Source organism: Streptomyces viridosporus T7A, from assembly GCF_008704515.1.
GTDB classification, from domain to species: domain Bacteria; phylum Actinomycetota; class Actinomycetes; order Streptomycetales; family Streptomycetaceae; genus Streptomyces; species Streptomyces viridosporus.
Window position 1 is genome coordinate 2,109,203 of sequence record NZ_CP023700.1, and the last position, 55,161, is coordinate 2,164,363.

The 55,161-nt window shown below is 73.0% G+C and carries 59 protein-coding genes (2 of these 59 only partly in view); 25 read left to right on the forward strand and 34 right to left on the reverse strand.

What is annotated here, in order from left to right:
• From CP969_RS09915 to CP969_RS09925, 3 genes are all read left to right on the forward strand, one after another.
• Positions 1–614 carry the 3' portion of a sporulation protein gene (locus tag CP969_RS09915; RefSeq protein WP_004989956.1) on the forward strand. The gene continues 169 nt to the left of window position 1, outside the view, so the window shows 614 of its 783 coding nt (coding positions 170–783); its start codon lies beyond the left edge, outside the window; it ends in the stop codon at positions 612–614.
• A 40-nt stretch (positions 615–654) separates the two neighbouring features.
• Positions 655–1,194, forward strand: a complete 540-nt coding sequence (locus tag CP969_RS09920; RefSeq protein WP_004989955.1) for a YbhB/YbcL family Raf kinase inhibitor-like protein — start codon at positions 655–657, stop codon at positions 1,192–1,194.
• Between the two features lie 208 nt (positions 1,195–1,402).
• Positions 1,403–1,909 carry an HNH endonuclease gene (locus CP969_RS09925; RefSeq protein WP_004989952.1) on the forward strand — a complete coding sequence of 169 codons (507 nt, stop codon included), beginning with the start codon at positions 1,403–1,405 and terminating at the stop codon, positions 1,907–1,909.
• Between the two features lie 87 nt (positions 1,910–1,996).
• On the opposite strand, the gene CP969_RS09930 is transcribed toward CP969_RS09925, so the two are convergent.
• The 3 genes from CP969_RS09930 to CP969_RS09940 all read right to left on the reverse strand — a co-directional run bounded on the left by CP969_RS09930 (position 1,997) and on the right by CP969_RS09940 (position 4,413).
• Positions 1,997–2,956: an SPFH domain-containing protein gene (locus CP969_RS09930; protein WP_004989950.1), complete on the reverse strand. Its 960-nt coding sequence runs from the start codon at positions 2,954–2,956 to the stop codon at positions 1,997–1,999.
• A gap of 133 nt (positions 2,957–3,089) precedes the next feature.
• Positions 3,090–3,521: an NfeD family protein gene (locus CP969_RS09935; protein WP_004989947.1), complete on the reverse strand. Its 432-nt coding sequence runs from the start codon at positions 3,519–3,521 to the stop codon at positions 3,090–3,092.
• Positions 3,522–3,615: 94 nt separating this feature from the next.
• Positions 3,616–4,413 (reverse strand): ABC transporter ATP-binding protein, encoded by a 798-nt coding sequence (locus CP969_RS09940; RefSeq protein ID WP_004989946.1) that lies wholly within the window; start codon positions 4,411–4,413, stop codon positions 3,616–3,618.
• Between the two features lie 162 nt (positions 4,414–4,575).
• Here CP969_RS09940 and CP969_RS09945 point away from each other — a divergent pair, with 162 nt between their 5' ends.
• Positions 4,576–5,364 carry a hypothetical protein gene (locus CP969_RS09945; RefSeq protein WP_004989943.1) on the forward strand — a complete coding sequence of 263 codons (789 nt, stop codon included), beginning with the start codon at positions 4,576–4,578 and terminating at the stop codon, positions 5,362–5,364.
• Positions 5,365–5,546: 182 nt separating this feature from the next.
• Here the strand turns inward: CP969_RS09945 and CP969_RS09950 are convergent, their stop codons facing one another.
• The 3 genes from CP969_RS09950 to CP969_RS09960 all read right to left on the reverse strand — a co-directional run bounded on the left by CP969_RS09950 (position 5,547) and on the right by CP969_RS09960 (position 7,730).
• A complete protein-coding gene (locus tag CP969_RS09950) occupies positions 5,547–5,792 on the reverse strand; it encodes a chaplin (RefSeq protein ID WP_016826887.1) in 246 nt (81 codons plus the stop codon).
• Between the two features lie 158 nt (positions 5,793–5,950).
• Complete coding sequence (locus CP969_RS09955) at positions 5,951–6,592, reverse strand: response regulator (RefSeq protein WP_004989939.1); 642 nt, start codon at positions 6,590–6,592, stop codon at positions 5,951–5,953.
• Positions 6,585–7,730, reverse strand: coding sequence for a GAF domain-containing sensor histidine kinase (locus tag CP969_RS09960; RefSeq protein ID WP_016826886.1), 1,146 nt, complete (start codon positions 7,728–7,730; stop codon positions 6,585–6,587). The genes CP969_RS09955 and CP969_RS09960 overlap by 8 nt, the downstream gene beginning before the upstream one ends.
• 240 nt (positions 7,731–7,970) lie before the next feature.
• Here CP969_RS09960 and CP969_RS09965 point away from each other — a divergent pair, with 240 nt between their 5' ends.
• The 3 genes from CP969_RS09965 (at position 7,971) to CP969_RS09975 (ending at position 10,843) form a co-directional block, all read left to right on the forward strand.
• Positions 7,971–8,669 carry an SDR family NAD(P)-dependent oxidoreductase gene (locus CP969_RS09965; protein ID WP_004989937.1) on the forward strand — a complete coding sequence of 233 codons (699 nt, stop codon included), beginning with the start codon at positions 7,971–7,973 and terminating at the stop codon, positions 8,667–8,669.
• Entirely contained in the window at positions 8,666–9,799 is a 1,134-nt protein-coding gene (locus CP969_RS09970; protein WP_004989936.1) for an S-adenosylmethionine:tRNA ribosyltransferase-isomerase, read from the forward strand. Before CP969_RS09965 ends, CP969_RS09970 begins: the two co-directional genes overlap by 4 nt.
• A 300-nt stretch (positions 9,800–10,099) precedes the next feature.
• The gene (locus tag CP969_RS09975; RefSeq protein WP_004989935.1) at positions 10,100–10,843 is read left to right on the forward strand and encodes a transglycosylase SLT domain-containing protein; all 744 of its coding nucleotides are present in this window, start codon (positions 10,100–10,102) and stop codon (positions 10,841–10,843) included.
• A gap of 90 nt (positions 10,844–10,933) precedes the next feature.
• Here the strand turns inward: CP969_RS09975 and CP969_RS09980 are convergent, their stop codons facing one another.
• Positions 10,934–13,456 (reverse strand): ABC transporter ATP-binding protein/permease, encoded by a 2,523-nt coding sequence (locus tag CP969_RS09980; RefSeq protein WP_016826885.1) that lies wholly within the window; start codon positions 13,454–13,456, stop codon positions 10,934–10,936.
• Positions 13,457–13,691: 235 nt separating this feature from the next.
• Between CP969_RS09980 and CP969_RS09985 the strand changes: the two genes are divergently transcribed.
• Positions 13,692–15,590 carry a streptophobe family protein gene (locus CP969_RS09985; protein ID WP_016826884.1) on the forward strand — a complete coding sequence of 633 codons (1,899 nt, stop codon included), beginning with the start codon at positions 13,692–13,694 and terminating at the stop codon, positions 15,588–15,590.
• A 174-nt stretch (positions 15,591–15,764) separates the two neighbouring features.
• Complete coding sequence (serB, locus tag CP969_RS09990; RefSeq protein ID WP_004989923.1) at positions 15,765–16,973, forward strand: phosphoserine phosphatase SerB; 1,209 nt, start codon at positions 15,765–15,767, stop codon at positions 16,971–16,973.
• A gap of 81 nt (positions 16,974–17,054) precedes the next feature.
• Here serB and CP969_RS09995 read toward each other — a convergent pair whose 3' ends face one another.
• The 4 genes from CP969_RS09995 to CP969_RS10010 form a co-directional block, all read right to left on the reverse strand.
• Positions 17,055–17,573, reverse strand: a complete 519-nt coding sequence (locus CP969_RS09995; protein WP_004989920.1) for a SixA phosphatase family protein — start codon at positions 17,571–17,573, stop codon at positions 17,055–17,057.
• Between the two features lie 64 nt (positions 17,574–17,637).
• Positions 17,638–17,844, reverse strand: a complete 207-nt coding sequence (locus CP969_RS10000) for a hypothetical protein (protein ID WP_016826882.1) — start codon at positions 17,842–17,844, stop codon at positions 17,638–17,640.
• 177 nt (positions 17,845–18,021) lie between these two features.
• Positions 18,022–18,138, reverse strand: a complete 117-nt coding sequence (locus tag CP969_RS34235) for an SGM_5486 family transporter-associated protein (protein WP_004989916.1) — start codon at positions 18,136–18,138, stop codon at positions 18,022–18,024.
• Positions 18,139–18,190: 52 nt separating this feature from the next.
• Positions 18,191–19,519 (reverse strand): CynX/NimT family MFS transporter, encoded by a 1,329-nt coding sequence (locus CP969_RS10010; protein WP_399474450.1) that lies wholly within the window; start codon positions 19,517–19,519, stop codon positions 18,191–18,193.
• 82 nt (positions 19,520–19,601) lie between these two features.
• On the opposite strand from CP969_RS10010, the gene CP969_RS10015 reads away from it, so the two are divergent.
• Positions 19,602–20,318: a FadR/GntR family transcriptional regulator gene (locus CP969_RS10015; RefSeq protein WP_026085304.1), complete on the forward strand. Its 717-nt coding sequence runs from the start codon at positions 19,602–19,604 to the stop codon at positions 20,316–20,318.
• On the opposite strand, the gene CP969_RS10020 is transcribed toward CP969_RS10015, so the two are convergent.
• The 6 genes from CP969_RS10020 to CP969_RS10045 form a co-directional block, all read right to left on the reverse strand.
• Positions 20,296–20,643 carry a hypothetical protein gene (locus CP969_RS10020; RefSeq protein ID WP_016826879.1) on the reverse strand — a complete coding sequence of 116 codons (348 nt, stop codon included), beginning with the start codon at positions 20,641–20,643 and terminating at the stop codon, positions 20,296–20,298. The genes CP969_RS10015 and CP969_RS10020 overlap by 23 nt on opposite strands.
• 177 nt (positions 20,644–20,820) lie before the next feature.
• A complete protein-coding gene (gene fabI / locus CP969_RS10025; protein WP_016826878.1) occupies positions 20,821–21,588 on the reverse strand; it encodes an enoyl-ACP reductase FabI in 768 nt (255 codons plus the stop codon).
• A gap of 5 nt (positions 21,589–21,593) precedes the next feature.
• A complete protein-coding gene (gene fabG / locus CP969_RS10030; protein ID WP_004989911.1) occupies positions 21,594–22,313 on the reverse strand; it encodes a 3-oxoacyl-[acyl-carrier-protein] reductase in 720 nt (239 codons plus the stop codon).
• 186 nt (positions 22,314–22,499) lie between these two features.
• The gene (locus CP969_RS10035) at positions 22,500–22,835 is read right to left on the reverse strand and encodes a hypothetical protein (RefSeq protein ID WP_004989908.1); all 336 of its coding nucleotides are present in this window, start codon (positions 22,833–22,835) and stop codon (positions 22,500–22,502) included.
• Positions 22,836–22,869: 34 nt separating this feature from the next.
• Complete coding sequence (locus tag CP969_RS10040) at positions 22,870–23,784, reverse strand: helix-turn-helix transcriptional regulator (RefSeq protein WP_016826877.1); 915 nt, start codon at positions 23,782–23,784, stop codon at positions 22,870–22,872.
• A gap of 103 nt (positions 23,785–23,887) precedes the next feature.
• On the reverse strand, positions 23,888–24,139 hold the full coding sequence (locus CP969_RS10045; protein WP_223887068.1) for a type II toxin-antitoxin system HicA family toxin: 252 nt from the start codon (positions 24,137–24,139) through the stop codon (positions 23,888–23,890).
• A gap of 483 nt (positions 24,140–24,622) precedes the next feature.
• Here CP969_RS10045 and CP969_RS10050 point away from each other — a divergent pair, with 483 nt between their 5' ends.
• The 3 genes from CP969_RS10050 to tyrS all read left to right on the forward strand — a co-directional run bounded on the left by CP969_RS10050 (position 24,623) and on the right by tyrS (position 28,958).
• Positions 24,623–26,146, forward strand: a complete 1,524-nt coding sequence (locus tag CP969_RS10050) for a TldD/PmbA family protein (RefSeq protein WP_016826875.1) — start codon at positions 24,623–24,625, stop codon at positions 26,144–26,146.
• A gap of 82 nt (positions 26,147–26,228) precedes the next feature.
• A complete protein-coding gene (locus CP969_RS10055) occupies positions 26,229–27,623 on the forward strand; it encodes a metallopeptidase TldD-related protein (RefSeq protein WP_016826874.1) in 1,395 nt (464 codons plus the stop codon).
• 66 nt (positions 27,624–27,689) lie between these two features.
• The gene (gene tyrS / locus CP969_RS10060) at positions 27,690–28,958 is read left to right on the forward strand and encodes a tyrosine--tRNA ligase (RefSeq protein ID WP_004989892.1); all 1,269 of its coding nucleotides are present in this window, start codon (positions 27,690–27,692) and stop codon (positions 28,956–28,958) included.
• 127 nt (positions 28,959–29,085) lie between these two features.
• On the opposite strand, the gene CP969_RS10065 is transcribed toward tyrS, so the two are convergent.
• Positions 29,086–29,370 (reverse strand): GlsB/YeaQ/YmgE family stress response membrane protein, encoded by a 285-nt coding sequence (locus CP969_RS10065; RefSeq protein ID WP_004989889.1) that lies wholly within the window; start codon positions 29,368–29,370, stop codon positions 29,086–29,088.
• Between the two features lie 244 nt (positions 29,371–29,614).
• On the opposite strand from CP969_RS10065, the gene CP969_RS10070 reads away from it, so the two are divergent.
• Together CP969_RS10070 and CP969_RS10075 are read left to right on the forward strand one after the other, a co-directional pair.
• The gene (locus CP969_RS10070) at positions 29,615–30,013 is read left to right on the forward strand and encodes a DUF3099 domain-containing protein (protein ID WP_026085302.1); all 399 of its coding nucleotides are present in this window, start codon (positions 29,615–29,617) and stop codon (positions 30,011–30,013) included.
• Between the two features lie 256 nt (positions 30,014–30,269).
• Positions 30,270–30,494 carry a hypothetical protein gene (locus CP969_RS10075; RefSeq protein WP_016826872.1) on the forward strand — a complete coding sequence of 75 codons (225 nt, stop codon included), beginning with the start codon at positions 30,270–30,272 and terminating at the stop codon, positions 30,492–30,494.
• 8 nt (positions 30,495–30,502) lie between these two features.
• Here the strand turns inward: CP969_RS10075 and moaA are convergent, their stop codons facing one another.
• From moaA to CP969_RS10090, 3 genes are all read right to left on the reverse strand, one after another.
• A complete protein-coding gene (gene moaA, locus CP969_RS10080) occupies positions 30,503–31,492 on the reverse strand; it encodes a GTP 3',8-cyclase MoaA (protein WP_016826871.1) in 990 nt (329 codons plus the stop codon).
• Between the two features lie 157 nt (positions 31,493–31,649).
• Positions 31,650–33,278, reverse strand: a complete 1,629-nt coding sequence (locus CP969_RS10085) for a solute symporter family protein (protein WP_004989880.1) — start codon at positions 33,276–33,278, stop codon at positions 31,650–31,652.
• Positions 33,275–33,631 (reverse strand): DUF485 domain-containing protein, encoded by a 357-nt coding sequence (locus CP969_RS10090; protein WP_004989879.1) that lies wholly within the window; start codon positions 33,629–33,631, stop codon positions 33,275–33,277. The genes CP969_RS10085 and CP969_RS10090 overlap by 4 nt, the downstream gene beginning before the upstream one ends.
• 335 nt (positions 33,632–33,966) lie before the next feature.
• On the opposite strand from CP969_RS10090, the gene CP969_RS10095 reads away from it, so the two are divergent.
• From CP969_RS10095 to CP969_RS10135, 9 genes are all read left to right on the forward strand, one after another.
• A complete protein-coding gene (locus CP969_RS10095) occupies positions 33,967–35,499 on the forward strand; it encodes a S8 family serine peptidase (RefSeq protein WP_004989874.1) in 1,533 nt (510 codons plus the stop codon).
• A gap of 61 nt (positions 35,500–35,560) precedes the next feature.
• Positions 35,561–37,096, forward strand: a complete 1,536-nt coding sequence (locus CP969_RS10100; protein WP_016826870.1) for a S8 family serine peptidase — start codon at positions 35,561–35,563, stop codon at positions 37,094–37,096.
• Positions 37,097–37,212: 116 nt separating this feature from the next.
• Entirely contained in the window at positions 37,213–38,601 is a 1,389-nt protein-coding gene (locus CP969_RS10105) for a CoA transferase (protein ID WP_150474912.1), read from the forward strand.
• Positions 38,602–38,749: 148 nt separating this feature from the next.
• Positions 38,750–39,757 carry a CopD family protein gene (locus tag CP969_RS10110; protein WP_051044439.1) on the forward strand — a complete coding sequence of 336 codons (1,008 nt, stop codon included), beginning with the start codon at positions 38,750–38,752 and terminating at the stop codon, positions 39,755–39,757.
• Positions 39,758–39,829: 72 nt separating this feature from the next.
• On the forward strand, positions 39,830–40,813 hold the full coding sequence (locus CP969_RS10115; protein WP_016826867.1) for a DEDDh family exonuclease: 984 nt from the start codon (positions 39,830–39,832) through the stop codon (positions 40,811–40,813).
• 131 nt (positions 40,814–40,944) lie between these two features.
• The gene (locus tag CP969_RS10120; protein ID WP_004989865.1) at positions 40,945–41,178 is read left to right on the forward strand and encodes a hypothetical protein; all 234 of its coding nucleotides are present in this window, start codon (positions 40,945–40,947) and stop codon (positions 41,176–41,178) included.
• Positions 41,179–41,228: 50 nt separating this feature from the next.
• On the forward strand, positions 41,229–42,035 hold the full coding sequence (locus CP969_RS10125) for an SURF1 family cytochrome oxidase biogenesis protein (protein ID WP_004989864.1): 807 nt from the start codon (positions 41,229–41,231) through the stop codon (positions 42,033–42,035).
• Positions 42,036–42,165: 130 nt separating this feature from the next.
• Entirely contained in the window at positions 42,166–43,947 is a 1,782-nt protein-coding gene (locus CP969_RS10130; RefSeq protein ID WP_004989863.1) for a glycoside hydrolase family 15 protein, read from the forward strand.
• Between the two features lie 5 nt (positions 43,948–43,952).
• On the forward strand, positions 43,953–44,708 hold the full coding sequence (locus CP969_RS10135; protein WP_004989860.1) for an SDR family oxidoreductase: 756 nt from the start codon (positions 43,953–43,955) through the stop codon (positions 44,706–44,708).
• Positions 44,709–44,754: 46 nt separating this feature from the next.
• Here CP969_RS10135 and CP969_RS10140 read toward each other — a convergent pair whose 3' ends face one another.
• From CP969_RS10140 to CP969_RS10195, 12 genes are all read right to left on the reverse strand, one after another.
• Positions 44,755–45,516 (reverse strand): GntR family transcriptional regulator, encoded by a 762-nt coding sequence (locus tag CP969_RS10140; protein WP_026085300.1) that lies wholly within the window; start codon positions 45,514–45,516, stop codon positions 44,755–44,757.
• A gap of 101 nt (positions 45,517–45,617) precedes the next feature.
• Positions 45,618–46,334 (reverse strand): deoxyribose-phosphate aldolase, encoded by a 717-nt coding sequence (gene deoC, locus CP969_RS10145; RefSeq protein ID WP_016826864.1) that lies wholly within the window; start codon positions 46,332–46,334, stop codon positions 45,618–45,620.
• Positions 46,335–46,408: 74 nt separating this feature from the next.
• Positions 46,409–46,864: a D-ribose pyranase gene (gene rbsD, locus CP969_RS10150; protein ID WP_004989853.1), complete on the reverse strand. Its 456-nt coding sequence runs from the start codon at positions 46,862–46,864 to the stop codon at positions 46,409–46,411.
• Between the two features lie 40 nt (positions 46,865–46,904).
• Positions 46,905–48,425: a sugar ABC transporter ATP-binding protein gene (locus CP969_RS10155; RefSeq protein WP_016826863.1), complete on the reverse strand. Its 1,521-nt coding sequence runs from the start codon at positions 48,423–48,425 to the stop codon at positions 46,905–46,907.
• Positions 48,422–49,450 carry a sugar ABC transporter substrate-binding protein gene (locus CP969_RS10160; RefSeq protein ID WP_016826862.1) on the reverse strand — a complete coding sequence of 343 codons (1,029 nt, stop codon included), beginning with the start codon at positions 49,448–49,450 and terminating at the stop codon, positions 48,422–48,424. Before CP969_RS10160 ends, CP969_RS10155 begins: the two co-directional genes overlap by 4 nt.
• Positions 49,451–49,561: 111 nt before the next feature.
• Entirely contained in the window at positions 49,562–50,563 is a 1,002-nt protein-coding gene (locus tag CP969_RS10165) for an ABC transporter permease (protein ID WP_004989840.1), read from the reverse strand.
• On the reverse strand, positions 50,560–51,516 hold the full coding sequence (locus CP969_RS10170; RefSeq protein WP_004989839.1) for a ribokinase: 957 nt from the start codon (positions 51,514–51,516) through the stop codon (positions 50,560–50,562). The genes CP969_RS10165 and CP969_RS10170 overlap by 4 nt, the downstream gene beginning before the upstream one ends.
• A 383-nt stretch (positions 51,517–51,899) precedes the next feature.
• Positions 51,900–52,487 (reverse strand): alkaline shock response membrane anchor protein AmaP, encoded by a 588-nt coding sequence (amaP, locus tag CP969_RS10175; RefSeq protein WP_016826860.1) that lies wholly within the window; start codon positions 52,485–52,487, stop codon positions 51,900–51,902.
• Positions 52,484–53,134: a DUF6286 domain-containing protein gene (locus CP969_RS10180; protein ID WP_016826859.1), complete on the reverse strand. Its 651-nt coding sequence runs from the start codon at positions 53,132–53,134 to the stop codon at positions 52,484–52,486. Before CP969_RS10180 ends, amaP begins: the two co-directional genes overlap by 4 nt.
• Positions 53,131–53,514 carry a hypothetical protein gene (locus CP969_RS10185; protein WP_039831250.1) on the reverse strand — a complete coding sequence of 128 codons (384 nt, stop codon included), beginning with the start codon at positions 53,512–53,514 and terminating at the stop codon, positions 53,131–53,133. The genes CP969_RS10180 and CP969_RS10185 overlap by 4 nt, the downstream gene beginning before the upstream one ends.
• Before the next feature lie 5 nt (positions 53,515–53,519).
• Positions 53,520–53,705, reverse strand: coding sequence for a hypothetical protein (locus tag CP969_RS10190; protein WP_004989831.1), 186 nt, complete (start codon positions 53,703–53,705; stop codon positions 53,520–53,522).
• A gap of 61 nt (positions 53,706–53,766) precedes the next feature.
• Positions 53,767–54,261 (reverse strand): Asp23/Gls24 family envelope stress response protein, encoded by a 495-nt coding sequence (locus CP969_RS10195; protein ID WP_016826857.1) that lies wholly within the window; start codon positions 54,259–54,261, stop codon positions 53,767–53,769.
• An 84-nt stretch (positions 54,262–54,345) separates the two neighbouring features.
• Between CP969_RS10195 and CP969_RS10200 the strand changes: the two genes are divergently transcribed.
• Positions 54,346–55,068 (forward strand): hypothetical protein, encoded by a 723-nt coding sequence (locus CP969_RS10200; protein ID WP_026085297.1) that lies wholly within the window; start codon positions 54,346–54,348, stop codon positions 55,066–55,068.
• Between the two features lie 60 nt (positions 55,069–55,128).
• Here the strand turns inward: CP969_RS10200 and CP969_RS10205 are convergent, their stop codons facing one another.
• Positions 55,129–55,161: the 3' portion of an enoyl-CoA hydratase/isomerase family protein gene (locus tag CP969_RS10205; RefSeq protein WP_016826855.1), read on the reverse strand. It continues 771 nt past the right edge of the window; only the last 33 of its 804 coding nucleotides appear in the window; its start codon lies beyond the right edge, outside the window; it ends in the stop codon at positions 55,129–55,131.

The following is a 55,161-nucleotide window of genomic DNA, read 5'->3' on the forward strand; positions in this document are numbered from 1 at the left end:
AGGTCGAGGTGGAGAGCGGCGACCAGGAGTACAAGCAGGACATCGAGTTCACGAAGTCCCGGCTGGGCGGTGCCTTCGAGCTCCAGGCGGGCGCGGTGCACGCGGTACCGTTCGGGCTGGAGATCCCCTGGGAGACGCCGATCACGATGATCGACGGGCAGGCGCTGCGCGGGATGAACATCGGGGTGACCACCGAGCTGGCGATCGCGCGGGCCGTGGACTCCGGTGACCTGGACCCGGTCAACGTGCACCCGCTGCCGGCGCAGAAGGCGATCCTGGACGCGTTCATCCAGCTGGGCTTCCGGTTCAAGAACGCGGACATGGAGCGCGGTCACATCCGGGGCACCCGGCAGAAGCTGCCCTTCTACCAGGAGATCGAGTTCTTCCCGCCGCAGCAGTACCGGGGGCTGAACCAGGTGGAGCTGAGCTTCGTGGCCGACGAGCGGGAGATGGACGTCGTGCTGGAGATGGACAAGAGGGGGGGCCTGTTCAGCGAGGGCAGCGACACCTTCCGGTCCTTCAAGGTCGGGCTGAACGACTACCAGGGGACCGACTGGGCGGCGTACCTGAACCAGTGGCTGTCGGAGGTCGGCAGCAGGCGCAACTGGTTCTAGGCTCGGTCCCACCGGACGTAGACGATCAGGAGGTACCGAGGTGACCGAGCTCAAGCGGCGGCCGCTCCCCCATGACTTCCATCCGCCCGTGCCGTCGTTCACGGTGACGAGCGAGGACGTCGTGGAGGGGGCGACGCTCAAGGACGCTCAGGTCCACGCGGCGGGCAACACCTCGCCGCAGTTGCGGTGGGAGGGCTTCCCGCCGGAGACCAAGAGCTTCGCCGTGACCTGCTACGACCCCGATGCCCCGACCGGCAGCGGGTTCTGGCACTGGGTGGTGTTCGACATCCCGGCCTCGGTGACCGAGCTGCCGGCGGGTGCGGGCAGCGGCAAGTTCGAGGGGCTGCCCGAGGGCGCGGTCCACGCGCGCAACGACTACGGCACCAGGGAATTCGGCGGTGCCGCGCCGCCGCCCGGTGACGGACCGCACCGGTACGTGTTCACGGTGTACGCCGTGGACCAGGAGAAGCTCGGTCCGGACGCGGACGCCTCTCCTGCCGTGGTGGGCTTCAACCTGCGGTTCCACACGATCGCGCGTGCCCAGCTGATCGGTGAGTACGAGGTGCCCGCCGAGTCCTGAGCGATTCGGGCGCTTCCGAGCGTTCACGGAACGTTTGCCCGCCCCTGGTCTTGGAATTGATCAGGGGCGGGCATTTTTGTTGCCGGGGGTCGCGGGAGTCACCTCCCGCTGGAGCAGCAGATATTGCGTTGTCCATCCCGGTGTGCCCGGCCAGAGTTGATCCCAGCCCGCCGAGGAGTGGGCCGGTGCACACGGGAGGTGGGCTGGTATGCGGGACACGCTGGTACTGAACGCGAGCTTCGAGCCGCTGTCGACGGTGACGCTCAACCGAGCCGTCGTTCTGGTGCTCCAGGACAAGGCCGTCGTCGAGCAGGCCCACCCCGAGCTGCGGATGCGGGGAGCCGCGGTCGACATACCGGTGCCCCGGGTGATCCGGCTCTGCCAGTACGTGAGGGTGCCGTTCCGAAGACAAGCGCCGTGGTCGAGGCGGGGTGTGCTGGTGCGGGACCGGTACAGGTGCGCCTACTGCGGGCGGCGGGCGACGACCGTGGACCACGTGGTGCCGCGGTCGCAGGGCGGTCGGGACACCTGGCTGAACACGGTGGCCTCGTGCGCGGAGGACAACCACCGCAAGGCGAACCGGACTCCGGCGGAGGCGGGGATGCCGCTGCTGCGGCAGCCGTTCGAGCCGACGCCGGCGGACGCGATGCTGCTGGCGCTGGGGCAGGACGACTTCGACGCGCTGCCGGAGTGGCTGGTCCAGTCCGCGGCCTAGCTCCGATCCGGATACCGGCGACGGGCCCGCTCCCCGGGGGATTTCCCGGGAGGCGGGCCCGTCGTTCGGGTCGCGGTCGGCGTCGGGTCAGTCGATGGACGGCTTCTCCCGGCGCTCCTGGTGCGGGACGCTGCCCCCGGAGGCGCCGTTGCCGCCCGAACCGCCGCCCCCCATGGCTCCGAAGTTGCCCACGGCGCCGGAGAGGCCCTTGAGCGCGTCGCCGATCTCGCTGGGGACGATCCAGAGCTTGTTGGCGTCCCCCTCGGCGATCTTGGGGAGCATCTGGAGGTACTGGTAGGACAGCAGCTTCTGGTCCGGGTCACCGGCGTGGATCGCCTCGAAGACCGTGCGGACGGCCTGGGCCTCGCCCTCGGCGCGCAGGGCCGCGGCCTTGGCCTCGCCCTCGGCACGGAGGATCTGGGACTGCTTCTCGCCCTCGGCGCGCAGGATCTCGGACTGCCGGACGCCCTCGGCCTGGAGGATGGCGGCGCGCTTGTCGCGGTCGGCGCGCATCTGCTTCTCCATCGAGTCCTGGATGGAGGTGGGCGGTTCGATGGCCTTGAGCTCGACGCGGTTGACGCGGATGCCCCACTTGCCGGTGGCCTCGTCGAGGACGCCGCGCAGGGCCGCGTTGATCTCCTCGCGGGAGGTCAGGGTCCGCTCCAGGTCCATGCCGCCGATGATGTTGCGCAGCGTGGTGACGGTGAGCTGCTCGATCGCCTGGATGTAGCTGGCGACCTCGTAGGTGGCGGCCCGCGCGTCGGTCACCTGGTAGTAGATGACGGTGTCGATGTTGACGACCAGGTTGTCCTGGGTGATCACCGGCTGCGGCGGGAACGGGACGACCTGTTCGCGCAGGTCGATGCGGTTGCGGATGGTGTCGATGAACGGGACGACGATGTTGAGGCCCGCGTTGAGTGTCCGCGTGTAGCGGCCGAAGCGCTCGACGATGGCGGCGCTGGCCTGTGGGATGACTTGGATCGTCTTGATCAGGGCGATGAAGACCAACACCACCAGGATGATCAGGACGATGATGATGGGTTCCATCGTCGGTTTCCCGTACCCTTCTTCGCCTCGGCGCCTTGGGACAGATCCTATGCCTGCTGAAGATCTTGCTGGTCGAGTCTGACAGACCCTCGCGGAACTCGGGGGTGGTTCGGCCCAGTTGTGTCGTGCGAGGTCACATGACGATGGCCGTGGCCCCCTCGATGTCCACGACGTCCACTTCCTGGCCCACTTCATAGGCACGGTCGGCGTCGAGGGCGCGTGCCGACCAGACCTCGCCGGCCAGCTTGATCCGGCCGCCGGAGCCGTCGACGCGTTCCAGGACGACGGCCTGTCTGCCCTTCAGGGCGTCCACGCCGGTGGCGAGTTGGGGCCGTTGCGCGCGGTGTCTGTTCGCGATGGGCCGTACGACGGCGATGAGGGCGGTCGAGACGACGGCGAAGACCACGACCTGGGCGACGGCGCCGCCGTCGAAGAACCCGGAGACCACTGCCGCGGCGACGGCGCCCACCGCGAGCATGCCGAGTTCGGGCATCGCGGTGATCACGAGCCCGATGCCGAGCGCCGCCGCGCCGATCAGCCACCACAGCCATGCGTCGATGTCCACAGGGTCATGGTAGGACCGCGCGCCCGGTCCCCGACAGGGCGCCGGTCGGTGGGAAAGGGCCTTCGTACCCGGTGGGTTGAGGGACCGTAGGGGTTCAGGACATCGGGAGGCCCTGGGCGGTCCAGCGGTCGCCGACCTGTTCGACGACGAGCGGCAGGCCGAAGCAGAGGGAGAGGTTGCGGGAGGTGAGTTCGAGCTCCAGCGGACCGGCGGCGAGGACCTTGCCCTGGCGGATCATCAGGACGTGGGTGAAGCCCGGGGCGATCTCCTCGACGTGGTGCGTGACCATGATCATGGAGGGGGCGATCGGGTCGCGGGCGAGGCGGCCGAGGCGGCGCACGAGGTCCTCGCGTCCGCCGAGGTCGAGGCCGGCGGCGGGCTCGTCGAGGAGCAGCAGCTCGGGGTCGGTCATCAGGGCGCGGGCGATGAGGGTGCGCTTGCGCTCGCCCTCGGAGAGGGTGCCGAACCTGCGCTCCAGGTAGGCGGACATGCCGAGGCGGTCGAGGAAGGCGCGGGCGCGCTGCTCGTCGACGTCCTCGTACTCCTCCTGCCAGCCGGCGGTCATGCCGTAGGCGGCGGTGAGCACGGTCTGCAGGACCGTCTGGCCCTTGGGGAGCTTGTCGGCCATGGCGATGCCGGCCATGCCGATGCGCGGGCGCAGTTCGAAGACGTCGGTGCCGGGCGTGCCGAGGGTCTCGCCGAGGATGGTCGCGGTGCCCTTGGTGGGGTAGAGGTAGCTGGACGCGATGTTGAGGAGGGTGGTCTTGCCGGCGCCGTTGGGGCCGAGGATGACCCAGCGCTCGCCCTCCTTGACCGACCAGGAGACCTGGTCCACCAGAGCCCGGCCCTCGCGAACCACGGATACGTCCTGAAGTTCCAGAACATCGCTCATGAGCGCCTTGTCTCCCCTTGCAGTGTGGCCGGTCTCGGCTGTCGCGTAACGCCTGTGGGTCGGTCCGCCGCACCCGTGGGCGCAGCCCTCCATGAAATCTACGCCACCGGCCGGGCCGGGCATTCCATCGGGCCGGTCCTGAGGTCGCCCTAGGGTGGAGGCATGCTCTCGGAACCGCGCGCTGGACGCCTTGCCGCTTGGGGAAACGCCCTGTTTGCCGGACTTGTCTCGCCGGATGACGCCGTGCTCGCCGTCGTGGGCGAGGACGCGGTGCACCGGGTGGCGGGGCTGCCGGGTGAGTCCGCGCCCGTGGGGCTCACCCTGGCGCTGGGGCGGCTGCGGGCGCTGGGGGCGACCGGGCTGCGGGTCGCGCTGCCCGCGCCGGGGCATCCGCTGGGGCTGAGCGGACCGCCGGAGTTCAACGCGCGGGCGCTGGAGGCCGAGGAGGCGGTGGTCTGTCACGGGGCCGCGTTCGGGCTGGTGCCGGAGGTGCACGAGGCCGGGCCGGAGGGCGATGTGCACGTCGAGGTCGTGTGGCACTGCCTGGCGGTGCGGGAGGCGCCGCCCGCCGACGTGCCCTCGCTCGGTGAGGCCGAGCGGGAGCTGGCGGAGGCGCTGCGGGAGGCGACCGAGGTGCTGACGCGGCTGGACGTGGCCGGGTCGGGGCCGGTGGCCCGGGCGGCGGTCGACGCCTACCGGGCGCGGGCCGAGGCGGGGCGCGGGATGCTCGCGCCGGGGTATCCGCCGCGGGCGGTGCGGGTGCTGGAGTTGGCGCAGCGGGTGGGGACGCTGATCGCGCTGGCGGGTGCGAGCGGGCACGGGGGTGCGGTGAGCGCCTCGGAGATGGCGGCGCGCGGGGAGGCGCTCAGGCCGGTGGAGCGAACGGCTCGGCGGGCGCAGGTCGCGGCGTACAACTCCGTGGTGGAGGAGCGGGAGCGGGGAGTGCGGTGACGTCCCGCGGTTTCGGCGGCCGACGTCGACGCCGAGACGGAGGGGCGCGCCCGGCGTCGGCGGGGTGCCTCCCGGGCCCCGGAGCACCGGGCAGGCACGGCCGACGGCGGCCGGGGCGGCGTGCGACCGGCCTCCCGTGTGGGGCCGGGAGGCCGGGGGCTTCGCTGCTCCGGTGACGGGCGTCAGCCGTTGACGGCCACGTTGCCGAAGGCCGGGTTCAGCAGGCCGATGACGTTGACGCTGTTGCCGGAGACGTTGACCGGGACGTCGACCGGGACCTGGACGAGGTTGCCGGAGACGACGCCCGGGGAGCCCACGGCCTTGCCGCCGGCGTGCGCGCCCTCGGTGGCGGAGGCCATGCCCGTACCGGCGGCGAGCAGACCGCCGGCCACCATCGTCACGGCCGCCGCCTTCTTCAGGTTCTTCACTTTCCAAGCCCTCCTTGCGATGACCGCGGCAGGCGCCGCGGTACGCACGGGAGAACGGCGGGCACCCGGGAGAGGATGCGCCATTCGGGGGACATTCCCACGACGGTATGAACCTCGGATCGGAGGGGAACCTTCCGTACCGTCCGGGGCGTCGCGGGTCAGCCGCTCAGACCGTGGCGCACGGCCCAGAGGGCGGCCTGGGTGCGGTCCGCCAGGTCGAGTTTCATCAGGATGTTCGAGACGTGCGTCTTCACGGTCTTCTCGGACAGCACCAGGGCGCGGGCGATCTCCCGGTTGGAACGCCCGTCCGCTATCAGGCCGAGCACCTCGCGCTCCCGTTCGGTGAGCGAGCCGGCGCGTCCCTGGCCCGGGGCGCTCTCCTCCTGGGACAGCAGGGCGCCGGCCACCTCGGCCTGGAGGAGGACGTGACCGGCGTGCACGGAGCGGATGGCCCCGGCGAGCGCGTCGGGGTCGATGTCCTTGTACACGTATCCGGCGGCGCCCGCGCGCAGGGCCGGGACCACCGTGCGCTGCTCGGTGAAGCTGGTGACGACCAGCACGCGCGCGGGGTGGTCCAGTTCGCGGAGCCGGCGCAGCGCGTCCACGCCGTCCATGCCCGGCATCTTGACGTCCATGAGGATGACGTCGGGCTGCAGCTCCTGCGCGAGGGCCACTCCCTGGGCCCCGTCCGCGGCCTCGCCGACGACCTCGATGTCGTCCTGCACCTCGAGGAAGGTGCGCAGGCCCCGGCGCACCACCTGGTGGTCGTCGACCAGCAGCACCTTGATTGAGTCAGCCACCGGGGACCTCCATCTCGATCGTGGTGCCCTTGCCGGGCGCCGATTCCACGGTCATCCTCCCGCCGACCCCGCTCGCCCGGTCCCGCATGGAGACCAGGCCCAGATGGCGTCCCGCGCGGCGGACGATCCGCGGGTCGAAGCCGCTGCCGTCGTCGGTGACCCGCAGGACGGCTCCGCTGCCGCGGCGTTCCAGGGTGACGTCGACGTGGTCGGCCCCGGAGTGCCGCAGGGCGTTGTGCAGCGCCTCCTGGGCGACGCGCAGCACTGCTTCCTCCTGGGCGGCGGGCAGGGCCCGCACGCCGTGGCCGGTGAAGGTGACGCGCGCGGTGTGGGCGCGGTCGAGGACCTGTACCTGGGTGCGGAGGGTGGCGACGAGGCCGTCCTCGTCGAGGGCCGCGGGGCGCAGCTCGACGACCGCCGCGCGCAGTTCGTCGGCGGCTTCGGCGGCCAGGGCGGCGACCTGCTGGAGCTCGCCCTTCGCGCGGGAGGGGTCCCGGTCCACGAGGCGGGCCGCGGCCTGGGCCGTCAGCCTCAGGGAGAAGAGCTTCTGGCTGACGGCGTCGTGGAGTTCGTGGGCGAGGCGGGAGCGTTCCTCGGCGATGGTCAGCTCGCGGCTGCGTTCGTAGAGCCGGGCGTTGGTGAGGGCGATCGCGGCGTGCTGGGCGAGGATGCCGAGCAGTTCCTCGTCGTCCTGGGTGAAGCCGCAGGCGCCCTCGGGTTTGGGGCACCTCTTGTTGGCCAGGAACAGGGCGCCGATGACCTCGTCGCCGGCGCGGATGGGCAGGCCGAGGAAGTCGGCCAGTTCGGGGTGGGCGCTGGGCCAGCCCTCGAAGCGGGGGTCCCGGCGCACGTCGGCGAGGCGCTGCGGCGCGGCCTCGCGCAGCATCGCGGCGAGGATGCCGTGCTGGCGCGGAAGGGGACCGATGGCCTTCCACTGCTCTTCGCTGACGCCGTCGACCACGAACTGGGCGAACCCGCCGTGGTCGTCGGGCACGCCGAGCGCGGCGTACTGCGCGTCGAGCAGTTCGCGGGCGGAGACGACGATCGTCTTGAGGACGTCGCGCACCTCGAGGTGCCTGCTCATGGCCAGCAGCGCGGAACTCACCGCGGCGAGGCCGGACCGGGGGCCGTGGCTCATGTCCTCACGGTACCGGCGGGCGGTGGCGGCCGGATCGGGCCCGCGGCGGCCGTGCCCCGGGTCGCGGGTCCTAGGACCCCCGGGGGCCTCCCGGGACCCCGGGGAGCGGGGTCCTCGGGTCGGCGGCGTAGGGCGAAGGGACCCGGCCGCCTGCGTCCGGCGTCCGAGGCGGTGCGGGCGGCGGCGTCCCTACGGTGTGATCACGCCGATCGGACGGCGTTCACGACAAGGGGGCATGTCATGCCGGTGGCGATCATCACGGGAGCCTCGAAGGGACTGGGAGAGGCGCTGGCCGGGGCGCTGGCCGCGCGCGGCTGGGACCTGGTGCTCGACGCGCGGGGGGCGGTCCCCCTGGCGGAGGCGGCCGGGGCGGTGTCCGCGCACGGCACGCGCGTGGTCGCGCTGCCCGGGGACGTCACGGACGCCGGGCACCGCGCGGAGCTGGTGGCCGCGGCGGAGCGGCTGGGCGGGGTCGATCTGCTGGTGCACAACGCGAGCGCGCTGGGCGCCGAGCCGCTGGTGCGCCTGGAGGAGCTGTCCCTGGACGGTCTGCGGCGGGCGCTGGAGGTGAACCTGGTGGCGGCGCTGGGCCTGGTGCAGGAGGCGCTTCCGCGGCTGCGGGCCTCGCGGGCGGGCACGGTGATCGCGGTGAGCTCGGACGCCGGCGCCGAGGCCTACGAGACCTGGGGCGGGTACGGGGCGTCCAAGGCGGCGCTGGACCACCTGGCGGCGGTGCTGGCCGTGGAGGAGCCGGGGCTGCGGGTGTGGGCGGTCGACCCCGGGGACATGGCGACGGACCTGTACGCGGCGGCCGTGCCGGACGACGACGCGCCGCGGCCGGAGCCGGCCCGTGTGGTGCCGGCCTTCCTGCGGCTGCTGGACGAGCGGCCGGCGAGCGGTCGCTACGCGGCTCCGGCGCTGCTGGAGGAGGGGCGGTGACGCTGGCCGTCCGGGTGCCGGAGGAGCTGTCGGCGCGGGTGCCGGTCGAGCAGCGGGGGCCCGGTCTCGACCGGGACTCGGTGCGGCTGCTGGTGTCCCGGGGCACGGCGGTGTCGCACCACGCCTTCGTGGAGCTGCCGTGGCTGCTGCGGGCCGGGGACCTGCTGGTGGTGAACACCTCGCCCACGCTGGCGGCGGCCGTCGACGGGTGGATCGGGCACACCCGTGTGGTGGTGCATTTCTCCACCCGCGGTGACGACGGCCGGTGGGCGGTCGAGCTGCGGGACCCCGACGGACGCGGCACCACGCGTGCGCGCGGTCGGGGCGGGGAGCCGGGCGCCCCTCGCGGGGGCGGTGGTGGGGGCCGGGCGGGCGGGCCCGCGGGGACGGAGGTGCGGCTGGTCGGGGGTGCGCGGCTGGTGCTGGAGGAGCCGCTGAGCGCGCGGGGGGAGCGGCTGTGGTGGGCGCGCGTGTCGCGGGACGTGCCCGGGGTGCTGCGGGAGCACGGGCGGCCCATCCGGTACGCCTACACGGAGCGGGACCAGCCGTTGTCGGCGTACCAGACGGTGTTCGCGCTGCCGTCGCCGGAGGGGACGGGCAGCGCGGAGATGCCGAGTGCGGGGCGCCCGTTCACGGCGCGGATGGTGGCGGAGCTGGTGAGCCGCGGGGTGCAGTTCGCGCCGGTCGTGCTGCACGCCGGGGTGGCGTCGGCGGAGGCGCACGAGCCGCCGTACCCGGAGCGGTTCGTGGTGCCGGAGGCGTCGGCCCGGCTGGTCGGCGCGGTGCGGGCGGGGGGCGGCCGGGTGATCGCGGTGGGGACGACGGCCGTGCGGGCGGTGGAGTCGGCGGCCGGGGCGGACGGGGTGGTGCGGGCCCGTGCGGGATGGACCGATCTGGTGGTGACGCCGGAGCGCGGGGTGCGGGTGGTGGACGGGCTGCTGACCGGGCTGCACGAACCGGAGGCCTCGCACCTGCTGATGCTGGAGGCGGTCGCGGGGCGGGCGGCGGTCGACCGCGGGTACGAGGAGGCGCTGCACGGGCGCTACCTGTGGCACGAGTTCGGGGACGTCCACCTGGTGCTGCCGGAGGAAGCCCCTCACACACCGCATTGCTCCAGCAACCACGAGTGAGAAACGCGGATGGGCGGTGTGAGGCCTCGCATAGGGCGCACATCACGTACGAACCGGGTTAGGAGCACGATACCGGTCATATAAGCGGCTTATACAGTCCCATATGCCCGATTCGCCCATCCGTGATCCACTACCCGACTTCGTACGTCACATCTTTGCCTCGCCATTTTGCGACCGCTAAGAATGGCTGCCGTCGCTCAACGCCGCGGGTCCCGCCCGCGGCGTTCTGCCGGAAGCATTCCCGTCCCCCCCACCGGCACGTCGGGCGACCTCCGCGCTATTCGAAGAGGTCCATTCCGTATGTCGAAGAACTTCCTCACCCGTGGTCATAGCCTTGCCCTGAACCGCCACCACAAGATCGCCGCTGCCGGTGTCGCCGCCCTCGGCGCCGCCGCCATCGGTTTCTCGGCGGTGCCGAGCAACGCGTCGACGAGCACCACGAGCGAGGTCGCCGCGCCCACCGCGAAGGTGGCGTACAGCACCGAGCCGATCAAGGGCGTCACGGCCGGCATCACCGGCCCGGCGGCCGGTGCCGACCTGAAGATCGAGAAGATCGACGCGAAGTTCGAGGCGGAGAGGGAGGCCGCGGCCCAGGCCGCCGCCGAGCGGAAGGCCGCCGCGGCCGCCGCGAAGGAGAAGGCCGAGGAGGCCCGCCGGGCCGAGGAGGCCGCCAGCCGTGCCGCCGAGCGCGCCGAGGTGCAGAAGGCCGCCCCGAAGACCTACGGCAACAACCTGGACGGCTGGATCCGCGAGGCCATGTCCATCATGAAGAAGCACGGCATCCCGGGCTCCTACGAGGGCATCCACCGCAACATCATCCGGGAGTCCTCGGGCAACCCGCACGCGATCAACCTCTGGGACATCAACGCCCGCAACGGCATCCCGTCCAAGGGCCTGCTGCAGGTGATCCCGCCGACGTTCGAGGCGTACCACGTGCCGGGCACGTCGAAGAACATCTACGACCCGGTCGCCAACATCACCGCCGCCTGCAACTACGCGGCCGACCGCTACGGTTCCATGGACAACGTCTACAGCGCGTACTGAGGTCGGCGCGGACCTCTTCCCGACGCACACGAACACCGAAGGGCGGCACCCTCCTGACAGGGTGCCGCCCTTCGGGCCGTACGGCGGTGCCTACTTGCGCATGACCTCGGGCTCGTGCCGGCGCAGGAAGCGGGCCACGAAGAAGCCGCAGACCACGCCGAGGGCGACGAGCGCGCCCATGTCCATGACCCAGGCGCCGACCGTGTGCTCCCACAGCGGGTCGGTGTCGCCGGCCGTCTCCGGCGGGCTGATCCGGTTGAAGTCCAGCGTGGCACCGGAGGCGGCGACCGCCCAGCGCGACGGCATCAGGAACGAGAACTGGTTGACGCCTATCGAGCCGTGCAGGGTGAAGAGGCAGCCGGTGAAGACGACCTGGATGATCGCGAACATGACCAGCAGCGGCATGGTCTTCTCGGCGGTCTTCACCAGCGAGGAGATGATCAGGCCGAACATCATCGAGGTGAAGCCGAGCGCCATGATCGGCAGGGAGAGCTCCAGCAGCGTGAACCCGCCGAGGACCAGGCCCTCCTCGGGGATCTCCCGGCTGGAGAAGCCGATCACACCGACCAGCAGGCCCTGCAGCACGGTGATCATGCCCAGCACGAACACCTTGGACATCAGGTACGCCGAGCGGGACAGGCCGGTGGCGCGCTCCCGCTCGTAGATGACCCGCTCCTTGATCAGCTCGCGCACGGAGTTCGCGGCACCCGCGAAGCAGGCGCCGACCGCGAGGATCAGCAGGACCGTGGTCGCCGTGCCGTTCGGGACGATCCGGCCGGTCTGCGGGTGGGGCGGATTGGGCAGCAGCCCCTTGTCCGCGTCGATCAGCAGGCTGACCGCCCCGAGCACGGCCGGCAGGATCACCATCAGGGCGAGGAAGCCCTTGTCGGAGACGATCACCGAGAGGTAGCGGCGCACCAGCGTGGCGAACTGCGACATCCAGCCCTGCGGCTTCGGCGGCCTCATCGCCTGCATCGCCGGGACCTGTACGGACTGCGGCGCGACGGCGTCGATGTCCGCGGCGTACATCTGGTAGTGCTGCGAGCCCTTCCAGCGGCCCGCCCAGTCGTAGTCCCGGTAGTTCTCGAAGGCGGAGAAGACGTCGGCCCAGGTGTCGTAGCCGAAGAAGTTCAGCGCCTCCTCGGGCGGGCCGAAGTAGGCGACGGATCCGCCGGGCGCCATCACCAGGAGCTTGTCGCACAGCGCCAGCTCGGCCACCGAGTGGGTGACGACGAGGACCGTGCGGCCGTCGTCGGCCAGAGCGCGCAGCAACTGCATGACGTCGCGGTCCATGCCCGGGTCGAGACCGGAGGTCGGCTCGTCCAGGAAGATCAGCGACGGCTTGGTGAGCAGCTCCAGGGCCACCGAGACGCGCTTGCGCTGGCCGCCGGAGAGGGAGGTGACCTTCTTCTCCTTGTGGATGTCCAGCTTCAGCTCGCGCAGCACCTCGTCGATCCGGGCCTCGCGCTCGGCGGCCGTGGTGTCGGCCGGGAAGCGGAGCTTGGCCGCGTACTTCAGGGCCTTCTTGACGGTCAGCTCCTTGTGCAGGATGTCGTCCTGCGGGACCAGACCGATGCGCTGACGCAGCTCGGCGAACTGCTTGTAGAGGTTCCGGTTGTCGTAGAGGACCTCGCCCTGGTCGGCGGGCCGGTAGCCGGTGAGCGCCTTGAGCAGGGTCGACTTGCCGGAGCCGGACGGGCCGATGACCGCGATCAGCGACTTCTCCGGGACGCCGAAGGAGACGTCCTTGAGGATCTGCTTGCCGCCGTCGACCGTGACGGTCAGATGGCGGGCGGAGAAGGACACCTCACCGGTGTCGACGAACTCCTCGAGCCGGTCGCCGACGATCCGGAACGTCGAGTGGCCGACGCCCACGATGTCGGTGGGGCCGAGCAGTTGCGAGCCGCCCTTGGCGATCGGCTGGCCGTTGACGTACGTGCCGTTGTGCGAGCCCAGGTCGCGGATCTCCATGCGGCCGTCGGGCGTCGAGTGGAACTCGGCGTGGTTGCGGGACACCTGGAGGTCGGAGACGACCAGGTCGTTCTCCAGGGCACGGCCGATGCGCATCACGCGGCCGAACGAGAACTGGTGGAACGTGGTGGGGCTGCGGTCGCCGTAGACCGGCGGCGCCCCCGCGCCACCACCGGGGCCCTGCTGCGGCGGGATGTGCGGCACGGACGGCTGCGGCGCCGCGTGCTGCTGCCAGCCCGCCTGCGCGGCGGGCTGCTGCGGCGGTACCTGCTGCGGCGGTGCCTGCTGGGCCCAGCCCGGGGCCGCCCCCTGGGCCGCGTACGGCTGCTGCGGCGCGGCGGCCGGGGCCGCGACGCCGGACAGCGTCACCCGGGGCCCGTCGTTGGCGTTGCCCAGGTTCAGCGCCGTGTCGGAGCTGCACTCCAGGTGGTGGATCCGCTGTCCCTGCACGAACGTGCCGTTGGTGCTGCCGTGGTCCTCGACGACCCAACTGCGGCCGTTGAAGCTGATCGTGGCGTGGCGCCAGGAGACCCTGGCGTCCTCCAGCACGACGTCCCCCTGCGGATCGCGTCCGAGGGTGTAGGACCTCGACGGATCGAGCGTCCAGGTCCGTCCGTTTGATTCCAGTACGAGTTCCGGCACTCCATGCCCCACTGAGTTGTCCCCCGAATTTCCCCCGTCGCAGGGAGTCTAGGGATGTCGAACATCGGGGGGAACTATTTCAGGCTCGGTCCGCGGACCGGAAGCCGGGCCTTGTCACGACCGCGCACCAACGCGTCCACCGTCTCCGCCGCCGGGGTTGAAATCGACCCGGAGAGTGGTAAACCACGCGAGGGGGACGGGCGCGGCCGCCGCGCCGCGGATCGGGGGGTCTGCCATGGGTGCTGCCACGAGCGCCGGAGCCGCGGAGCGCGGTGCGCGCACGCCGTGGGCGGACGTCGTCATGTCCGCGGTCGCCGCGGTGAGCTGGGCGCTGATCGGGATGGCGGGGACCGCCGCGCTCGGGCTGCACCTGCTGGACGCGGACTCGGCGGGTTCCCTGGGCACGATGACCGCGGCGGTGGTGGCGCTGGGAGCGGGGGGATCGGTCACGCCGTCCGGTGACGTGTCCGCCTTCGGGCTGTTCGGGGCGGAGGCCGACACGGCCGTCGACGTCACGCCGCTGGGCGTGAGCCTGGTGGGCGCGCTGCTGCTGGCGTACTTCTTCCTGCGGTCCCTGCGGGCGGCCGGGGCCGTGGTCCGCGGGAGCGAACTCCTCGCGCGCGCGGGCACCGTGGTGGCGCTGTCCGTCGCGATGGCGGGCGGACTGGCCTGGGCCGGGCACGACGTCGTCACCCTCGACGGCGGCTCGCTGGGGCTGGACGGCCTGCCGGGCGGGGGCGGGATACCGGGGCTGGGCGACCTCGGTGACGTCGGGGGGCTGCTGCCGGACCGGATCGGGGACCTCGTCGACGCGGAGGCGACGGTCGGGTTCACCGTCGACACGGGGCCGACGCTGCTCGGCGGCCTCTGCTGGTCGGCCGGTGTCCTGCTCGTCGCGCTGCTGGCGTCCCGCCGCGCTCCCCTGCCGCGCGGCTGGGACGCCGTGCACCGGGCCGTCCGGCCGGCCGTGTCCGCCCTCGTCGCGGTGGGGCTGGTGGCGGTGGCGGCGGGGCTCGCCGCGGCGGGGTACGCGGCGATCGGCGACGACCATCCCCGGCGGATCGCCGGAGCGGCGCTGCTGGGGGCGCCGAACGGGGTGGGACTCGGTCTGTCGGTCGGTCTGTTCGTACCGTGGGACGGACGGGCGAGCGGGGCTCTGCTGCAGGTGCTTCCCAGCCCCTTGGACGACCTCCTGGGGGTCGGCTCCGACCGGCCCGTCACGCTGGGACGGCTGGCCGAGCTCGACGGGCGGGTGTGGCTGCTGGGGGTGGCGGCCGCGTCGGTGATGCTGCTGGCGGGGGTCCTGACGGCGGTGCGCACGCCGGTGGGACGGACGCCGGTGGGGCGCCCGGCGGCGCAGACTCCGGGAACGGCCGGCCTCGCAGCGCGGTGCGCGCTGCGGCTGGGCGTCGTGACGGCTCTGGCGCTGCCGTTGTCGGCCCTGCTGACGGAGGTGTCCGCGGACGCCTCGCTGTCCGTCCTCGGCCTCGACGCGTTCGGCGCCGGCATCGCACTGCGCGGTCGCCTCGGCACGGCACTCCTGCTGGGCGCCGTCTGGGGCGCGGGAGCGGGTGCGGTGGGGGCGCTGCTGGCCCGGGCGAGCGGGACCGCGGGGTGGCGGGCGGCGCCCTTGGCACGGGGTGACAGGAAAACCGAGGGGGCCGAGGGGGCTGAAGGGGTCGAGGGGGCCGGGCGGCCGGGGCCCGCGGAGGACTTCGGGCACCGGGAGCAGGGGGCGCGGTCCGCCGCGGTGCGCGGGCCGTACGCGCCGGGTGCTCCGTACCGGCCACCGAACCCGGACACCAATCCGTACCTGCGGATGCCGCAGGAGTCGCGTGAGCAACAGGAGTCGCGTGATCCGCGGAGGTCACGGCCTCCGGAGGACGCGCGGCCCCCCGAGGACGCGCGGCCTACCGGCGGTCCGCGGGCTCCCGGTGACCGCGACGGGCCCGACGACGTCCATGGCACACCCACCGTGATCGGTCCCGTCGGACCGCTCCGGCACGGGCCCGGACGGGGTCTCGGGCCACGCGACGGGGCGCGCGGCACAGAGCGGTCGCCGTGGTGGCCGCAGGAGGTGCCGCCGCCTCCGCCGCCTCCCCCGGCGCCGCGCGGGCCGGACGAGGGGCGCTGATCCCGGGGCCGGACGGGGACGACGGCGCGTGCGCAGGCGCGGGCGACGGGCAGCGGCTGCCGGCGGGGCGGCGGACGCAAGGTCCGGGACACCTCGGCGACGCCCGGTGTTCGCTGTCCGTCAGACGGACCTCGGGGGCGCTGGGCACGGGGTGCCGGATACGGTGGTAACACCATGAGCGCATCGCAGACCTCCGAGCTCCCCACCCTGCTCGTCAAGATCTTCGGCAAGGACAGGCCGGGCATCACGGCCGGCCTCTTCGACACCCTCGCCGCCTACTCGGTCGACGTGGTCGACATCGAGCAGGTCGTCACCCGTGGCCGCATCGTGCTCTGCGCGCTCGTGACCGAGCCGCCCCGGGGGCTGGAAGGGGACCTGCGGGCGACCGTCCACAACTGGGCGGACTCGATGAAGATGCAGGCGGAGATCATCTCCGGCATCGGCGACAACCGGCCGCGCGGGCTCGGCCGTTCCCTGGTCACCGTGCTGGGCCACCCCCTCACCTCGGAGGCGACGGCGGCGATCGCCGCACGGATCACCAAGGCCGGCGGCAACATCGACCGCATCTTCCGGCTCGCCAAGTACCCGGTGACCGCGGTGGAGTTCGCGGTGTCCGGAGTGGAGACGGAGCCACTGCGCACCGCGCTGGTGACCGACGCGGCCCGGCTCGGGGTCGACATCGCCGTGGTCGCGGCGGGGCTGTACCGGAGGGCGCAGCGCCTGGTCGTCATGGACGTGGACTCGACCCTCATCCAGGACGAGGTGATCGAGCTCTTCGCCGCGCACGCCGGCTGCGAGGACGAGGTCGCCGAGGTGACGGCGGCGGCGATGCGCGGGGAGCTGGACTTCGAGCAGTCGCTGCACGCGCGGGTGGCGCTGCTGGAGGGGCTGGACGCCTCCGTGGTGGACAAGGTGCGCAGCGAGGTGCGGCTGACGCCGGGCGCCCGCACCCTGATCCGTACGCTGAAGCGGCTCGGCTACCAAGTCGGCGTGGTGTCCGGTGGGTTCACCCAGGTCACGGACGACCTGAAGGACCGGCTGGGACTGGACTTCGCCCAGGCGAACACCCTGGAGATCGTCGACGGGAAGCTGACCGGCCGGGTCACCGGCGAGATCGTGGACCGGGCGGGCAAGGCCCGGCTGCTGCGCCGGTTCGCGACCGAGGCGGGGGTGCCGCTGTCGCAGACCGTGGCGATCGGTGACGGCGCCAACGATCTGGACATGCTCAACGCGGCGGGTCTCGGGGTCGCCTTCAACGCCAAACCGGTGGTGCGCCAGGCGGCCCACACCGCGGTGAACGTCCCCTTCCTCGACACGGTCCTGTACCTGCTGGGCGTCACCCGCGAGGAGGTCGAGGCGGCCGACACACCCGGCGGGGACTGAGCCGCCCGGTCACGTCACGGGCAGGGGCCCGGCTCCCCCGCGTCCGGGGAGGGCCGGGCTCCCGCCGTCGTGCCGGGGGTGTCACTCGGTCGGCGCCCAGTAGTCGAGCAGCGTGGCGACACCGGGCTCCAGGGTCTTCCAGGGGCCGGTGAAGGACAGGACGGCGAAAGCGGCGGCCGGGTAGCCCCTGCGGCTCATCCGCTCGCGGGCGTCGCCCTCGGCCGCGCCGGCCAGGATGTCGGCGAGTCCCTGGACGCCCGGGTTGTGGCCGACCAGGAGGACGTTCTGCGCGTCGTCGGGGGTTTCGTTGAGCAGGGCGATCAGCTCGCCGGGCGAAGCCTCGTAGATCCGCTCCTCGTAGACGGTCTTCGGTCGCTGCGGGAACTCCTGGACCGCGAGCTTCCAGGTCTCCCGGGTCCGGACCGCGGTGGAGCACAGGGCCAGGTCGAAGGCGATGCCGGTGTCGGCGAGCTTGCGTCCGGCGACCGCGGCATCCATGCGGCCCCGCTCGGCGAGCGGGCGCTCATGGTCGGCCACCGGGGGCCAGTCGGCTTTCGCATGCCGGAAAAGGACAATCCTGCGGGGTTCTGCGACGCTCATGGAACCCAGCTTCGCACGAAACAGGCCACGGGGCGCAGGGAGTTGACGGCAGCTTCCGGGGTGTTCAGCCGGTTATGAGCTGCTGGGCGCGCTCCACGAGGTGGGTGAGCGCGGGCTCCCCCGCGGCCGCGGGGGCGTCGGAGGGGTTCAGGACCAGGGCCAGCAGCGTGACGAAGGCGAGCACGGGCAGGGCGAGGGCCCACCACGGCAGCCTGGTGTCGGCACCGCCCCGGGGGGCCGGGTGGAGCCGGGTGTGCGTGGGCGCCGACATGGGAGGTCTCCGTCCTTCGAGTGGTCCGTGGCCCGCTCTCGCGGCCACATCTCGACGGTACGGACTCCCCGGGCGCCAACCCATCCGGTGACCCACCCACTTGACCCTGAGCCTGGCCCCCTAGGGGACAGGGGGGCCGGCACCACCACGGCCGCCCGGACGGGGCGGCGCGGGCCGTCACGGCGCGAGGAAGGTCGCGATCACCCCGATGACGATGAAGATGGCGAAGAAGGCCCCGAAGACGAGCAGCATCTTCTTCTGGCCGTTCTGCGGATTCGGGTCGAGGACTGGCATGGGGCAAGTCTCGCATCTTTCTCCCCCGCGGCGGGCTCCGGGGTCGGAGGGGTCAGTGGGCCGCCTCCTCCTCCACCGTGCGGGCCCGGCCCGCCAGGACGCCCACGATCGTCTGCGGGACCATCAGGCCGGCCATCAGCGCGATCGGCAGCCCCCAGCCGCCGCTGTGCTGGTAGAGCACGCCCACCAGGAGCGGTCCCGGGATGGAGATCAGGTAGCCGGCGCTCTGCGCGAAGGCCGACAGCTGGGCCACGCCCGCGCCGGTCCCGGCCCGCATCCCGACCAGGGTCAGCGCCAACGGGAAGGCGCAGTTGGCGATGCCCAGCAGCAGCACCCAGGCCCAGGCGCCGGCGGCCGGTGCGAAGTACAGGCCGGCGTATCCGGCGAGGCCGCTCGCCCCCACCACCAGCACGATCGGCCCCTGGTGGGGCAGCCGCGCGGCGAGGCGCGGTATGACGAAGGCCAGCGGCACGCCCATCACCATGATGACCGCCAGCAGCAGTCCGGCCGTGTCCGCGGGCACGCCCGCGTCCCGGAAGATCTGCGGCATCCAGCCCATGGTGATGTAGGCGACGGTCGCCTGGAGCCCGAAGAAGACGGCCAGCGCCCAGGCGGTACGGCTGCGCGTGATGCGCAGCGCGGGCGCCGCCGCGGGCGCCGCGGACGCCTCCGCGCGCCCGGGTGCCTCCCCGCGCGCCCGCTCACCGGGGGCCCGCTCGGCCGGTGCCGCGTCCCGCTCCCGTACGAACGGGAGCCAGGGCAGCACGGCGGCGACCGCGAGGGCCGCCCACAGGGCGAGGCCCGAGCGCCAGTCACCGCCCACGGCGTCGGTCAGCGGCACGGTCACCGCGGCCGCCGCGGCGGTGCCCAGGGCCAGGGCCATCGAGTACAGGCCGGTCATGGCACCGACCCGGTCGGGGAAGTGGCGCTTGACGACGACCGGCATCAGGACGTTGCTGACGGCGATGCCCATCAGCGCGAGGGCGGTGGCGGTCAGGAAGCCCGCGGTGCCGCCCGTGAACGGGCGGACCAGCAGGCCGGTGGCGATGGCGGCCATGCCGGCGCAGACCACCGCGCCGGTGCCGAAGCGCCGGGCCAGCCGGGGCGCGGTGACGCCGAAGACGGCGAAGCACAGCGGGGGCACCGAGGTGAGCAGCCCGGCCACGCTGCCGCTCATGCCGAACCCGTCGCGGACCTCCTCGAGCAGCGCGCCCAGGCTGGTGATGGCGGGGCGGAGGTTCAGCGCGGCCAGCACGATGCCGGCGACCAGCAGCCGCGTGGTCCACGCGCGCGGCCCGGCGCCCCGGGTCTTCGGGGTGTCGGGCCTGGTCTGGGCGCGTACGGTCGTGGACTCGTGCGTCCGGGTCTCCTCGGTGGGCATGAAGCCCATCATAGAATCATGGGATGATTTATGGCCGCTGTCCAGGTCGCCGTCCGGCACCCCCGTCGTGCGAAGGTGGACCATGCCTTTGAGTCATCCTCGCCGTTCGGCACTGTCCGAGCAGGTCATCGCCGCACTGCGGGCCCAGATCACCTCGGGCGAATGGCCGGTCGGCTCGCGCATCCCCACCGAGCCGGAGCTGGTCGAGCGACTGGGGGTCGCCCGCAACACGGTCCGTGAGGCCGTCCGCGCGCTCGCGCACAACGGGCTGCTGGACATCCGCCAGGGTTCGGGCACCTACGTGGCGGCCACGAGCGAACTGGCCGGCGTGATGCACCGCCGCTTCGCCGGCGCCGACCCCCGGCACATCGCCGAGCTCCGCGCCACCCTGGAGTCGGCCGCGGCGCGGCTGGCCGCCGAGCGGCGCACGGAGAAGGACCTCAAGCAGCTCGACGCGCTGCTGCTGCGCCGCGAGGAGGCCTGGGAGTCGGGTGAGGCGGAGGCGTTCGTGGCGGCGGACGCGACGTTCCACCTGGCCGTCGTGGCCGCCTCGCACAACGACGTGATGACCGCGATGTACGCGGATCTGGGCGAGGTGCTGCGGGACTGGCTGCGCGGCGACGTGGGCCGGGAGCTGACTCCGGAGACGCGCATGGACCACGGTCGGCTGGTGGACGCGATCCGCGCGGGCGACGGGGCGACGGCGGCCGAGGAGGCCGCCGCCTATCCGCTGGCGTGCCGGCCGGGGCGGCCCGGGCCGGCCGGCGGCGGACGGCTCAGTCCCCCCTCCGGTGGGTGACCCACGCCGTTCGGACCTCCTTCCAGCAGCGTCCGGTCAGCTGGACGGTCTGCGCGGGCCCCGCGGCCACCGGGGCACCGTCGCTGTCGAGGTCCCACCAGTGGACGCACTCGACGTGCAGGCTGACGTGATCGGTGTCCGGATAGGGGTTGTGGCAGTAGGCGGTCACCTGGGAGCCGTCGACGCGGACCCGGCAGGCGGCGCCGAACGGATCGTCGGACTGCGCCTCGGCGAGGTACGCGCGTGCGTGCGCCACCGCCTCGTACGGCAGGACGAACACGAAGGCGACGGCCGCGGCCGTCGGGATCAGGCGGGACAGGCGCACAGGGAGACCTCCTCGGCCGTGCTGGGGAGGGGATCACGCGACGGACGCGTTTCTCCACGGTGCCCTGCCGACGTCCCGGCCCGCCCGCGCTGCTGAGCCGAACGGGTGATGCGCCCGGGGCCCGCACCCCGTGGGGGGTGCGGGCCCCGGACGGCCCTCGGGCCGGGTCGGCCGCGCTCACGCGCCGATGGCGTGCAGGCCTCCGTCGACGTGGACGATCTCGCCGGTGGTCTTCGGGAACCAGTCGCTCAGCAGGGCGACGACGCCGCGGCCGGCCGGCTCCGGGTCCTTCAGGTCCCACTCCAGCGGGGCACGGGTGTCCCACACGGAGGCCAGCTCGCTGAAGCCCGGGATGGACTTGGCGGCCATGGAACCGATCGGACCCGCCGAGATCAGGTTGCAGCGGATGTTCTGCTTGCCCAGGTCGCGGGCCATGTAGCGGCTGGTCGCCTCCAGGGCGGCCTTGGCCGGGCCCATCCAGTCGTACTGCGGCCAGGCGTACTGCGCGTCGAAGGTGAGGCCGACGACGGAGCCGCCGTTCTGCATCAGCGGCAGGCAGGCCATGGTCAGCGACTTCAGGGAGAACGCCGAGACGTGCATGGCCGTGGCGACCGACTCGAACGGCGTGTTCAGGAAGTTGCCGCCGAGCGCGTCCTGCGGCGCGAAGCCGATGGAGTGCACGACGCCGTCGAGGCCGCCCAGCTCCTCGCCGACGAGGTCGGCCAGGCGGCCGAGGTGCTCGTCGTTGGTGACGTCGAGCTCGATGACCTTGGCCGGCTTGGGCAGCTTCTTGGCGATGCGCTCGGTCAGGGTGGGCCGCGGGAACGCGGTCAGGATGATCTCGGCGCCCTGCTCCTGTGCCAGCTTGGCGGTGTGGAAGGCGATGGAGGACTCCATCAGCACACCGGTGATCAGGACGCGCTTGCCCTCGAGGATTCCGCTCATGGTGTTCAGTGACCCATTCCCAGTCCGCCGTCAACGGGGATGACGGCTCCAGTGATGTACGAGGCTTCGTCCGAGGCGAGGAACCGCACCGTCGCGGCGATCTCCTCCGGCTGCGCGTACCGGGCGAGCGGCACCTGCGCGAGGATCTTCGTCTGCTGCTCCTCGGTGAGCTCCCGGGTCATGTCGGTGTCGACGAAACCGGGCGCGACGACGTTGAAGGTGATGTTGCGCGAGCCCAGCTCACGGGCGAGGGAGCGCGCGAAGCCGACCAGGGCGGCCTTGGAGGCGGCGTAGTTCGCCTGCCCCGCGGAACCGAGCAGTCCGACCACCGAGGAGATCAGCACGACGCGGCCCTTCTTGGCCCGCAGCATGCCGCGGTTGGCGCGCTTGACGACACGGAAGGTGCCGGTGAGGTTGGTGTCGACGACGGAGGTGAAGTCCTCCTCCGACATCCGCATCAGCAGCTGGTCCTTGTTGACGCCGGCGTTGGCCACGAGGACCTCGACGGGGCCGTGCGCCTCCTCGACCTCCTTGTAGGCCTGCTCCACCTGCTCGCTGTCGGTGATGTCGCACTTGACGGCCAGGCAGCCCAGCTCCGCCAGGGCGGCCGGCGGCTCCCCCGAGCGGTACGTGATGGCGACCTTGTCGCCGGCTTCGGCGAACGCGCGGGCGATGGCGAGGCCGATGCCCCGGTTGCCTCCGGTGACGAGAACCGAGCGGCTCAACGGATCACCCTTTCGATAGCGGTTTCGTACCCCGCCCGAACGCCCGGAGGACGGGCGACGACGACAGGCGGCTTCCTTGAGAACCTATCGGTCCGGATGCACCGGAGGACATTCGGGCACCGACAGTGCCTCCCGGGGCCTCCTGTCGGGTTCCTACAGTCGGCGCGTCCGTCGGGACGGCTCCGATCAGTCCGCCGCGCCCGGCGTGCGGGCGGGCGGCCCTTCGGCGCGAGCCGTCTCCGGCGTCCTGCGGTCGCAGGTCACCGCGGCGGTCGGGTCGTCCCGCGGGGACCGTGCGCCGGCCCCGTGGATCGCGTCCGGCGCCCCCAGCCGGCCGACCAGCAGGGCCGCCCCGCCACGCGCCTCCCGGGTGAGGAGGATCTCGGTGGTCCGGGCGTCCAGGTCCTCCCCCGCCTTCGGGAAGTGCCCCATGAGGTCCGGGGTTCGTACGGTCTCCACGAAACCGAGCGTGCCGGTGGCGAGCGGCTCCGTGGCCCGCTGCCGGCGGAAGGCGTCCACCACCGACAGCCGGTGACGGGCAGGCGACCGCGAGGGATCAGTCCAGGCCCACGGGTGTCATGGGGGCGACGGGGCGGTCCGGCCCGTTGGTCTGCACGAGGAGCAGGTCTCCGACGGTCGCGTCGGGGCCGAGCCCCAGGCGCGACAGCGGGACCGTGCCCTGCGCCTCGCGCGTGCCGAGGGGCTGCAGGTGCAGTTCGCCGTTCGGCCCCACGAAGGCCAGCACCGCCCAGGTCTCGTCGTGTCCGATCCGGCTGACGACACTGTCCAGACGGTCGGTCAGCACCGCGCACACCACCGTCAGCCGCTGCTGTTCCAGTCGGGGGAAGGCAGAGATCGACTCCAGGACGCCGGGCACCGCCAGCGTCCCCTCCAGCAGCTTCCTGACGGCCCCGCGGCCCTCGCCGTACTCGTCGTACTCAGCGGCGGCCACCACGTTGACCAGCGGCAGACCGTCGTCCAGGGTACGCCGCCAGTGCGGCAGCAGGTAGTCGATCTGCAGGGCCTCCTCCCGCGTCGGGACGTGCACGCCGTCGCCCTCGCCGATCCCGGCGAGCCAGGCGTTCACATCACCCCACCGCCATACGGGAGAGCGGCCGGCCACCCCTTCCGGTGCGGGGAACCGCTCCTTGCCGGCCCGGCGTTCCCCGTTGACCCACTGCTGCACGTTCTGCCGCGTGCGCCCGGTGCGCTCGGCGATGTCGGAGACGCCGACCAGGTCCGGGTCGATCCGGAGCAGCCGCAGACCGGGCAGCGCCCTGCGCAGGCGCACGACGATGCGGTGCGCCGCGTCGATGGTGTTCGCCCCCGTCTCGGACACGTCCAGCAGGTGCCGGTCCCGGTGCCTGGTCAGCAGGCCGTCGAACTCCTCGTGCACCACGTCGACCACTGCTTCGTCGTCCACGCCGACGCCGTCCACCACGAACTGGAACTCATACTCGACACACGCCACAGCAGCCCCATCCCCCCTGGTAGCGGTCCTCCCACCCGGCTCATGTGCCTTCCGCCGGGGCTCGCCACCCCCTGCTACACCTTCTTCCACCGAACTCCTGTTGTCAAACGACAACACCACTGCGACGCGTACGGCGCGGGTCGTCCGGCGGGAGCGGGCAGAGCTTCGCGCGCCGCTCGATCCGGCGCGCGGCCGATCCCGCGTTCCTCGGCGTGCCCGGCACCGGGATGGTGGTGCACTGACCCTCGCAGGGGCAGTAGAGCGTGGCCTTGTGCCCCTCGGCCCGCAGCTCCCAGCCGGCCTTCACCAGCCGCTCCACGACCTCCCGGATCTCCTTGCAGGGAAGCGTCCCCACCGATACCAGCGGACCGACCACACACGCCTCCACAGGCTGCCGCACGCACGGGAGTTGACCGTCAACACCCGGCAGCCCATCACACTACCGCCCGGCACCGACATGTTCCTGTTCGCACAACGGGGCGGCAATCGATGGGTGTTGCGGAATCTGTCCCTCAACTCCCTGTTGGGAAACATGCCTTCGGATCCGCTTGCTCACGAAAGGCGCGGTGAGGCCCACCCGGCGCGAGCAGGTCCCACAGCGCCGGCTCCCCCCCTCCCTTCCTCCCTCCCGGCTCGGCAGCCGGGTCGTCGGGCCGACGCACCCCCCGTGCTCCGACCGCGTCGCCCTGCACGGGACGGGCCGTGTGCGGGGCCGGGGCGGTGGCCAGGGCTCGCCGGCAGGCAGGACCGATGGCCGTCCCGGCACTTCGCTCGCCGTGGTTCACTGCTCGGTGCGGTGAAGACGCCGCTCTCGCCGAGCATCAGGGAGATCTCCTTCATGCCCCATGAAGTCGATCAGTCGTTCCTCGCCCTCCCCCTGCGCCCCCTCGCCGACGCCGCGCTGGCCCGCGCGCGGGCGCTCGGGGCGGAGCACGCGGACTTCCGCCTGGAGCGGGTGCGCAACGCGTCCTGGCGGTTCCGGGACGCCAGGCCCGCCGGGTCGTCGGACACCACCGACCTCGGGTACGCGGTGCGCGTGGTGCACGGCGGGACGTGGGGCTTCGCCTCCGGGGTGGACCTGACCCTCGACGCCGCCGCCAAGGTCGCCTCGCAGGCGGTGGCGATGGCGAAGCTGTCCGCCGAGGTGATCCGGGCCGCGGGGTCCGAGGAGAGGGTGGAACTGGCCGACGAGCCGGTGCACGCCGACCGGACCTGGGTGTCGTCGTACGGGATCGACCCGTTCACCGTGCCCGACGAGGAGAAGGCCGGGCTGCTGGCCGAGTGGAGCGCGCGGCTGCTGGCGGCGAACGGGGTGGACCACGTGGACGCCTCGCTGCTCACCGTGCACGAGAACAAGTTCTACGCCGACACCGCCGGGACCGTGACCACCCAGCAGCGCGTCCGGCTGCACCCGGTGTTCACGGCCGTGTCGGTGGACGACTCCAGCGGGGAGTTCGACTCCATGCGCACCCTCGCCCCGCCCGTCGGCCGCGGCTGGGAGTACCTGGGGGGCACCGGCTGGGACTGGGACGACGAGCTGGAGCGGATCCCGGAGCTGCTCGCCGAGAAGATGCGGGCGCCGAGCGTCGAGCCGGGACTGTACGACCTGGTCGTCGATCCCTCCAACCTGTGGCTGACCATCCACGAGTCCATCGGGCACGCCACCGAGCTGGACCGCGCGCTCGGCTACGAGGCGGCCTACGCCGGGACCTCCTTCGCCACCTTCGACCAGCTCGGAAAGCTGAGGTACGGCTCGGAGGCGATGAACGTCACCGGCGACCGCACCGCCGAGCACGGCCTGGCGACCGTCGGCTACGACGACGAGGGCGTCGAGGCGCAGTCCTGGGACCTGGTGAAGGACGGCACGCTGGTCGGCTACCAGCTGGACCGGCGGATCGCGCGGCTCACCGGGTTCGAGCGGTCCAACGGGTGCGCGTTCGCGGACTCCCCCGCCCATGTGCCGGTGCAGCGCATGGCCAACGTGTCGTTGCGGCCGGATCCCGCCGGGTTGTCGACGGAGGACCTGATCGGGGGCGTGGACCGGGGCATCTACGTCGTCGGCGACCGGTCGTGGAGCATCGACATGCAGCGGTACAACTTCCAGTTCACCGGGCAGCGCTTCTACCGGATCGAGAACGGGCGGCTCGCGGGGCAGCTGCGGGACGTCGCCTACCAGGCGACGACCACCGACTTCTGGGGTTCCATGGCCGCGGTCGGCGGTCCGCAGACGTACGTCCTGGGCGGTGCCTTCAACTGCGGCAAGGCCCAGCCGGGGCAGGTGGCGGCGGTCTCGCACGGCTGCCCGTCCGCCCTCTTCAAGGGAGTCAACATCCTCAACACGACGCAGGAGGCCGGTCGATGAGCGCCAGCACCGGGTTCGGCCGGGGGTCCGGGGGTCGCCCCCCGGGAAAGCACAGCCTCGACACCACGCAGGAGGCCGGTCGATGAGCGCGCGCACCACCAAGCCGCACGAGGTCGTCGAGCGGGCCCTGGAGCTGTCCCGGGCCGACGGCTGCGTCGTGATCGCCGACGAGCACTCCACCGCCAACCTGCGCTGGGCGGGCAACGCGCTGACCACGAACGGGGTCACGCGCGGGCGCACCCTCACCGTGGTCGCCACGGTGGACGGCGCGCAGGGCACCGCCTCCGGGGTGGTGTCCCGGTCCGCGGTGACCGTGGACGAGCTGGAGCCCGTGGTGCGGGCGGCCGAGGCCGCCGCGCGGGGGGCGGGACCGGCCGAGGACGCCCGGCCGCTGGTCACGGGCGTGGCGCCGTCGCCCGGGTTCACTGAAGCGCCGGCCGAGACGTCCTCGGCCGTGTTCGCCGACTTCGCGCCGGCGCTCGGCGAGGCGTTCGCCCGCGCCCGTGCGGGCGGCCGGGAGCTGTACGGCTTCGCCAACCACGAGATGGTCTCCAGCTACCTGGGGACGTCGACGGGGCTGCGGCTGCGGCACGACCAGCCGAACGGGACGCTGGAGCTGAACGCCAAGTCGCCGGACCGTACCCGCTCGGCGTGGGCGGGCCGGGCCACGCGGGACTTCAAGGACGTGGACCCGGCGTCGCTCGACGCCGAGCTGGCCGTACGGCTCGGCTGGGCGAAGCGGCGCCTGGAGCTGCCCGCGGGCCGGTACGAGACGCTGCTGCCGCCGACCGCCGTGGCGGACCTGCTGATCTACCAGCTGTGGTCGGCCTCGGGCCGGGACGCGGCCGAGGGGCGCACGGTGTTCTCCCAGCCGGGCGGCGGCACCCGGATCGGCGAGCGGCTGACCGGGCTGCCGCTGACCCTGCGCAGCGACCCGGGCGCGCCGGGTCTGGAGTCGGCGCCCTTCGTGATCGCGCACTCCTCCGGCGGCGACCAGTCGGTGTTCGACAACGGGCTGCCGCTGGCGGCCACGGAGTGGATCCGCGAGGGCGAGCTGAACCGTCTGACCACCAGCCGGCACAGCGCGGACCTGACCGGGCTGCCCGTGGCACCGGGGATCGACAACCTGATCCTCGACGGGGGCGAGGACCGCTCCCTCGAGGAGATGGTGGCGGCCACCGGGCGCGGGCTGCTGCTGACCTGCCTGTGGTACATCCGCGAGGTCGACCCGGCGACCCTGCTGCTCACCGGTCTCACCCGGGACGGCGTCTACCTCGTCGAGAACGGCGAGGTGACCGGCGAGGTCAACAACTTCCGGTTCAACGAGTCGCCGGTGGACCTGCTGGGCCGGGTCACGGAGGCGGGGCGCACGGAGAAGACGCTGCCCCGGGAGTGGGGCGACTGGTTCACCAGGGCGGCCATGCCGGCGCTGCGCGTCCCCGATTTCAACATGAGCTCGGTCAGCCAGGGCGTATAACCTCGTAGGCGTTCGCAAACGGTCGCCATCCGGCCGGCCGAAGATCATCGAGGAGACACGAGAACCGTGACGGACATCGTCGACGAGCTGAAGTGGCGCGGGCTGTTCGCCCAGTCCACCGACGAGGACGCTTTGCGCAAGGCGCTCGCGGACGGTCCCGTCACGTTCTATTGCGGCTTCGACCCGACCGCGCCGTCGCTGCACGTGGGGCACCTGGTGCAGGTGCTCACGCTGCGCCGGCTGCAGCAGGCCGGTCACCGGCCGCTGGCGCTGGTCGGTGGGGCCACGGGTCAGATCGGCGACCCCCGCCCGACCGCGGAGCGCACGCTGAACCCGCCGGAGACCGTCGCCGGCTGGGTCGAGCGGCTGCGCGGCCAGATCGAGCCGTTCCTGTCCTTCGAGGGCGAGGGCGCGGCCGAGATGGTCAACAACCTGGACTGGACGCAGAACCTCTCCGCCATCGAGTTCCTGCGGGACATCGGCAAGCACTTCCGCGTCAACAAGATGCTGACGAAGGACTCCGTCGCCCGGCGCCTGGAGTCCTCCGAGGGCATCAGCTACACGGAGTTCAGCTACCAGCTGCTGCAGGCCATGGACTTCCTCCAGCTGTACCGGAGGTACGGCTGCACGCTCCAGCAGGGCGGCAGCGACCAGTGGGGCAACCTCACGGCCGGGCTGGACCTGATCCACCGGCTGGAGCCGGACGCCACCGTCCACGCCTACGCGACGCCGCTGATGACGAAGGCGGACGGCACCAAGTTCGGCAAGACCGAGAGCGGCGCCGTCTGGCTCGATCCGGAGATGACGACGCCGTACGCGTTCTACCAGTTCTGGCTGAACACGGACGACCGGGACATCTCCCGCTACCTGCGCATCCTGTCCTTCCGGTCCCGTGCGGAGCTGGAGGAGCTGGAGCAGCAGACCGAGGAGCGGCCGCAGGCCCGGGCCGCCCAGCGCGCCCTGGCGGAGGAGCTGACGACCCTGGTGCACGGCGCCGACCAGACGGCCGCCGTGATCGCCGCGTCCAAGGCCCTCTTCGGCCAGGGCGAGCTGGCGGGCCTGGACGAGAGGACCCTGGCGGCGGCCCTCTCCGAGGTGCCGCACGTCCGGGTGTCCGAGCTCGGCCCGGTCGTCGACCTGTTCGCCGAGGTCGGCCTGGTGGCGAGCAAGTCGGCCGCGCGGCGCACGGTGAAGGAGGGCGGTGCCTACGTGAACAACGCCAAGGTCACCGCCGAGGACGCGGTGCCCGCACGGGAGGACCTGCTGCACGGGCGCTGGCTGGTGCTGCGCCGGGGCAAGAAGAACCTGGCGGCGGTGGAGGTCACGGGCGCCTGAGCGGGCGGCCGGACAGGCCGAAGGCCCTCACCCGACGGGGCGGTTTCCGGGACGCGCCGGAGACCGCCCCGTCGCCGTGCGTCCGTCGCCGTGCGTCCGTCCCGTCGCCGTGCGCCCGCGGCGCGTGTCAGGCCCGCTGCCCCTGGTGCCGCCTGCGCTGCATCGCGTTGTAGAGCATGTCGACGAAGAAGACGATGACGACCGCCGCCACCACCTGGAAGATGTGCCGGCTCCAGTCGATGCCCGGCGTCGCCGCCACGCCGAAGCCGCGGGCGATGGCGTTGCCCACGAGAGCGCCGACGATGCCGCAGATGGTGCTCAGCCACAGCGGGATGTGCTGCTTGCCCGGGATCACCGCCTTGGCGATCAGACCGAGTACGAATCCCACGATGATCGCCCACAACCAGCCCATGGCTGCCTCCTCGTACGACGTGACGCGAGCATTACGGCCAGTGTCGGGCGAGCCCCGGCGCGTCGCACGTCGGGTGGTGCCGTCCCCGCGGGGGCGCGGGCCGGGCGGACGGACACGGGGTGCCCCGGTCTCGTGACCCGGGCGGGCGCGGCGTACCGTGGACCTGTCCGGGCCCGGTGTCCCCGACCGGTCACGGCACGGTCAGGGTCGGGAAGAGTCCGATGCGGGCGGATGGTGAGATGTGATGCGGAAGCAACATGGCGGCGGCAGCGTCCCGGTGTTCCGGATCACCGGCGCTCGGGCGGGCCTCCAGGACGACGTGCGCGGGCGGCAGCGGCGCTACGTGATCTCGATGACCATCCGTACGGTCTCGGTCATCCTCGCGGCCACGCTCTGGAGCGTGGAGCGACACGTGGCGATCGTGGCGCTGGTCCTGGGGGCGGTGCTGCCCTACATCGCGGTGGTGATCGCCAACGCGGGGCGCGAGAGCCCGCCGTCGCTGCCGTCGACGTTCGTGACGACGCCGATGAAGCCGATGATCGCGTCGTCGCCGCAGGACGAGGACGACGCGGAACCGGACGCGGAGGGCGCGGCTTCCGGGCCCGCTCCGGGCGCGCGGACGGAGCGCACCGAGCGGTTGTGAGGACCGGGCCGGACGGGAAACGGCACCGGAAACGGCACCGAGCGGGAGGCGCTTCCCCGCCAAGCTCAAGAAGAGCTCAGATCAATCATGCTGTTCCGGTGCCGGGGGCGGGGTGACCCGTGACATACTTCGTACGCGCTCCGCATCCCCCGTCGGAGCGACGGACCGACGCCGGGCAGCTCCCCCCGTGGCTGCTCGGCGTCGCCTTTTCCCCGTGCCCGCGCACTGGGCCGATCGGGTTAGGGTCGGCGGTGTGATGGTCCCTGATCCCGAGACGCCGATCTGCTCCGCCAAGGGCTGCCGTGCCGCCGCCGTGTGGGTGCTCGCCTGGAACAACCCGAAGGTCCACACGCCGGAGCGGCGCAAGACGTGGCTGGCGTGCGAGGAGCACCGCGAGCACCTGTCGCAGTTCCTCGGGGTGCGCGGGTTCCTGAAGGACGTCGTGCGGTTCGAGGAGTGGCAGGTGCCCGGGGAGGCGTAGCCCTCCGGTCAGCCGCCGATCGCCGACATCGGGCGGTCCGGCTGGACGAAGGACGGGTCGTCCAGGCCCGCGCCCGCCTTCTTGCCCCACATGGCCAGCCTCCAGAGGCGGGCGATCTCCTCGTCGGGGGCGCCGGAGCGCAGGGCCGCGCGCAGGTCCGTCTCCTCGGTGGCGAACAGGCAGGTGCGGATCTGCCCGTCGGCCGTGAGGCGGGTGCGGTCGCAGGCGCGGCAGAAGGGGCGGGTGACGGAGGCGATGACGCCGACGCGGTGCGGGCCGCCGTCGACCAGCCAGCGCTCGGCCGGGGCCGAACCGCGCGCCTCCTCGCCCTCCGGGGTGAGGGCGAAGCGGGTGCGCAGGGAGGCCAGGATGTCACCGGCGGTGATCATGCCGTCGCGCCGCCAGCCGTGCTGGGCGTCCAGGGGCATCTGCTCGATGAAACGCAGTTCGTAGTCGTGCTCCACGGCCCAGGCGAGCAGGTCGGGGGCCTCGTCCTCGTTGAGCCCCGGCATCAGGACCGAGTTCACCTTCACCGGGGTCAGCCCGGCCTCGCGGGCCGCGTGCAGGCCGTCCAGGACGTCCTGGTGGCGGTTGCGGCGGGTGAGGGCCTTGAAGACGTCCGGGCGGAGGGTGTCGAGGGAGACGTTGACCCGGTCCAGGCCCGCCGCCTTCAGGGCCGCCGCGGTGCGCCGCAGCCCGATGCCGTTGGTGGTGAGGGACATCTGCGGGCGCGGTTGAAGCGCGGCGACCCGCTCGACGATGCCGACCAGGCCGGGGCGCAGCAGCGGCTCGCCGCCGGTGAAGCGGACCTCCTCGATCCCCAGGCCGGTGACGGCGATGCCGATGAGGCGCACGATCTCGTCGTCCGTGAGCAGGTCCGGCTTGGCCAGCCACTGCAGGCCCTCCTCGGGCATGCAGTAGGTGCACCGCAGATTGCACCGGTCGGTGAGCGAGACCCTCAGATCGGTGGCCACTCGGCCGTAGGTGTCGATGAGCACGGGGCTCCTCCCTCGACGCGGATCACTCATATACCCGTACCCGCGAGCCTACGTGACACCGCCGACGGCCACAGCGGCCCGTGCCGGCCGGACGCGCCGCGGCCGCGCCGCGGAGACCTGCGGGGGTCTTCGCGGCGCGGCCGCCCGGGGTGCGGGGTCAGTGGGCGCCGGTGCCGGTCAGCGACCGGACCTCCAGCTCCGCGTACTTCTTGGCGTCGGGCTCCTCCTTGGACAGGACGGTGCCCAGCCAGCCCATCAGGAAGCCGAACGGGATGGAGATCAGGCCCGGGTTCTTCAGCGGGAACCAGGAGAAGTCGACGTCGGGGAACATCGCCGTGGGGTCGCCGGAGACCACGGGCGAGAACAGCACCAGGCCGACGGCCACGACGAGGCCGCCGTAGATCGACCACAGCGCGCCCTGGGTGGTGAACCGCTTCCAGAACAGGCTGTAGAGGATCGTCGGCAGGTTGGCGGACGCGGCGACCGCGAACGCCAGCGCGACCAGGCCGGCCACGTTGAGGTCGCGGGCGAGGGCGCCGAGCGCGATGGAGACGATGCCGATGAGGACGGTCGCCCAGCGGGCCGCCCGCATCTCCTCCTTCTCCGTGGCCTTCCCCTTGCGGATGACGTTGGCGTAGATGTCGTGCGCGAAGGAGGACGACGAGGCGAGGGTGAGACCGGCGACCACGGCGAGGATCGTGGCGAAGGCGACCGCCGAGATGGTGGCCAGCAGGATCGCGCCCCAGGTCGAGTCGACGCCGCCCAGGTGCAGGGCGAGCAGCGGCGCGGCCGTGTTGCCGGACGGGTTGGAGGCGATGATCTCGTCCCGCGAGATGAGTGCGGCGGCGCCGAAGCCGAGGGCGATGGTCATCAGGTAGAAGCCGCCGATGATGCCGATGGCCCAGTTCACGGACTTACGGGCGGCCTTGGCGTTGGGCACCGTGTAGAAGCGGATGAGGATGTGCGGCAGGCCGGCGGTGCCGAGCACCAGGGCGACGCCGAGGGAGATGAAGTCCAGCTTGGTGGTGCCGGTCGCGCCGTACTGGAGGCCGGGCTCCAGGAAGGCCGCGCCGTGGCCGCTGTTGTCGGCGGCCTTGCCCAGCAGGTCGGAGATGTTGAAGTTGAACTTCAGCAGCACCAGGAAGGTGATCAGGAGGGTGCCGCCGATGAGCAGCACGGCCTTGACCATCTGCACCCAGGTGGTGCCCTTCATGCCGCCGATGGAGACGTACACGATCATCAGGACGCCGACGAGGGCGACGATGAGGACCTTGCCGGCGTCGGAGGTGATGCCGAGCAGCAGCGAGACGAGGACGCCCGCGCCCGCCATCTGGGCCAGCAGGTAGAAGATCGACACCACGATGGTGGAGGTGCCGGCCGCGGTGCGCACGGGGCGCTGGCGCATGCGGTAGGCGAGGACGTCGCCCATGGTGTAGCGGCCGGAGTTCCGCAGGGGCTCGGCGACCAGGAGCAGCGCCACGAGCCAGGCGACCAGGAAGCCGATGGAGTAGAGGAAGCCGTCGTAGCCGAAGAGGGCGATGGCGCCCGCGATGCCGAGGAAGGACGCGGCCGACATGTAGTCGCCGGAGACCGCGAGGCCGTTCTGGAAGGCGCTGAACTGGCGCCCGCCCGCGTAGAAGTCGGCGGCGTCCTTGGTCTGGCGGCCGGCCCAGACGGTGATGCCGAGCGTCGCGATGACGAACAGCGCGAACAGCGTGATGATGAGCGGCCGGTGTTCGCTGGCCTCGTTCGCGGCGAGCTGGACATGGGTGATCGCGGGGCTCATGCGCCGCCCTCCATACGGGTCTTGATGGCCTCGGCCTTGGGGTCGAGCTTGGTGGCGGCGTGCCGGGAGTACCACCACGCGATGAGGAACGTGGTGACGAACTGCAGGACGCCGAAGACGAAGGCGACGTTGATGTTGCCGAACAGCTCGGTGCCCATGAAGCCGCCCGCGTAGTTGGAGAGCAGGACGTACAGCAGGTACCAGGCGATGAAGGCGACGGTCAGCGGGAAGGCGAAGGAGCGGTGGGAGCGGCGCAGTTCACCGAACTCCGCGCTCTCCTGCACCTCGGTGAACTCCTCGGGGGTGGGGAGTTTGTGTCGTTCTGTCGAGGGGGGCGGTGCTTCGGCGGCCACGGAGTCTCCTCGCGTAGTGGTGCGGTCGGACGGGGACGGAAGGCGAGTGTCCTCGCGCTTCCTGCTCAAGGGCACGGCGCCACGCGAGGTGCGGTTCAACCGTGTTCGCTTCTTTCCGGGACGCGTCGCGGGGGAGGTCGCGGCCGAACGGCGCGGGGACGGCTCGTGGGAGGGCCGCGGGACAGCCGGGGCCTTCTTTGTGAAGTCCTTACGGGAAATCGTTGCTGGCCAGCGACATCGCGGGATAGCTTCACCCTGCACCACCCCGTCATGTACCTGCCCGAGCACCACCTGTGTCTCGGGCCGGTTCCGTTTCCGGATGATGTGGAGACCCCATGGCTCATCTGCGGTCCAGACGCCGTCTCGCCCTCGCCGTGCCCGTCGCGCTGTCCCTGACCGCCTCGCTCGGCTTCCTGCCCGCGGCGGCTTCGGCGGCCGAGCGGACGGCACCGGCGGTCGAGCGGGCCACGGACGCGCCCGCCCTGGCGTACGTCGTCAACACCGAGGTGGACCGCCGCACGATCGCGTCGGTGGAGAAGGCGATCGCCGCGGCCGGCGGGACCGTCGTGGTCACGTACGACAGGATCGGCGTGATCGTCGTCCACTCGGCGAACCCGGACTTCGGCAAGGAGATACGCAAGGCGCGCGGCGTCCAGTCCGCCGGCGCCACCCGCACCGCGCCGCTGACCCGCGCCGGCACCACGGACGTCGGCGCCGCCGACTACGTGACGGCCGCCGAGGCCGCGAGGACGCGGGCCGCCTCCGCCAAGACCCCCGGCAGCGAGCCGCTCGAGGCCGACCAGTGGGACCTGCGGGCGATCGGCGCCGACAAGGCCGCGCGGATCAACCCGGGCAGCAGCAAGGTGACCGTCGCCGTGATCGACACCGGCGTCGACGACACCCACCCGGACCTCGCCCCGAACTTCTCCGCCGCCCAGTCGGCCAACTGCGTCGGCGGCAAGGCGGACACCAGTGAGGGCGCCTGGCGCCCGTACACGGACGACGACTACCACGGCACCCACGTGGCCGGTGAGATCGCCGCCGCCCGCAACGGCATCGGCGTCGCCGGTGTCGCGCCCGGCGTGAAGGTCTCCGGCATCAAGGTGAGCGACCCGGACAGCGGCCTCTTCTACCCGGAGAACGTCGTCTGCGCCTTCGTGTTCGCCGCCGACCACGGCGTCGAGATCACGAACAACAGCTACTACGTGGACCCGTGGCTGTACAACTGCAAGGACGACCCGGACCAGAAGGCGATCCTCGACGCGGTCAACCGCGCCCAGCTGTACGCCCAGCGCAAGGGCACCCTGCACGTCGCCTCGGCCGGCAACTCCAACCACGACCTGGCCTCGGACGCCATCGAGGACGCCACCAGCCCCAACGACACCACGCCGGTGACGCGCACCATCGACCCGAGCGAGTGCCTGGACCTCCCGACGCAGCTGCCGGGTGTGGTCACGGTCAGCGCGACGGGCGTCCACAACCTCAAGTCGTACTACTCCACGTACGGCAAGGGGGTCGTGGACGTCGCGGCGCCGGGCGGCGACCGCCGCTACCAGCTGCCGGACACGCCGTCGAAGGACGGGCGCATCCTGTCCACCATGCCGAACGGCCAGTACGCCTTCCTGCAGGGCACCTCGATGGCCTCGCCGCACGCCGCCGGAGTCGCCGCGCTGCTGAAGTCCAAGCACCCGTGGGCCTCCCCGGCCGCGCTGCAGGCGATGCTGAAGGCGCAGGCGGACAACCCGGGTTGCCCGGAGTCCTACGACCAGGACGGCGACGGCGTGCAGGACGCGACGTGCGAGGGCGGGAGCCGGGTCAACGGCTTCTACGGCTTCGGCGTCGTCAACGCGCTGCGCGCCGTCAAGTGAGCCCGCTGGATGCGGACTTCGGGTCCGCCCGCCCGCCCTTCGTGAACGAACTGGAGACCCCATGACCGCGTCTCGTCCCCGCCGCGCGCTCGTGATACCGGCCGGGATGGCCATGGCCACGGCGCTCGCCTTCCTGCCGAACACCGCGGCCACGGCCGCGCCGACCGCCCCTCCGGCGGCCGGCGCGGCCGCGTCCTCCGCCGACGCGACCCCGCTCAGCTACGTCGTCAACGTCCGCGCCGGCCACGGCGTACCGGCACAGGTGAAGAAGGCGATCGGCAAGGCCGGCGGCACCATCGTGACGTCGTACGACAGGATCGGCGTCGTCGTCGTCCACTCCTCGAACCCCGACTTCGCCGGGGCCGTCCGCAAGGTGCCCGGGGTGCACTCGGCCGGGGCCACCCGCAACGCGCCGCTGCCGTCGGCGGCCACCACCGACACCGGCACCCCGAAGGTGCTCAGCGCGGCGGAGGTCGCCGAGGCCGGGGCCGAGGCCGCCGCGGGCCAGGACCCGCTCCAGGGGCTGCAGTGGGACCTGCCCGCCATCAAGGCGGACAAGGCCCACGAGAAGTCGCTGGGCAGCCCGGAGGTCACCGTCGCCGTGATCGACACCGGCGTCGACGACACCCACCCCGACATCGCGCCCAACTTTGACCGGGCCGCGTCGGTCAACTGCGTGTCGGGCAAGCCGGACACCAGCGAGGGCGCCTGGCGGCCCGGGCCGTCGGAGAGCGCGCACGGCACGCACGTCGCCGGTGAGATCGCCGCCGCCAAGAACGGCGTCGGCATGACCGGTGTCGCGCCCGGCGTGAAGGTCTCCGGCATCAAGGTGTCCAACCCGGACGGCTACTTCTACACCGAGGCCGTGGTGTGCGGCTTCATGTGGGCGGCCGAGCACGGGGTCGACGTGACCAACAACAGCTATTACACCGACCCCTGGTACTTCAACTGCAAGAACGACCCGGACCAGAAGGCGCTCGTCGAGGCCGTCACCCGGGCGTCGCGGTACGCGGAGAAGAAGGGCGCGGTCAATGTGGCCGCGGCCGGCAACGAGAACTACGACCTCTCGGCCGACGAGATCACCGACCCGGTCTCCCCGAACGACGGCACGCCGTCGGACCGGGTGATCGACCCCTCCGAGTGCCTGGACATACCGACCCAGCTGCCGGGTGTCGTGACGGTCGCGGCGACCGGCGCCAAGGGGCTGAAGTCGTCCTTCTCCAACTACGGCCGGGGAGTCGTCGACATCGCCGCGCCCGGCGGCGACTCGACGGCGTACCAGCCGCCGCAGGCCCCCGCCACCAGCGGCCTGATCCTGGGCCCGCTGCCCGGCGGCAAGTGGGGCTACATGGCGGGCACGTCGATGGCCGCCCCGCACGTCGCGGGCGTCGCGGCGCTGATCAAGTCGACGCACCCGTACGCCCCGCCGTCGCTGGTCAAGGCCCTGCTGTACGCGCAGGCGGACGCCACCGCGTGCACGGACCCGTACGACATCAACGGCGACGGCAAGGTCGACGCGGTGTGCGAGGGCCCGAAGAACCGCAACGGCTTCTACGGCTGGGGCATGGCCGACGCGCTGGACGCGGTGACGCGGTAGCCGCCGGGCAGGACCCGTGAGAGCGGTGGGCCGGGCGTCACGCCCGGCCCTTCCGCTGTCCGGGCCCGTGACCGGCCCCTCTCACATGGATCCAGTCCATACCGCATAGTGCGGTCATGGATCCTCTCGCGACCGCCTGGTCCGCACTGGGCGGCGACCCCGCCCTCCTCGCGCGCGTGTCGACCGTCGAACGCCCCGGTGCGCTGCGGGCGCGCCTGCCGGTACGGGAGACGGCGCGCGCCTGCGTGGGCGCGTGCGCACTGGCCGCCGCGGAGCTGGGGGCGCGGCGGGCCGGGCTCGCCGGCGCACCGGCGGTGCGGGTGGACGACGGGGCCGTGGCGACGGCGTTCGTCAGCGAGCGCCACCTGCGGATCGACGGGCGGGCGCCGGTCGCCTTCGCACCCCTGTCGCGGTTCTGGCGCACCGCGGACGGATGGGTGCGCACCCACGCCAACTACCCGCACCACCGGGCCCGGTTGCTCACCGCGCTGGGGGTGCCGGACCGTCCGGAGGCGGTGGCAGCGGCGCTCGCCGAGCGGTCGGCGCGGGAGGCCGAGGAGGCCGTGTACGCGGCCGGGGGCCTCGCCGTCGCCCTGCGGACGCCCGGGGAGTGGGCGGCGCACGAGCAGGGCGCGGCGGTGGGACGGCTCCCCCTGGTGGAGCGGGGGCGGCTGGACTGCGCGCCCCCGCGGGCGTGCACGCGCGTGGGCCGGGATCCGCTGCTGCCCGCCGCCGGACTGCGGGTGCTGGACCTCACCCGGGTCGTCGCGGGGCCGGTCGCCACCCGCACGCTCGCCCTGCTCGGCGCGGACGTGCTGCGCGTGGACGCCCCGTGGCTGCCCGAACTTCCCGACCAGCACGCCGACACGGGGTTCGGGAAGCGGTCGGCGCGGCTGGACCTGGTGGCCGACCGGAGCACCTTCGAGGAGTTGCTCGCGACGGCGGACGTGGTGGTCACCGGGTACCGTCCGGGCGCGCTGGAACGCCTCGGACCGGCCCCCGCAGCCCTGGCCGAGCGCCGGCCCGGCGTGGTGGTGGCCCAGTTGTCGGCGTGGGGCACCCGCGGGCCGTGGGGCGGCCGGCGCGGCTTCGACAGTCTGGTGCAGGCGGCCACGGGGATCGCAGCGGTCGAGGGCTCGCCCCGCCGGCCCGGCGCGCTGCCCGCCCAGGCCCTCGACCACGGCACCGGGTACCTGCTGGCGGCCGGGGTGCTGCGGGCGCTCACCGAGCAACTGGACGGGGGCGGCAGCAGGATCGTCCGGGTGGCGCTGGCGCGGACCGCGGGGTGGCTGCTCGACGGGGCCGCGGACGAGCGGGCGGGAAGCGAGGGAACCCCGGGCGGAGGGGGGTGCGAGGAGGTGCCCGCCGACGCCTGGCTCGCGCAGCGGGAGAGCCCCCTGGGAACGCTGCGGTACGCGCTGTCCCCGGTGTCGTTCGCCGGCGGTCCGGACGACTGGGCACGGCCGCCCGGGCCGTGGGCGGCCGATCCGGCGCGCTGGGGGTGAGACCGGGCCGGGACCGACGGCCGCTCCCCCGCGGTGAGTTGGGGGCCGGAGCGGCCGACGGACCGAAATGCCCCATCGATGCGGAATTTCACGCCGTCCTGCCGTCGCGGACTTGCCCGGTTCTGTGGGCACTGGCGAAGATCCTGGGGTGAGTCTGACGAATCCCAGGTCCAGGGCGGCCGGTACGCGCGAAGGTGCCGGGCGCCCCGGCGCCGGCCGGACCGTCGCCGTGATCGTGCTGGTGGCACTGGCCTCGCTGATACCGCTCCTCGGCCCGTCCCCCGCGCTGCACGGCACCGGGGAGGCCGACGCGCCCGGCACCGGCGGCATAGCCCTGCTGCGCACGGTGCTGTTCGCGGCGCTGTCCGTGTCCGTCGGCGAGCTGTTCATCAACCGCCTGGTCCGCTCCGTGCCCGGTGCTCCCGCGGCCCTGCCCCGCAGCTGGTCCGTCGCGGCGGGCGCCGTCGGCTTCGCGGCCGCCCTCGCACTCGCCTCCGTGGTGGCCACCGGCAACCTGATCCCCGACAGCCCGGCCGCCGTCGACGTCGGCGGCCTGTACGCGACCCGGGACGGCAAGCTCGCCCTCCTGGAGGTCAACGCGTTCCTCGCGGCGGCCCTGTGCGCCGCCTCCCGCCGCCCGGGCACCCAGGTCCTGCCGCTGGCCGTGGTGATCGTCGCGGAGGCCCTGCGCGCGCACCCGACGACCGAGTACAGCCCGCTCCTCGGCTCCGGACTGACGCTGGTGCACCTGACCTGCTCGTCCCTGTGGGTGGGCGGCCTGCTGTACGCGCTGCGCGTCCTGCGGCTGTGGCGGGGGACGCAGGCGGGCACCGCGCTGCTGGGGCGCTACGCGCGCCTGGCGGCCCTCCTGCTCGCCGCCCTCACCGCGACGGGAGTGGCAAGTTCGCTGCGCCGGATGCCGCCGGAGACGATCCTGGAGCAGCTGACGGACACGGCGTACGGGCGCGTCCTGCTCGCCAAGGTGATCCTGGTGGCCGGGGTCGCCGCCCTCGCCCTGTGGGCCCGGGTCCGGCTCGCCCGCGCGGCCGACCCGCTGACCGCCGTCACCCCCGCGCGGGCGGAGGTGTACCTGCTGGGCGTGGTGGTCGCCGTCTCGGGTCTGCTGACGGCCGTGCCGGTACCGATCCGCTGGTGAGGACCGGCGGACGGGCCGCGCGCGGCACCTGGCGGCCGGCGCTGTCGGTCGTGGCCCGTATCCTCGTGAACCATGCTCGAAGACCTCACGACCGCGGCGTCCTCCCCCACCGTGTGGCCGGCCGCGTATCCGCAGGGATACGCGGTCGTCGACGTGGAGACCACGGGGCTGGCCCGCGACGACCGCATCGTCTCCGCGGCCGTCTACCGGCTGGACGCGCGCGGTGAGGTCGAGGACCACTGGTACACGGTGGTCAATCCGGAGCGGGACCCGGGCCCGGTGTGGATCCACGGCCTGACGAGCGAGGCGCTGGAGGGGGCGCCCCTCTTCCGCGACGTCGCCGAGGAGTTCGCGACCCGGCTCGAGGGCCGGGTGCTCGTCGCGCACAACGCCGTCTTCGACTGGCAGATGATCGCCCGGGAGTACGCCCGCGCCCGGAGCGAGGCACCGGTCAAGCAGCGGCTGTGCACCATCGCCCTTTCGAAGGAACTGGGACTCCCGCTGCCCAACCACAAGCTGGAGTCGCTCGCCGCGCACTTCGGTGTCGTCCAGCGGCGGGCGCACCACGCGCTGGACGACGCGCGCGTGCTGGCGGAGGCGTTCCGGCCCAGCCTGCGGGCCGCGGCGGCGAGCGGGGTGCGGCTGCCGCTGCACGAGTGCCGGCCGCTGACGGAGTGGACGGACCGGCCCCGCACCGGGCAGCAGGCGGCGCCCGGCGGCTACCGGCCGACCGGTTGGCGTCCGTCCCGCAGGAGGCCCGCCTGCCCCTACCCCAACCCGGGGCGCTACGCGCCGGGCGGGCGGCTCAAGCAGGGCATGCGGGTGGCCTTCTCCGGCGACACCTCCGTCGAGCGGGAGCTGCTGGAGGACCGCGCGACCGAGGCCGGGCTGCACGTCGCCACCAGTCTGTCCCGGCTCACCAGCCTCCTCGTCACCAACGATCCGGACTCGGGCACCTCCAAGGCGGTCAAGGCCCGGCAGTACGGCACGCCGGTCGTCGACGAGGCCGCGTTCGGCCAGCTCCTCGGGGACGTCGAACCCGCCGCGGACGGCTGACCGGCACGGCGGGCGGTTCGCGCACCGCAGGAGGCGAACCGGAGGAGGCGGACCGCGCGGACGGGTGATTGCCGGGCGACTCGCCCGCCGCCCGCTCGCCCGCGCCGGGCCGACGGCCCACCCTGTGGCGCATGGCGACATGTGAAGTGTGCGGCAACAGCTACGGAATGACCTTCGAGGTGCACGCGCAGGGCGCGGTGCACGTCTTCGACTGCTTCGCCTGCGCGATCCACCGCATGGCCCCGATCTGCGAGCACTGCCGGGTGCAGATCATCGGCCAGGGCGTCGAGGCCGACGGCCACTGGTACTGCGGCGCCCACTGCGCCCGCGCGGAGGGGCGGACGGGGATCGTCGACCGGGTGTGAAGGGCGCACCCGCCTTTGGTGGCCCGGCGACCGAGTTGTACGGTCGTGGGGTGTACCGCTTCCTGTTGTCCCGCCAGTGGGTGATCCTCACCCTTGTGGTGCTCGTGCTCGTCCCGACGATGATCGAGCTGGGCTTCTGGCAGCTGCACCGCCACGAGCGCCGCGTCGCGCTGAACCAGGCGATCGCCGGCTCCCTGGCCGAGAGGCCGGTGCCGGTCGAGTCCCTGACCTCGCCCGGGGCGAAGGTCGACGAGGACGACCGGTACCGCAGGGTGACGGCACAGGGCCGCTTCGACACCGACGGCGAGGTCGTCGTACGCCGCCGCACCAACGCGAACGACGAGGTCGGCTACCACGTGCTGACCCCCTTCGTGCTCGACGACGGCAAGGTCCTCCTGGTCAACCGGGGCTGGATCCCCTCCGACGGGCCGAGCCAGACCGAGTTCCCCGAGATCCCCGCCCCGCCCAAGGGGGAGCTCACCGTCACCGGCCGGCTGATGCCGGACCAGACCACCGAGGCCAGCGGCATCAAGGACCTCGAGGGGCTGCCCGACCGGCAGGTCATGCTGATCAGCAGCGGACAGGCGGCCGAACGCCTCGACCGGCAGGTCCTCGGCGGTTACATCGACCTGACCGAGCCCGACCCGGCCGGGGGCACGCCGGAACCGATCCCCGACCCCGAGCACGACGGCATCGGCAACCACCTGGCGTACGCCGTCCAGTGGTGGCTGTTCGCCGCGGGCGTCCCCGTCGGCTGGGTGGTCCTGGTCCGCCGCGAGGTCCGGGACCGCGCGGAGGCGGCCGCCGGGAAGAGCGGGAAGGCGGACGCCGAGGACGCGGAACCGGCGGCGGTCTAGCCGGCGCCGGCCGGCCCGCACACCGCGCCCCGGTCCGCCCCGGCCCGCGGCGCCCCCGGCCGCCGGCGGTCCGTCGCTCACCCGGATTCCCCCCTGATTGCCGCGCCGGACGGCCGGGCATCCGCACTCTGTGCACCGTATCGAGGACTACGCGCTCATCGGCGACGAGCAGACCGCGGCCCTGGTGGGCACGGACGGCTCGGTCGACTGGCTCTGCCTGCCCCGCTTCGACTCCGCGTCCTGCTTCGCCCGGCTGCTCGGCGACGAGGACAACGGCCACTGGCGCATCGCCCCCGTCGGCGCGGACCGCTGCACCCGCCGTTCCTACCGCCCGGACACCCTGGTGCTGGACACCGAGTGGGAGACGCCGGACGGGACGGTGCGGGTCACCGACCTGATGCCCCAGCGCGACCGCGCGCCCGACCTGGTGCGCATCGTGCAGGGCGTGCGCGGCGAGGTGACGGTGCGCAGCACCCTCCGGCTGCGCTTCGACTACGGCTCGGTCGTGCCCTGGGTGCGCGCGGAGGACGGCCACCGGGTGGCGGTCGCCGGGCCGGACTCGGTGTGGCTGCGCAGCGAGCCGGAGGTGCGCACCTGGGGCGAGGGCCTCGGCACGCTCTCGGAGTTCACGGTGCGGGAGGGCGAGCGGGTCGCGTTCGTGCTCACCTGGCACCCGTCCCACGAGCCGCGGCCGGACCTCGTCGACCCCTACTCCTCGCTGCGGCACAGCACCGCGGACTGGCGCGCCTGGGCGGCCCGCTGCCGCTACGACGGACCGCACCGGGACGCGGTCGTCCGCTCGCTGATCACCCTCAAGGCGCTCACCTACGCCCCCACCGGCGGCATCGTCGCCGCGCCCACCACCTCGCTGCCGGAGGAGCCGGGCGGGGTGCGCAACTGGGACTACCGCTTCTGCTGGCTGCGGGACTCCACCCTCACGCTGAACGCGCTGCTGGCGGTCGGGTACCAGGAGGAGGCGGAGGCCTGGCGCAACTGGCTGCTGCGCGCGGTCGCGGGCGACCCGGCGGACCTGCAGATCATGTACGGCCTGGCGGGGGAACGGCGGCTCCACGAGTTCGAGCTGCCGTGGCTGTCCGGCTTCGACGGCGCCACGCCCGTACGGGTCGGCAACGCCGCCGTGGACCAGCTCCAGCTGGACGTGTACGGCGAGGTCATGGACTCCCTGGACCTGGCCCGGCGTTCGGGGCTGTCCCCGAAGCCGGACGTGTGGGCGCTGCAGAAGGCCCTGGTCGACTTCCTGCGCACGGCGTGGCGGCAGCCGGACGAAGGACTGTGGGAGGTGCGCGGCGGCCGGCGCCACTTCGTGCACTCCAAGGTGATGGTGTGGGTGGCGGCCGACCGTGCCGTGCGCACGCTGCAGGAGCACCCGGACTTCGACGGCGACCTCGACGGCTGGCGGGCGCTGCGCGACGAGGTGCACCGGGAGGTGTGCGAGCGGGGCTACGACCCCGAGCGGAACACCTTCACGCAGTCCTACGGCTCGCGCGAGCTCGACGCCGCCCTGCTGCTGATCCCCCGGGTGGGTTTCCTGCCGCCGGACGACCCGCGGGTGCTCGGCACGATCGACGCGGTCCGCGCGGAGCTGGAGCAGGACGGTCTCCTGCGCCGCTACTCCACCGACCGCAGGGCCGTCGACGGGCTGCCCGGGGAGGAGGGCACGTTCCTGGTGTGCTCGTTCTGGCTCGCGGACGCCCTGCACATGACGGGCCGGCCCAAGGAGGCGCGCGAGCTGTTCGAGCGGTTGCTGGGACTCGCCAACGACGTGGGGCTGCTGGCGGAGGAGTACGACCCGGTGGGCGGTCGGCTGCTGGGCAACTTCCCGCAGGCGTTCAGCCACATCGGCCTGGTGAACACCGCCCTCGCCCTGTTCGGGGACGAGGAGGCAGGATAAGGGTCATGGATCTTGGACTGAAGGACCGGGTGTACGTCGTCACCGGGGCGACCCGCGGGCTGGGCAACGCCTCCGCGCGCGAGCTGGTCGCCGACGGGGCGAAGGTGGTCGTGACGGGGCGGGAGGAGGAGGGCGTCGCCGCGGCGGCGTCCGCGCTCGGCCCGCACGCGGTCGGGGTCGCCGTCGACAACGCCGACCCCCGGGCGGCCGAGCGGCTGATCGCGACCGCCCGGGAGCGGTTCGGCCGCTTCGACGGCGTCCTCGTCAGCGTGGGCGGGCCGCCGCCGGGGTTCGTCGCCGACACCACCGACGAGCAGTGGCACAGCGCGTTCGAGTCGGTGTTCCTGGGCGCGGTGCGGCTGGCCCGGGCGGCCGCCGCGGAGCTGGACCAGGGCGGCGTCATCGCTTTCGTGCTCTCCGGCTCGGTGCACGAGCCGATCCCCGGCCTGACCATCTCCAACGGTCTGCGCCCGGGCCTCGCCGGTTTCGCCAAGTCGCTCGCGGACGAGCTGGGGCCGCGCGGCATCCGCGTCGTCGGCCTGCTCCCCGGCCGCATCGACACCGACCGGGTCCGCGAGCTGGACTCCCTGTCCGCCGACCCGGAGGCCACCCGCCGGGCGGCCGAGTCCCGCATCCCGCTGCGCCGCTACGGCACCCCGGAGGAGTTCGGCCGCGCCGCGGCGTTCCTCCTCTCCCCGGCGGCCTCCTACCTGACGGGCGTGATGCTGCCGGTGGACGGCGGGGTGCGGCACGGGTTCTAGCCGGGACCGCGGGCCGTTTTGGGGACGGGGGCCGGCGGGGTGCCGGTCAGCGGCGCATCAGCAGCGAGGTGACCCGCAGCCGGCCGCTGTGGATCCACACGTCCGAGTACTCCACCGGCCGCCCGTCGTCCAGGTAGGTGACCTGCTGGAGGTACTGCACGGGGCTGCCCCGTTCCACGGCCAGGGCGCGGGCGGTCTCCTCGGAGGCCGCCTCCGCGCTGAAGGTGCGGCGGGCGGAGGCGATCCGCAGCCCGAAGGTGCCCTCCAGCTCCCCGAAGAGGCTGGAGGAGGCGAAGTCCGCCTGCTCGATGCCGGGCGCCAGGTCGGCCCGCACGAAGTTGAACAGGAGGGCGACCGGCCCCTCGGCGGTGCTGCGCACCCGCACCAGGCGCAGTACCCGCGCGTCGGGGGAGTCCAGGTCGAGCAGGGCGGCGACGGGCCTGGGCGGGGTGATCAGGGAGCATTCGCGCACCTCGGTGGCGGCGACGACGCCCTGGCTGGCGAAGTCCTCCGAGAGCGTGCTCAGCTTCTGGGCGATCGACGGTTCGATGACCGTGGACGTGACGAACGTACCGCGTCCGCGGACCTGCCGGAGCAGGCCCTCCTCGATGAGGGTCGTCAGGGCGCGGTGCACCGTGCCGCGGCTGACGCCGAACTCCTGGGCCAGTTCGGGCTCGCTCTTGAGCCGGTAGTGCGCCGGCCACTCGCCGCTCGCGATGCGCAGCCGGATGTGCTCCGAGATCTGCACATGGATCGCGGTGGGGACGTTGCGCCGGATGCCCGGCAGACCCCCTTCGTCGGCCGTCACGGTCACGCCTCTCCTCTCCACGGGTGGGTGCGCCGCGCCCCGGCCGGAGGGAGCCGGGGCGCGGCGGCTGGTCGGTGTCGGCCGGCCCGCGCCGGCGACGGTCAGTAGCTGACGGTGGACTCGTCACCGGTGTCGGTGACGATCGCCGTCCCGGCGCTGGTACCGAGCAACGAGGCCCCGGCGCGCAGGAGTTCCAGGGACTGGCGGTAGGTCTTGATGGAGCCCGACGCCTTCACCCGGACGCCGTCGCGGGCCCGGTCGACAAGGTAGCGGACGCTCTCGGGGTTCGCCGTCTCGATCTGCCCGCTGCTGGCGTTCTTGAGGTAGGCGACGCCGGCTTCCATGGCCAGTTCGACGGCAGCCTCCTTCTCCGCGTCGCTGAGCAGCGGCAGCTCCAGCATGACCTTGACGGGGCCCCCGAAGGCGCGGACCACGCCCGCGATGTCCTCCCGGAACTCATCGTACTTGCCGCTCTTGAGCCAGCCGACCTGCACGCCGATGTCGAGCTGGGTGGCACCGAGCCGGGCGATCTCGGCCGCCTCGGCGGCCTTGCCGGCGCTGGTCATGACGCCCACCGTGGGGAAGTCCAGGGCCGAGGCGACGCCGACCCCGGTGCCGCTGAGTTCGGCGACGACGACGGGCAGCCAGGAGGCGGGCACCATCGCGGCGTTGAAGCCGTGGCTGACGGCCTCCCGCGCGTGGGCGACCATGTCGTCGCGGGTGGCGTTCGAGTCGATCCGGGTGTGCTGGATGTAGGGGGCCAGCTCGGCCGGACTGAGCGTCAGTTCGGCGGAGGCGGTCGTCACTGTCTCGGACACGGGGTTGTCTCCTGTGGATGGGTGGGTGGAGGGCGGCGGAGCAGCCGCGCGCCCGCGAGGCCCGGCCTCGGGGATCAGAGCTTGGAGGCGTACTCCGGAGGGACGACGACGTCCTCCTTGTCGAACCAGCGGGGTGCGTCGACGCCGCAGTACAGGCCGATGTTGCCCCAGGGTTCGAAGGCGCCGGTGCGGACGACGACCTTGGCGCTGCGGGCCAGTTCACCGAGCACCTCGGCGTGCGGCCGGGTGGTGAACTCGGCGCCGGCGAACCGCTCGCGCAGCCAGGCGTCGAGCCGCGGGTGGTGGGTGGGGACGTCCTCGGCGCGGACCACGCCCTCGACGACGATCTCGTCGGCGATGAGTCCGAGCACGGTCCGCAGGTCCGGCAGGTTCTCCGCGATCGCCAGGTCGACGCGGTGGGCGTCCCGGGGGACGGGGAAGCCCGCGTCGACGACCAGCAGCAGGTCGGTGTGGCCGAGGGTGGCCAGGGCCCCGCTCAGCTCGGCGTTGAGGATGCCGTGTCGTTTCATGGTCGTTCCTTTCGCAAGGGGGGAAGAGTCGGAAGGGGGCTCAGGCGGCCGGCACCGCCCCGGTCGCGAGGGTCATGATCGATTCCTCGGTGGCCTCGGCCGACGGCACGACACCGGCGACGCGCCCTTCGCTCATCACGACGATCCGGTCGGTCAGGGTGAGGAGTTCGGGCAGGTCGGAGGAGGAGCACAGGATCGCGAGCCCCTTCTGCGCGAGCGCGAACAGCTGCTCGTAGATCTCCGCCTTCGCGCCGACGTCCACGCCGCGGGTGGGTTCGTCGAGGATCAGCACGGCCGGGTCGATCGCCAGCCAGCGGCCGAGGACGGCCTTCTGCTGGTTGCCGCCGGACAGGCTGGTGATGGGCTGGTCCATGGTGGCCGTCTTGACCCTCAGCCGCTGCGCCTGCTCGGTGGCCTGCCGGTCCAGGGCGCGGCGGCGGAGCAGGCCGAACCGGCTCAGCCTTCCCGCCATCAGCGCGCCGACGTTGTCGCCGACGCTCATGGTCGTCAGCAGTCCCTGGGCGCGTCGCTCGCCGGGGACGAACGCCAGGCGGCGGCCGACGCTGGCGATGGGGTTGCGCCGCTCGTAGGGCTCGCCCTGGAGTTCCACCGTGCCGCCGGTGCCGCGGTCGCCGCCGAAGATGTTGTGCAGCAGCTCGACCCGTCCGGAGTCGGGCAGTCCGGCCACGCCGAGGATCTCGCCGGGCCGGACCTCCAGGGAGACGTCCCGGTGCCGGCGGCCGGTCAGACCCGTCACGCGCAGGGCGGGCGCCGTCTCGGGGTCCGGCCGGTGCTCGGGGCGGCGTTCGAACTGGCCGAGGCGGCGGCCCACCATGGCGGCGACCGCCTGGTCGGGCGTGGTCTCGGAGTTCCGCCAGGAGGCGACGTGGGAGCCGTCGCGCAGGACCTCGATCCGGTCGGCCAGCCGGAAGACCTCCGGCATGCGGTGGGAGACGTACAGCATGGTGGTGCCGGCCTCCTTGAGGCCGTCCATGAGGGTGAACAGCCGCTCGGCCTCGGCGGGGGTGAGCATCGCGGTCGGCTCGTCCAGGATCAGCACGCGGCAGCCCCGGGCGACGGACCGGGCCACCACCACGAGCTGCTGGGTCGCCAGGTCCAGCGACCCGACGGGCGTGTCGGGGTCCAGGGCCAGGTCGAGGCGGGCCAGGATCTCGGCGGTGCGTTCCGTCATCCGGCGGCGGGAGGGGAACCAGCGGTGCCCGGGTTCCATGCCGCTCAGGACGTTCTCCGCGACGCTGCGGTCCGGCAGCAGCGAGAGCTCCTGGGGGACGATCGCGACGCCGTGCCGGTCCAGCATGGTGCTGGGGTCGAAGGAGGTGACCTGCTCCCCGAAGACGGTGACGGTGCCGTCGCTGGGCGGCTGGAGACCGGCGAGGATCTTGAGCAGGGTCGACTTGCCGGCGCCGTTCTCGCCGAGCAGGGCGGTGACCTCCCCGGCGGGGACCTCGAAGGTGACGTCGGTCAGGGCGCGCACGGCGCCGAAGCTGCGGGACAGGCCGCGCACCTGGATCGCGGGGGCGGCCTGGGGCCGGGCGCTCACTGCTCCACCGTTGCTTCGTCGAGGTTGTCCCGGGTGACGAACTGGGCACCGGTGTTCACCCCGGTGATCTCGGTGCCGCCGTCGAGGAAGTCGTGGAGCACCTTGACGGCCTGGTAGCCCTGTTCGGTCGGGTTCTGGCTGATCGTGAAGTCGAGCACCCCCTTCTGGAGGTACTCGGCGGTCTGCGGCAGCAGGTCGAAGCCGCCGACGGCGATGCTCTCCTTCTTCCCGGCGCCCGCCACCCACTTGCCGGCGGCGGTGGTGGAGCAGCAGTCGAGGCCGGCGATGGCGACGACGCCGGACTGCCCGGACATCGTGGACTCGACGGTGTTGTACGCGGCGCTGGGCTCGTTGCCGACGTTGACCGGGCCGACGATCTCCAGGCCGCTGCCGGACAGGCCCTCCTTGAACCCGCCGAACCGGTCGTGGGACCAGCCGGCTCCGGTGTCCACCGAGAAGACGACGACCTTGCCCTTGGCGTCCTTGCCGAGGTCCTCGCGCAGCCGCTCGGCGAGGGCCTTGCCGGAGCCCTTGAGGTCCTGGCCGACGAAGCCCAGCTGCTCGGAGTCCGGGTTGTCGGTGTTGAAGGAGATGACGGGGACGCCGGCGTTGTGCGCCTGGGCTATGACGGGCTTGAGGGCGTCGCTGGACGCGGAGGAGACGGCGAGGCCGTCGACGGCCTTCTGCTGGAGCAGGGTCTGGATCTCGGAGACCTGCTTGGCCGCGTCGCCGCCGGTGGGCCCGATCAGGGCGGCCTCGACCCCGAACTCCTCGGCGGCCTTCTTCATGCCCGCGCCGATGGGCGTGGCGAAGGCGAGGGACGGGTCGTGGTAGCTGAGCTTGATCCGCAGCGGCTTGCCGTCGTCGATGCGCTGCTGGACGTGGGGGGCGAGCTTGAACTCGCCGTCGGGGCCGCCGCTGTCGGGCGCGGTGACGGCGCCGCAGGCGCTGAGTGCGAGGACGGTGGTGGCGGTGGCCACGGCGACGATGCTTCTGAGGACGGTACGGGAGGTGCGAGAGGACACGGGGACTCCTTTGTCACGGGGTGCCACGGGGACGGCGGTCGGCGGGGGCGCTCCGGGACGGCCGCGGCCGTGCGGGGCCCGGGATCGTCCCGAGGGGGTGGGGGCGGACGGTCAGGCGCGGGACTTGCGCCGGCGTTGCCAGCTGTCGGCGGCGACGGCGGCGACGATGACCAGGCCGGTCACGACGGTCTGCCAGAACGAGGAGATCCCCTTGACGTTGAGGATGTTCTGGAGCAGACCGATGAAGGCGACGCCGATGACCGTGCCCCAGATGGTGCCGGAGCCTCCGAAGAGCGCCGCGCCGCCGATGATCACCGCGGAGATCACGGTGAGCTCCATGCCCTGTCCGGTGACGCCCTGGACGTAGGACAGGAAGGACAGGCCGAGGACGCCCGCGAGTCCGGCGGTGAACCCGGAGAGGACGAACGCGGTCAGCTTCACCCGCTTGACGTTGACGCCGACGAGCCGGGCGGCCTCCTGGTTGCCGCCCACGGCGTAGGTGTGGAAGCCGAAGCGGGACCGGGCCAGCAGCACCCCGCCGATGACGGCGATGACGGCGAAGAACACGAACTGCATCGGGACGACGCCGAACAGCAGCCCCTGGCCCAGCAGGTTGAAGTCGGCGACCCCCGCCTGCGAGGAGCTGAGGGAGATCGGGGCGCCGTCGGAGATGAGCAGCGCGATCCCGCGGAACACGCTGAGGGTGCCGAGGGTGACGATGAACGACGGCACTCCGAGCACGACGACCGCCAGGCCGTTGAGCAGGCCGGCCACCGCGCCCACGGCGAGCCCGACGCAGGACGCCAGGACCCAGTTCCAGCCGTCGGAGATCAGGATGCCGGTGGAGATGGCCGACAGGGCGTAGGTGGAGCCGACGGACAGGTCGATCTCCCCGTTGAGGATCACGAACGTCACGCCGATGGCCATGATGCCGATCTGCGAGACCTGCTGGCCGACCGAGAGCAGGTTGTCGGACTGGGCGAAGCTCGGGGAGAGGACGACGCCCAGGACGAAGAGCAGGACGAGGGCGGCGAAGACGCCGGCCTCACGGGCGTGCAGGAGTCTGCGCAGCGGGAGGGAGAACTCCCGTGCGGACGCGGTGGTCGTGGTCATCGGTCGGTTCCCATCAGGACGCTCAGCTGGTCTCGGGTAGGCAGCGCGGGGACGACCCCGGCGATGGTCACGGTGTGGGCGCCGGCGCACGCGGCGAAGCTCGTCGCCTCCGCCAGGGGGCGTCCCTCGGCGAGGGCGACGGCGAGGGCGGCGGTGAAGGAGTCGCCCGCGCCGGTGGTGTCGACGACGGTCCGGGCCGGGTGCGGCGGCACCCGCGTCGTGACGCCCTCCCGGGCGACCAGCGCTCCCTCCCCGCCCCGGGTCAGGACGGCGGCACCGCCGGTGCGCTCGCACAGGCGGCGCACCAGCTCCTCGTCCTCCAGCCCGTGGTCCCCGGGGAGTCCGAGGAGTACGGGGGCCTCGGTCTGGTTCGGGGTGATCACGTCGATCAGCGGCCAGAGGTCGTCGGGCAGCGGACGGGCGGGGGCCGGGTTGAGCAGGGTGGCGGTTCCCGCGTCGCGGCCCGCGCGCAGCGCCGCGGCCACGGCCTCCTCCGGGATCTCCATGGAGACCACGAGGATGTCGGCGGCGGCGATCTCGGCCCGGAACGGCTCCACCGCGGCGGCGTCCAGTTCGTCGAGGGCGCCGGGAGCGATGGCGATGCGGTTCTCCCCGGACGGTTCGACCAGGATGAAGCCGACCATCGTGGGGGCCCCGGCCGTCAGGACGTGGTCCGCCGCGACGCCTTCCTCGCGCCACAGCGCACGGGCGGCCCGCCCGAAGTCGTCGTCGCCGACGGCGGTCAGCAGGGAGACCCGCGCGCCCAGCCGGGCGGCGCCGATGGCCTGATTGCTTCCCTTGCCGCCGGGGCCGGGCGAGAACACCCCGCCCGAGACGGTCTCGCCCGCGTCGGGCGACCTGGGCACCCGCATGGTGAGCCCCGCCCCATAGCTTCCGACAACCGCGACCCTGACCATGCACCCACCCCTTTGCATAGGGACAACCGTGAACATGAGGGAGCGTATGTACAGTGATGTCTATAGTCAATGGAGAAGCTGAAGTGACTTTTCGGCCAACCGCCGGGCACCGTTCGAGGGCGCGGGCCACCCGACCCGGCAGCGGCCGCCCGGGGGCGTGGCAGGGGGCGGCCCGGTCGATGCGTCGCCGGTGAGCGCCCGCGCCGCCGTCGGCCCGGCCGCGCGCGTGGCGGCACGGCGTGCCGACGGGCCCGCCCGTCACGGCCTCCACGGACGGCGCCGCTCGGTCCGGAAGGGTGCTCGACCCGGAGGGGTGCTCAGCCCGGAGGAGTCCTCAGCCCGGAAAGGGGTTCACCCTGGAAGGGTGCTCAGCCCGGAAGGGGATTCAGCCCGGAAGGGGATTCAGCCCGGAAGGGTGCTCAACTCACCCTTTCCGCACGGTGCTTGACCGCCCGCAGGCGCACTTCGGACGGCAGGGCGGCGAGGCCCGCCGCGTCGCGGGCGTGGGTCAGGGCGCCGGTGGTGAGGGCGTGCAGGGCGGTTCCGGGGTCCACATGGGGTTCCAGGCGGAGGCGGATCCGGGCGCTCGGGGCGGTGCGGCGGCCGGTGAGCAGGACGCGGGCCTGTGCGACGCCGTCGAGTTGGCTCGCCTCCTCGGTGAGGGCCCGCTCCAGCGCCCGGCCGCGCAGCACCGCGCCGTCGCCGTCACCGGTGTCGACCAGCACCTCGGCCGAACGCCGCCGGCGCACCACCGCGACCAGCCACCACAGGCAGAGCAGGACCAGGACGGCGAGGACCGCGAGGACGACCGGCCACCACCAGCCCTCGTCCCGCCACCGGGTCCGCTCGGCCTCGTCCAGCAGCACGTCGTGTCGCCCGCCGTGCAGCCACCAGGAGGGTGCCGGCGCTCCCAGCCCGATCGCCAGCACGGACCCGCCGAGGGCGACCAGCACCAGGCCCGCGAGCGCGAGCAGCACCCGATTGATCCGTCCGAGCACCGCCCTCACCCCTTCCGGCCGGGCCGCCGCACACGCACCGACAGCGCGGGCGTCCGGGCCAGGCCCAGCCCCCGGACCGCGTCGTCGAGCACCGCGCCCAGGTCGGCCCGCACCTCGTCCAGCGGGCGGAAGTGCGACACCGCGCGGACGTCGGCCCTGGCCCGCTTCATCCGCACCCGGACCGACTGCACGCCGGCCACCTCCATGGCCCGGTCCCGCAGCACCACCGCGGCGGCGTCCCGGTGCAGTGCGGCGCGTACGTCGGGACGGACGCGGCGCATCGGGAGCAGGGAGCGCAGGCCGGGCGTCAGGGCGAGCAGGAGCAGCCAGAGGCCGAGTGCGGCGGCGACCCCGGCGCCGACCAGCACCCAGACGTCGTCCAGGGGGCGCTCGGCCAACTGCCGGGCCAGCTCCCGGCGCCAGGCCATCGCGGACCGGCCGGCGCGCACCGCGGCGATGTCGTACAGGAACACGCCCGCGATCAGCAGCGTCAGCAGCGCGAGCAGGCCCGCGGGGACACGGCGGGCCGACCAGAAGCGCCGGGCCCGGCCCGCCCCGCCCTTGCCGCCCTCCTCGGTCCCGGCGTCCCGCACGGGCGGTGGGGGCTGCTGCAGGACCGCGCCGGCGGGTTCCCCGGTGTCCTGGGGTCGGCTCATCGGACCCTCTCCCGCGCCGCCCGGAACTCGGCGGCCAGATGCAGCCGTTCCACCTGGACGACGACCTCCGGGACCCGCATGCCCGCCAGGGTGCTCACCCGCTCGACCACACGGCGGCGCACCTCTCGGCACCGGCCGCCGATGTCGCCGGGGTAGTCGAGTTCGGCCTGCACCCGGACCCTGGCGCTGCCGTGGTGGACGACGACCGTGGCGTGCGGCGGGGCGGCGTCCGGGGGCAGCGTGCCGACCGCCTCGAGGGCCGCCCGGGAGGCGATCTTCGCCACCACCCGGTCGGCGATCCTGAGCGCGCCGCGCTCGCCCGGTGCGACACCGGCCGGGCTCCCTCCCGGTTCACCCGCCCCCGCGCTCATCGCCGACAACGCCGTCACCGCTGCCCTTGGCCACGGGGACGGAAGAAGTCGCCGGGTTCCACGTCCCCCTCGAGGAACCGCCCGACGACCAACCCGACCGCCCCCAGGGCCGCCACCAGCAAGAAGGCCCAGAATCCGCCGAAGTACCCGGCGAAGCCCAGTGCCATGCCGGCCACCATGCCGACCACGGCCATGCTCATGGTGCGCTCCTCAGCTCCTCGGTGGTGCGCCGTCCGGGCGGGGCCTCCCCCCGCCCGTGCCTCACTGGAGCCGCGACTCCGGCTCCTCTTCCTCCTCGTCCGGCAGCTTCACGTCGCTCACCGCGATGTTGACCTCGACCACCTCGAGGCTGGTCATCCGCTCGACCGCCGCGATGACGTTCTCCCGCACGTCGCTGGCGACGTCGGAGATGGACACCCCGTAGTCGACGACGATCTCCAGGTCGAGCGCGGTCTGCACCTCGCCGACCTCGACCTTGACCCCGCGCGTCACCGACTTCGAGCCGCCCGGCACCCGGTCGCGCACGGCACCGATGGTCCGCGACAGCCCGCTGCCCAGGGCGTGCACGCCGGGCACGTCCCGCGCGGCCATTCCCGCGATCTTCTCCACGACGCCGTCGGCGATGGTGGTGCGGCCACGGCTGGCCGGATCGCCGCCGCCGCGCCGGGTCCCCCGGTCCTTGCGCACCGTGGTCTCCGAGAGGTTCTTCTCGGTCCCGGGGGCTCGCGTCGAGCCCTCGCCGGTCATGTCCGTCATCGTCACGGTCCCTTCGATCGTCCTCCTTGACCACGTTATGCGGGGTTACGCGGTATTGCGCCACTTATGCGGCAATCTGGAGGAATGACGGCGGATCGGTGGGCGCAAGCGGTGCGACAGCAGGTGGGTCTGGGCAGGTTCCTGCCCCTGGGCGGCCCGCGCGACGGCGCGTGGATCGCGGAACGTGCCGCGGAGAGCGTCCTGCGGCACGCGATGGCGCGTGAGGTGCCGGACGTCCGCCTGGACGGACTGCGGATCGCGCTCGCCGACCCGGACCGGGCGGACGAGCCGGCCGTCCCGCCCCCGCCGAGCGCGCTGCCGCCGGGCGCGCTGCGGCTGACCGCGGAGTTCGCGGCCACGGCGGCACAGCCGCTGCCGGCGACGGCGTCCCGCCTGCGTACGGCACTGGCGGACGCCGCGGCGGAACGGATCGGGCTGTCGGTCGCGGAGGTGGACCTGCGGGTGGCGGAGCTCCTGGAGGAGGAGCCGTCACCGGTCCCGCCCGCCGCGCCGCCACCGGAGCCCGCGCCCCCGGCCGTCGGGCCCGGTGACTCCGAGGCCGACCGGGTGAGGGCGGCGGTACTCGCCGTCCCGGGGGTGGCCCGGCTGACGGGCGCGCCGGACCGCCCGGTGCGGCTGACGGAGCGGGCGGGCGGGGCCGCGCTGCCCCACCGCCACGCGCGCGTGGACCTCGCGGTCCGGAGGGACCACCGGGCCCTGGACGTGGCCCGGGCGGTCCGCGCGGCGGTGTCCCGGGCGCTGCCGGACCGCCCCACGGTGGCGGTCCTGGTCACGGAGGTCGACTGACCGGCCGCCGCTCCCCCGCCGGCCGCCGGACGGCGCCGGGCGCCGCCGGCGCCCGGTGGGTTATTCGCCGAGGCCGGCCAGGTCCCGCAGACG

What these genes read in the sequence shown, in the direction of transcription:
- CP969_RS09925 (WP_004989952.1), top strand. Translation starts at nt 1,403, where the DNA reads ATGCGGGACACGCTGGTACTGAACGCGAGCTTCGAGCCGCTGTCGACG.
- CP969_RS09930 (WP_004989950.1), bottom strand. Translation starts at nt 2,956, where the DNA reads ATGGAACCCATCATCATCGTCCTGATCATCCTGGTGGTGTTGGTCTTC.
- CP969_RS09940 (WP_004989946.1), bottom strand. Translation starts at nt 4,413, where the DNA reads ATGAGCGATGTTCTGGAACTTCAGGACGTATCCGTGGTTCGCGAGGGC.
- CP969_RS09945 (WP_004989943.1), top strand. Translation starts at nt 4,576, where the DNA reads ATGCTCTCGGAACCGCGCGCTGGACGCCTTGCCGCTTGGGGAAACGCC.
- CP969_RS09960 (WP_016826886.1), bottom strand. Translation starts at nt 7,730, where the DNA reads ATGAGCCACGGCCCCCGGTCCGGCCTCGCCGCGGTGAGTTCCGCGCTG.
- CP969_RS09965 (WP_004989937.1), top strand. Translation starts at nt 7,971, where the DNA reads ATGCCGGTGGCGATCATCACGGGAGCCTCGAAGGGACTGGGAGAGGCG.
- CP969_RS09975 (WP_004989935.1), top strand. Translation starts at nt 10,100, where the DNA reads ATGTCGAAGAACTTCCTCACCCGTGGTCATAGCCTTGCCCTGAACCGC.
- CP969_RS09985 (WP_016826884.1), top strand. Translation starts at nt 13,692, where the DNA reads ATGGGTGCTGCCACGAGCGCCGGAGCCGCGGAGCGCGGTGCGCGCACG.
- serB (WP_004989923.1), top strand. Translation starts at nt 15,765, where the DNA reads ATGAGCGCATCGCAGACCTCCGAGCTCCCCACCCTGCTCGTCAAGATC.
- CP969_RS09995 (WP_004989920.1), bottom strand. Translation starts at nt 17,573, where the DNA reads ATGAGCGTCGCAGAACCCCGCAGGATTGTCCTTTTCCGGCATGCGAAA.
- CP969_RS10000 (WP_016826882.1), bottom strand. Translation starts at nt 17,844, where the DNA reads ATGTCGGCGCCCACGCACACCCGGCTCCACCCGGCCCCCCGGGGCGGT.
- CP969_RS34235 (WP_004989916.1), bottom strand. Translation starts at nt 18,138, where the DNA reads ATGCCAGTCCTCGACCCGAATCCGCAGAACGGCCAGAAGAAGATGCTG.
- CP969_RS10010 (WP_399474450.1), bottom strand. Translation starts at nt 19,519, where the DNA reads ATGCCCACCGAGGAGACCCGGACGCACGAGTCCACGACCGTACGCGCC.
- CP969_RS10015 (WP_026085304.1), top strand. Translation starts at nt 19,602, where the DNA reads ATGCCTTTGAGTCATCCTCGCCGTTCGGCACTGTCCGAGCAGGTCATC.
- fabI (WP_016826878.1), bottom strand. Translation starts at nt 21,588, where the DNA reads ATGAGCGGAATCCTCGAGGGCAAGCGCGTCCTGATCACCGGTGTGCTG.
- CP969_RS10050 (WP_016826875.1), top strand. Translation starts at nt 24,623, where the DNA reads ATGCCCCATGAAGTCGATCAGTCGTTCCTCGCCCTCCCCCTGCGCCCC.
- CP969_RS10055 (WP_016826874.1), top strand. Translation starts at nt 26,229, where the DNA reads ATGAGCGCGCGCACCACCAAGCCGCACGAGGTCGTCGAGCGGGCCCTG.
- CP969_RS10065 (WP_004989889.1), bottom strand. Translation starts at nt 29,370, where the DNA reads ATGGGCTGGTTGTGGGCGATCATCGTGGGATTCGTACTCGGTCTGATC.
- CP969_RS10070 (WP_026085302.1), top strand. Translation starts at nt 29,615, where the DNA reads ATGCGGAAGCAACATGGCGGCGGCAGCGTCCCGGTGTTCCGGATCACC.
- CP969_RS10075 (WP_016826872.1), top strand. Translation starts at nt 30,270, where the DNA reads ATGGTCCCTGATCCCGAGACGCCGATCTGCTCCGCCAAGGGCTGCCGT.
- CP969_RS10085 (WP_004989880.1), bottom strand. Translation starts at nt 33,278, where the DNA reads ATGAGCCCCGCGATCACCCATGTCCAGCTCGCCGCGAACGAGGCCAGC.
- CP969_RS10095 (WP_004989874.1), top strand. Translation starts at nt 33,967, where the DNA reads ATGGCTCATCTGCGGTCCAGACGCCGTCTCGCCCTCGCCGTGCCCGTC.
- CP969_RS10100 (WP_016826870.1), top strand. Translation starts at nt 35,561, where the DNA reads ATGACCGCGTCTCGTCCCCGCCGCGCGCTCGTGATACCGGCCGGGATG.
- CP969_RS10105 (WP_150474912.1), top strand. Translation starts at nt 37,213, where the DNA reads ATGGATCCTCTCGCGACCGCCTGGTCCGCACTGGGCGGCGACCCCGCC.
- CP969_RS10115 (WP_016826867.1), top strand. Translation starts at nt 39,830, where the DNA reads ATGCTCGAAGACCTCACGACCGCGGCGTCCTCCCCCACCGTGTGGCCG.
- CP969_RS10120 (WP_004989865.1), top strand. Translation starts at nt 40,945, where the DNA reads ATGGCGACATGTGAAGTGTGCGGCAACAGCTACGGAATGACCTTCGAG.
- CP969_RS10135 (WP_004989860.1), top strand. Translation starts at nt 43,953, where the DNA reads ATGGATCTTGGACTGAAGGACCGGGTGTACGTCGTCACCGGGGCGACC.
- rbsD (WP_004989853.1), bottom strand. Translation starts at nt 46,864, where the DNA reads ATGAAACGACACGGCATCCTCAACGCCGAGCTGAGCGGGGCCCTGGCC.
- CP969_RS10165 (WP_004989840.1), bottom strand. Translation starts at nt 50,563, where the DNA reads ATGACCACGACCACCGCGTCCGCACGGGAGTTCTCCCTCCCGCTGCGC.
- CP969_RS10170 (WP_004989839.1), bottom strand. Translation starts at nt 51,516, where the DNA reads ATGTTCACGGTTGTCCCTATGCAAAGGGGTGGGTGCATGGTCAGGGTC.
- CP969_RS10180 (WP_016826859.1), bottom strand. Translation starts at nt 53,134, where the DNA reads ATGAGCCGACCCCAGGACACCGGGGAACCCGCCGGCGCGGTCCTGCAG.
- CP969_RS10190 (WP_004989831.1), bottom strand. Translation starts at nt 53,705, where the DNA reads ATGAGCATGGCCGTGGTCGGCATGGTGGCCGGCATGGCACTGGGCTTC.
- CP969_RS10195 (WP_016826857.1), bottom strand. Translation starts at nt 54,261, where the DNA reads ATGACGGACATGACCGGCGAGGGCTCGACGCGAGCCCCCGGGACCGAG.
- CP969_RS10200 (WP_026085297.1), top strand. Translation starts at nt 54,346, where the DNA reads ATGACGGCGGATCGGTGGGCGCAAGCGGTGCGACAGCAGGTGGGTCTG.